Below are 47524 nucleotides of genomic sequence, written 5' to 3' on the forward strand. Positions count from 1 at the left end.
CGTCATTTGACGGACATCCTTTCATATAGGTTTGATTCACTTAATATGATACCTGATGTCACGCCGAATGGCGTTTTTGCATTTACCACCAATTAGGTGGCTAACTTCATTCTATAATCTACCGAATTAACTTCCTTTTCATTTTTACTATTTAACGAAGAAATTAGATTAGATTAGATAGCCTCAAAATGTCATTTTTATTAGTATATGAAAATTTAGGATTTGATATCTCGCTCTGTACCTTTTCAAAAAGCACTTCATCTGGCACATAAGTGAACAAGTATTCAACAACTTGATAATAATTAAGAAATTGCACTAATGGATCATCATGCCAATTACCAGCAGTATAGATATCTAACATATCGTGATTATAAGTCATATGAGGTGACTCCATATGTTCTCCAGTTATACTTTGTATATTATTAGCACTAGTAATTGCACTTAGTGGCTTCTCCGGATTCGTCAAGCTTCTCTTCAAAGTTTCTTCATAAATTGCGTTTTTGATCACAAATCCTTAAAAAAGGCGACCTTTCGCTGAAAAAGGTCGCCTCATTGGAATTACTTAATGTATTCTTGCAGGAACTTGTTGTACTTTACTAGTTCGCTGAGCTTGGCGTTCGACTCCGGTTCGACAATTAAGTTTGAGATCTTATCCTCATCATCGTTCATCTGTTGCTTTCCCCAGATGCTCAAAGACATCATGATTTGCCGGAAATTGCCACCCTCATCAGTCAGCGAGTAGCAATCCGCCGTGTCCTTAACCGGATTCGCAATCCGCAAGTTTTGCAGTTTCGCTAATTCGACGCGCAGCTGCTCCGTCGTTAGCTTAGGAATCAATTTACCCAGCTCGTCCAACGTCAGCGGCCGAAAGCCTAGCCAAAAGATTAGGGTCGGCTGCCACTTCGCTTGCAGCACGTTCAGTGCATAATCAATTCCGTTATGAAACTTCTTGTCTGTCATCGTCAACAGCTCCAATCTATTGATGTCGTCCCTGTCACCACCCTTATTATTAGACTAATGTTTAGCATTTGTATTAAAGATCTGGCTTTATCAGCCGCTTTAACTTATCAATTGCCTGTTGCTGCTCCTCTTCGCTGCAATATTCAAAGCAGGTCTGGCGGAGCAGCTCCATCATCACCGCGTACCTGATGTCGTGACAGTCCTGGCGATACCGCTGACCGTCATGGAAGGTCCGGACCCCGCGCCGCTCCTCAAGGGCATCATCCCCAAAGTTGTGCTTATCCCAGGTCAGCTTCCCCAGCTGCAAGGACGCAACCCGATCCGCTGCTCGAATTAGCTGGCTAAAGGTCTGCGCGCTCGTGTCGAAATAAACGGAATAAGCCTGGCCCTCACTGACGAAGGTCGCCAGCTCCATGTCCCGGTGCTTACAATGAAAATGATTGTCAAGACAGTCGGCCATGTAATAGGCCACGTGCGTGTTTGTCTTGCCGTGTGTCGGCACCAAGCGGTTGTTGCCGGCAATGTAACCCCGTCCCTTATGCTGACCGATCATTCCGTACAGTGCCCGCATGATGTAGTCGTCGACATCATTATCGTTGGCAAACTTAATTAGGGTTTCTTGGAGCGGCCGCCCCAGTACTAAGTAGCGGCCGTCGCTCGTCAGGACGAACGTCCGCTGCTGATCGTAGGCTACCAGCAGGATTGTGTTGTCCCACCGGGGCTGAAAGCCGTCTGTTTCCGCATCGATCTGCACTTCTGTCAGCCGGCTTAGGTCTAAAATTTCTTTACTATGTTTATTCACTTGATTCACCAGGTTTCTGGGTCAAATCCCAAAGTATTACGTAAACGCCTAAAATAGTAAGCGCTTCCTTAGAATATAGAATACCGAACTATTTCTGCCCCGTCAACGACTATTTTGATCAAATATATAGACAACTAATCGTTCGCTAAACTAATTGTTCAGCTGTTAAACTACAAGTACTCAAGGGCCCTTGAGAATTTTAGACCGATTGGATGATTCTCATGAATACTATCAAAGCGACCGAGGGTTTGACCTATCTTTTCTCGAACGATCAGCGAATTCGACTAATTCACGGTGTCCTAAAGGGGCTGGGCGTGGCACCCTCCCGTGATGACTATCCCGACCTGGTCCAAGAAGGCTGCCTGATCTTTGCCCAAGTCTATGCCGCCTACCCGCAGCCGGTGACACCGGCAAACGAGCGGCAGCTGATGACCTACGCCTATCGGCAGATTCGCTGGCGCCTCCTCGACCAGCTGCGGCGGGGACAGCACCGGGTTACCCTTCGCCAATACTCCCTTGACGATGATCTGGCCGGGGGTAGCCAGCTCGCCGATCCGCAAGCTGGAGCGGCCTTCGTGCAATTGGAACGAAAAGCCTTTTTTGCCGAGTTACGGTCCCAGAGCAGCGGGACGGCGCGCAAGTATCTAGATCTGGTTCTTTCCGGGCGCTTCCAGAACGACGCCGCCATTGCCCGGCATTGCGGGGTCAGCCCGCAAGCCGTTTACCAGTGGCGCCGGCAATTGGTAGCGACCGGGCGGCGGATCCGCCGTGCGAACCCGGACATGCTATAATTGATCCATCTGAGGTGAAAGACATGCATAAAGTTACAATTGATGGGGACTGGTTCAACGACCGCTACCGAGGGGAAGAACGCGACGACGGCTGTGCTAACGAGCTCAGCCTTTATCACGATCCCGCCACGGACCAGTTAGATATTTTGCTGACGAATGTTGACTTTGACGGCGTCGGCCACGACAATACCTTTGCTCTAAACCGCGCGGATGCCCAGCAGCTCTGTGATTATTTACAGGATTGGCTCAAACAGAAGCAATAAAAAAGAGGATGAAGGCTCACTACCATGGTAGGAGGTTCTTCATCCTCTTTTGTCTTCTCTACTGTTTATCCTCCCAGACCTTCTCCAGCATCTGGTAGCGCAGGTCGCCCACCAGACTGACCTGGTAGTCGGCCCCATGCAGCTCCTGGGCATCCCCGACGCCAATCGTCGTCAGCCCGGCTATTGCCGCTTGTTGCAAGTCTGCCGCCCCGGTTGCGACGGCAATGCTGCCAGCGGCCGGCACTTCCAGCTGATCCACCAGGGCCGTGTACGGGTTCTCACCCGTATCAGCTTCCGGTCCCACCAGATCCACGTAGCCGTCCAGCTTCAGCTGCTTGACCAGGTCCGCGGCGTGGCCATCCGTGTCGCGGACTCCCACCTTGACGTAGTGGTCATAGAGGCTGATCACCAGTTGTTGGGCATTCGGCAAGAGCTTGGTCTCATCCACCGTCGTCAGTGTTTTTTCGTAGAACTTGTCCTGCTCGTCCAGGATCTCCTGGCGTTCCGCGGGCGTGGCCATCTGCTTAAAATGGTCTAAGACCGCGTCCAGCACCTGGTCGCGACTTTGGCCCTTCAGCCCCGCCGCCATTTTGCCCGGCAGGCCCATGCCGTATTCGTACATTGCCAGATCGCGCCAGGCCGCAAATTGCAGCTGGTCAACGTCAACCAGAATATTATTTACGTTTAAGATTGCACCCTTCATTTATTTTTCCTCCAGGTCCTCATCAATCAGCGCGGTGATCGCGTCCCAGTACTCCATCAGCAGCTGGCCGTCCACCGGCGACAATTCCTGTGTGTCCAGCAGTTCCGCCAGCCGCTGCACCTCCATCTTGAGTAAGCGCGGAAAGCTATTCAGCGGAATCACCGTCCGCGGGCCGTGGGCGTCCAGCGACTCCACGGCATCGAGCGCATCATCCTGAGCCGCATCAAGCGTGTCCAAGAAGATGGTGTGCATCACCGGCACCCCGATTGCGTCCGCCACCAGAATCTGGTTGCGGGCGTCCATAAAGTGCTGGTGCCAGGTCTGCATCCGCCGCCAGTAGCAAGCATAGAGCTGGCTGCTTTCCGAATCCGCCCAGGTCACCCCCGGCCGGTTGAGACGCTGCCACTGATCGAGCATCATCAGGTAGAGCGAGTCCGCCGGGGCCAGCTCGTCTTCGTGGTTGGCGTGGATAAAGTCAGTCAGGTCGGTAATCATCTGTTGGTTATCTGTCATTTAACTATTCTCCATGGCTAAAGTATTGTGCGGCCTTAATTGCCTGCTGCCAACCGGCGTAAAGCTCACCGGCGCGGTCGGGAGCCATCAGCGGTTGGAATTCGTCCCCAATCCGCGAAAGCTTGCGCAGCTCGTCCGTATCATTCCAAAAGTCGACGGCTAATCCGGCGAGGAAGGCGGCGCCCAGTGCGGTCGTCTCCTCCATCTCCGCCCGTTTGATCGGTGTCTGCAGGATGTCGGCCTGGAACTGCATCAAGAAGTTGTTCCGCGAGGCGCCACCATTGACCGTCAGTGCCGACAGCGGCAGCTTGGTGTCCTTGACCATCGTGTCGACCACGTCCCGCGTCTGGTAGGCGATTGACTCCAGGGTGGCCCGGATAATCTGGCCCCGTTCGGTCCCACGGGTCAAGCCAAACATGGCGCCCCGGACCTCCTGATCCCAGTACGGTGCCCCCAACCCGGTGAAGGCTGGCACGACATAGACGCCGCCGGTCGATTTGGCTTCGAGGGCCAGTTGTTCCGACTCGCTGGCGTGGGCGAAGAATTTTAGTCCGTCCCGCAGCCACTGGACCGCGGACCCGGCAACGAAGATACTCCCTTCCAGGGCATAGTGGGTCTTCCCGTCCAGCCCATAGGCAATCGTCGTCAGCAGACCGTTATCGGACAGGGTTGGTTTTAGGCCGGTGTTCATGACGATAAAGGCCCCGGTTCCGTAGGTGTTTTTCACTGAACCCTCGTCGTAAGCCGCATGACCGAAAAGCGCCGCCTGCTGGTCCCCGGCGATTCCGGCGATCGGAATCTGGACCCCGTAGAAGGTGAAGTCGCCGGTGTAACCGAAGATGGCCGAGCTCTCCTTGACCTCGGGCAGGAGCTGGCGTGGAATGTCGAGCAGGTCGAGGATGTCCTGATCCCAATCAAGGGTGTGGATATTGAAAAGCATCGTCCGGCTGGCGTTGGTGACGTCGGTAGCGTGGACCCGGCCCCCGGTCAGGTTCCAAAGCAGCCAGGTGTCGATCGTCCCGAAGAGCAGGTCGCCGTGCTCCGCCTTCTCGCGGGCACCGGGAACCCGGTCGAGGATCCACTTGATCTTGGTGGCAGCGAAGTAGGAATCGATCACCAGCCCGGTCTTGTCGTGGATCATCTTCTTGTAGCCGTCGTTGATCAGCTGCTCGGCAATCTCGCTGGTCTGCTTGGACTGCCAGACGATTGCGTGGTAAATCGGCTCACCGGTGTGACGATCCCAGATGACGGTCGTCTCCCGCTGGTTGGTAATCCCGATCGCCGCGATCTTATAAGGCTTGATCTGGGTCTTGATCATGACGTCTGACATGACCTGCTGGACGCTGTCCCAAATCTCCGTGGCGTCGTGTTCGACCCAGCCCGGTTGTGGGAAGTACTGCGGGAATTCCTGCTGGCTCATCCCCACCTTATTGCCGTCGTGGTCAAAGATAATGGCCCGGGAGCTGGTCGTCCCTTCGTCGATTGCCATGATATATTGTTGCTCGTTCACTTCACTCATCCTTTCGAAACAGCGACCAAGAAAAAAGCCACCTGGGGACTCCCGGGTGACTGATCAAAATTTAGTTATCGCTAACCATCTTACCGCCAACACTGTAGCGATCCTTTTGCATTTCGTTCAGAACAATGTGCACCCGTTCAGCTGGAACATTAGCGTTCTTGCAGATGGCAGCCGTAACGTCCTTTACCAGGCCCTTGAGTTGTTCTTCGCTCCGGCCCTCGATCAGGTCGATGTGTACTAATGGCATGACAATGCCCTCCTTTATTGCTTTCCTTAATTTTACCATAGAAAGGTGCGGGCGGACAGTTCTTCCGGATTTATCTAGCAGAAGGTAAAATTTAAATTCTTGCATGCATTTGCCGAATTCTTCCGTATTTAAAGGGTAGAAGGAGGAATTTTGCAATGAACAGAATTCAACAAGCCGCCGCCAACTGGCGCAAGGCGGGGCTCGAAAACGACTTTGTCTTCAGCAAAGTGATGACCGATCCCGCGATCTGCCTGGAGATCATCCAGAGCATTCTGCCGGAGCTGACCATCAAAAGCATCAAGCCGCCCCGGGCGCAGGAGGAGATCAATCCCAGCAACGATGCCAAGGGTGTTCGTTTCGACGTCTACACCACGGACGATGCCAACAATCACTACGACATCGAGATGCAGGTGGCCGAAAGCCCGAATCTCTTCAAGCGCGTCCGCTATTACCAGTCGCTGAACGCCTTCGCTTCGTACGAGCGGGGCGAGAACTACAACTATGCCCATAATTCCTACGTCATCTTCATCTGCTGCTTCGATCCGATGGGACTGGAGCGGCAGTACTATTCGGTCAATAAGCGCCTCAACCAGGATCCGACCTTCTTAGTTTGGGACGAGGCCACGGACATCTACCTCAACGTCACCAGCGAGCGCCACGAGGTCCCGGCAAAGCTACAGACTTTTCTCGACCAAATTGCCGGGCGTTCCAGTGGGCAGGAGGACGCATTTGGGTTAAAATTAAGACAAAAGATCACGGAAGTTAAACACAACAAGAAATGGAGGGCGGATTTTATGCGAATGTCATTGATGGAAATGGACCACCAGTATGAGTTAGATCAGGCCGTCAAACAAGATCGGATTCAGCTAGTTAATGGGTTACGCAAACAGGGGCAATCTAAAGATGAAATTCTCACGTTTCTTACCACCGTAATGAATCTTACCGAAGAACAAGCACAAAACTGTTATCAAGAAGCACGCTCTAATAAATCGTCCTTGAAAGATAATCTACTTCACAGATAGCAAGAAATGGAGGGCGGATTTTATGCGGATGTCATTGATGGAAATGGATCATCAGTATGAACTGGATCAGGCAGAGATCAAGGGACGGAACCAAGGGATTGAAAATGATCGACTCAGCTTAATTAACGGCCTTATCAAGCAGGGCCAATCTAAAAATGAAATCATTCATTTCCTAACAACCGTGCTAAGCCTTTCTGATGAACAAGCACGCGCCTACTATCATAAGGCAACAACAAAAGCCTAGCCACCGTCATTTTACCGACCAAAAAAGCCTTCGCAAGTCAAAATTGCGAAGGCTTTTCTTCTATTATAATAGGCATCAATTCTTCCGCCGCAGCTGGGCCCGGACCTCCTCGGCATCGGTGTGGTTTCCGGTGAAGAGAATGTGGTCGCCCAGCTCGATGATCGTGTCACCGTGGGGCGAAATCGGCTTGTGGTTGCGGTAGATCCGGCTGACCGTGATCCGGTCGATAAATGGCAAGGAATGCAGTTCCTGACCGGTGTAGCGCCGGTTGCGGACCGTGGCTTCGAACAGCCCGGCCTCGGTATCCGTCAGCATTTCTACAATCGACGGGCTCTCGATCATCGCCCGCATCACACTGATCTGGACGTTGAAGATGTTATAAATTTCAATCCCCTGGGCCGTCAGTTCGTCGATCCGCCGGTGATCCGTCTTCGGGTTCTGCTGGCTGGCAATCACCCGGGGCACCCCGTGGCGTTTGGCAATCCGCGCCAGCTTGGCGTTTTTGTGGTCGTTCTTGAAGGCCGCTACCAGGATATCCGTGTCGAAGAAATCATGTTCATCCAGCGTCGTCTCATCCACCTTTTCCAGGTAGGTCAGGTCCCGAACCTCGCTGTTGTAGGTCTTGTAATTATCCTGCGAGTCGGACACCATCCGGACGACGTACCAGTTTTTCGACAATTGCTGCTCGACCGGGACCGTCGCGGTGTTGGCGCCAAGAATAACGACCCGCTGCTTGATCATGTCAGCCGGCCCTAGCTTGTAAACCGAATTGAAGACGATCGGCCCGAGAATGCAGACAATCACCGCCGCCAGGATAAAGGCATCCGACTGCGTGCTGGTGATGGCGTGCAGGTTGCGCGCCACCTGTAGCGATGGCAGGACCAGGGTGATCGTTGTCACGGTCAGAAAACCGCCGGCAAAGGAGTTCCGCTTCGAGAAGCGCCGCGAAAAGATCAGCACGGTCGGCATCTTCGCCAGGATAAAGCCGGCTACCAGCACCGGGATCAGTGCCAGGGCCCGTGGATTGGCGAAGAGCTGCTTGATGTCCAGCTTTACCCCGGTCATGATGAAGAAGAACGGGATCAAGAAACCGTACCCGATCGAGGTCAGCTTCTGCTGGGTGTCCTCGCTGGGCTCGAGCAGCTTCATGACCATCCCCGCCAAGAAGGCCCCGAGGATGTTTTCGGCCCCGACTCGCTCGGCAATCGCCACCAGGGTGAAGATCAGGAAGAAGGCTAAACGGATGTCCAGTTGGGTCGTTGCCTTCGAAATCTTGTTAAACCAGATGAAGGGCTGCTTGAACCGCCGCAAGAGGATGATCGCCGCTAAGAAGAGCAGGACGATCAGCCAGAGCCGGCTCGCGTTGCCCCCGTTGATCGAGGCGTAGACGGTCAGCGATAGCATCGGCACGACCTCCCCCAGGACCGCCGTCAGCAGGATCGTCTGCCCCGCCGGCCGGCCCAGGATTTCCTTTTCTTTCAAGGTCGCAATCACTACGCCGAGGGCGACCGTCGAAAAGAGGATCGTGGTCAGGAAAATATCGTTGAAGAGCCCCAGCCACTTTAGGATTAGGCCGAGGACCGCCGCGGTGATAAAGACCAGGCCGAACGCCTGCATTGCCAGATTGACCGGCGATTTCGGGTTCGGTGCCGCTCCGGCCTGCCGCTTGAAGAGGTCGAAGTTGATTTCCATCCCGGACAAGAACATCAGCATCATCGTCCCCAGGGTCGCCATCATGTTGAGTCCCTGAGTCGGGGTCACCCAGCCGAAGACGCTCTTGCCGATAATGATGCCGGTGACGATCTCGGCCACCGCGGTCGGCACACTGGCGATCTTGAACCGCGCCATCGCGATTGGAATCACCAGGGCCGCTAACATTACAATCAGGAAAGATAATCTTTCCATTATTCATCGCTCCCTATTCATTGAAATCATTCTTCCTATTATATACTTGCATTTTCCTCTTGCAAACCAGGAAATTTCTATAGTAAACTTATCTAACATCGTAATTCAAAGCGAAAAGCGTTATAATTTAATTATGTAAACGTTATCAATCTACTTTTTGGAGGAGTTTTTGATATGGCTAATAAACTATCCGCTTGTACCAGTATTTTAATTGGTAAAAAAGCCAGCATCGACGGCACAATCATGATCGGGCGCAACGAAGACGCCAAGGCCGCCTGGCCGAAGCACATGGTTGTTCATCAGCACGGCGAGATGCCGACCCACTTTATTTCCAAGGAAACGAAATTGGAACTCGACCTGCCGAGCGACAGTGCCCGCTACACCGCCACGCCGGAATGGACCGACAAGGCCGGCCTGTTCGAAGAAGACGGGATCAACGAGTACGATGTCGCCATGAGCGCCACCGAGAGTGCCTACTCTAACCCACTGGTTCTTGGTTACGACCCGCTGGTGGACAATGGGCTCAACGAGGAAGCGATGGTCACCGTCGTCCTGCCATACATCAAGTCCGCACGCGAAGGAGTCCAGCGGCTCGGCAACCTGATCGCCAAGTACGGGACCGGCGAAACCAACGGCATCCTCTTCGCCGACAATGATGAGGCCTGGTACTTTGAAACCGGGGCCGGTCACTACTGGGTTGCCCAGAGGATCCCGGACGACTCCTACGCCGTGGTTGCCAACCAGTTAGCCATCCAGAACATCGACTTCACCGACACGAAGAACTTCATGTTCCATCCCGAGATCCAGGCCTTCGTTGACAAGCACCACCTGAACCCAGACCCGGACCACTTTAACTTCCGCAAGATCTTTGGGACGGCTGACCGTTCCGACGCGATTTATAGCGAGCCGCGGGTCTGGATCGGCCACCAGCTCTTCAGTCCCAAGAAGGCCGCAGACGAGACGTCGGAATCAACCGAGTTGCCATTCTTGATGAAGCCGGACCACAAGCTCTCCATCTTCGACGCCCAGCGCTACCTCAGCAACCACTACGAGGGCACCGAATTTGACCCGATCGGCCACGGCAAGGGCGCACACAAGTACCGGCCGATCAGTCTGGCCAAGACCCAGGAATCGCATATCCTGCAGATGAACCGGCAGCCGGGCGCCAACATCCACTGGCTGGCAATGGGCGTCGCCGCCGAGAGCACCTACGTTCCGTTCTTCAACGGGATCACCGAGGTACCGGCACCGTACAAGCGCGGCAAGCTGCCGGCCCAGCTGAATTCCGCCTACTGGATCTTCAAGCACGCCAGCGTCCTGGTCGACAGTCACCTTCACGAATTCCTGCCATTACTGCGGGAAGTTCAAAAGGAGCGCAACAACGCCGCCATCAAGATGATCGCCGAGACCGACCGCGAATGCCAGACGATGAACGGCGAGTCGCGGAGCTCCTACCTGACGATGCAGAGCAACGGATACGCTATCGACACCCTGAACGCTTATAAGAAGCTGTCCCTCGACCTGATCACTAAGATGACCGACTACTGCGCACTGAACTTTAAGACGGATGAGAATCTGTAAAATAATTGTTGGAGCATGGCTTGAGGATTTTGCTGAAGCTGTGCTTTTTGATTGCCGAAAAAATGCCAAATGAGACCCGATAAACCCACAAATTTATCGGGTCTCATTTTTGCATTTTTCAATATTGCGGAGTACCGCAGCGGACTGAGCCGAGTGCCAGGCCGCCAGCTCACGCGACCAGAGAGTCACAGCCGGAAAGCGTTTTCAACTGCGGCTCGCCCATAAAAAACGCCCCGCAGTTGTTAGAATTTCATCTAACAATTACGAGGCGCCTCCTCTCAATCATCAATTAGTGCCGACGCAGCGTAATTCCAATTGTCATGCTCAGCATCATCAGACCCAGTGCCAATAAGGCGAGGTCGTCTTGATTGCCGGTTTGTGGCAGTTGGCCTTGGCCGTGTCCCGGAGTACCAGGTTGTCCCGGCTTCCCTGGAACGTTTGGCGTTTCAGGGACGTTTGGTGTCTCCGGCGTCGTTGGCGTTTCAGGAGTTGTCGGCGTTTCAGGCGTCGTTGGTGTATGCGTGTTGGTAATCGTGTCACCATCGACTTGAGAAGTGTAGCCAGCAGGGACGTTGACTTCCTCCCAGGTGTAGGTAATCGCCTTACCATTGGCATTCTCAGCTAAGCCATCAACCGTTGCCGTCCAGTTATCAGCGGCACTCAGCGTGATTGTCTTGACAACTTGACCGTTAGCTAACAGATTGACCGTGATCGTTTGCGGACGCAGGCCATCTTGGTTGTTACCGTCAACCCACTGCTTCGTCACAGCCTTTGCGATCGTAACTGGCGTGTGGGTGTTGGTAATCTCGTTGCCGTCCACTTGAGATGTGTAACCAGCAGGAACGTTGGCCTCTTCCCAGGTGTAAACAATCTTTTGACCATTGGCATTTTCGGCTAAACCATCGACCGTGGCCGTCCAGTTGTTTCCGGCACTCAAGGTAACCGTCTTAACTACTTGGCCGTTAGCCAATAAGTTAACCGTGATGTTCTGCGGACGCAGGCCATCTTGGTTATTACCATCAACCCATTGCTTCGTTACGCTCTTACTGATCGTAACTGGCGTGTGAGTGTTGGTAATCTCGTTGCCGTTCACTTGAGATGTGTAACCAGCAGGTACGTTGGCTTCTGCCCAGGTGTAGGTAATCTTTTGACCATTGGCGTTTTCAGCTAAACCATCAACCGTAGCGGTCCAGTTGTTGCCAGCACTCAAGGTAACCGTCTTAACTACCTGGCCGTTAGCCAGCAGGTTAACCGTGATGTTTTGCGGACGCAGGCCATCTTGGTTATTACCATCATTCCACTGTTTCGTCACGGTCTTGGCAACCGTAGCTGGCGTGTGGCTGTTGGTAATTTCATCGCCATTCACTTGAGATGTGTAACCAGCAGGTACGTTGGCTTTCTCCCAAGTGTAGACGATCTTTTGACCATTAGCGTTCTCGGCTAAGCCATTAACTGTGGCGGTCCAGTTGTTGTCAGCACTCAGCGTGATTGTCTTGACAACTTGACCATTAGCTAACAGGTTGACCGTGATCGTTTGCGGACGCAAACCATCTTGGTTATTGCCGTCATTCCACTGCTTCGTCACGGTCTTACTGATCGTAACTGGCGTGTGGGTATTGGTAATCGTGTTGCCGTTCACTTGTGAAATGTAACCAGCAGGAACGTTGGCCTCCTCCCAGGTGTAAACAATCTTTTGTCCATTGGCATTTTCAGCCAAACCGTCAACCGTGGCGGTCCAGTTGTCAGCGGCACTTAAGGTAACTGTCTTCACAACTTGGCCGTTAGCTAACAGGTTAACCGTGATGTTTTGCGGACGCAGACCATCTTGGTTATTACCGTCGACCCATTGCTTCGTCACCGTCTTGGCGATCGTAACTGGCGTGTGGTTGTTGGTAATTTCATTGCCGTTCACTTGTGAAGTGTAGCCAGCAGGGATGTTGGCTTCTGCCCAGGTGTAAACAATCTTCTGACCATTGGCATTTTCAGCTAAACCTTCAACCGTGGCGGTCCAGTTGTTGTCAGCACTTAAGGTAACCGTCTTCACAACCTGGCCGTTGGCTAACAAGTTAACCGTGATTGTCTGTGGACGCAAGCCGTCTTGGTTATTACCATCATTCCACTGTTTCGTTACAGTCTTACTGATCGTAACCGGCGTGTGAGTGTTGGTAATCTCGTTGCCATCCACTTGAGATGTATAACCAGCGGGTACGTTGGCCTCTTCCCAGGTGTAAACAATCTTTTGACCATTGGCATTTTCAGCCAAACCTTCAACCGTGGCGGTCCAGTTGTTGGCGGTATTTAACGTAACCGTCGTGACAACCTGACCGTTGGCTAACAGGTTGACCGTAATTTTCTGTGGACGCAGACCATCTTGATTGTTACCGTCGACCCACTGCTTCGTGACGGTCTTGCTGATCGTAACTGGCGTGTGGCTGTTGGTAATTTCATTGCCATTCACTTGAGAAGTATAACCAGCAGGAACGTTGGTTTCTTCCCAGGTGTAGACGATCTTCTGGCCATTAGCGTTTTCAAATAAGCCGTCAACCGTCGCCGTCCAGTTATTTCCGGCACTCAAGGTAACCGTCTTCACAACCTGACCGTTGGCTAACAAGTTGACCGTAATCGTCTGTGGACGCAGACCATCTTGGTTATTACCGTCAACCCATTGCTTCGTCACGGTCTTGGCGATCGTAACTGGCGTGTGGGTGTTAGTAATCTCGTTGCCATCCACTTGTGAAGTGTAGCCAGCAGGTACGTTAGCTTCCTCCCAGGTATAGGTAATCACTTTACCATTGGCATTCTTAGCTAAGCCATCAACCGTGGCCGTCCAGTTGTTGGCGGCACTCAAGGTAACCGTCTTCACAACCTGACCGTTGGCTAACAGATTGACCGTGATGCTCTGTGGACGCAGGCCATCTTGGTTATTACCGTCATTCCACTGTTTCGTTACACTCTTACTGATTGTAACTGGCGTGTGAGTGTTGGTAATCTCGTTGCCATCCACTTGAGATTCATAACCAGCAGGAACGTTGGCTTCCTCCCAAGTATAGACGATCTTTTGACCATTAGCGTTCTCGGCTAAGCCATTAACCGTGGCGGTCCAGTTGTTGGCGGCACTTAACGTAACCGTCTTGACAACTTGACCGTTAGCCAGCAGGTTAACCGTGATCGTCTGTGGACGTAAGCCGTCTTGGTTATTACCATCATTCCATACCTTCGTTACAGCCTTGCTGATTGTAACTGGTGTGTGGGTGTTAGTAATCTCGTTACCATCCACTTGTGAAGTGTAACCAGCTGGGACGTTGGCTTCCTCCCAAGTGTAAACGATCTTCTGACCATTGGCATTTTCAGCCAAACCGTCAACCGTGGCGGTCCAGTTGTTGGCGGCACTCAAGGTAACTGTCTTAACTACTTGACCGTTAGCCAATAAGTTAACCGCGATCGTTTGCGGACGCAAGCCGTCTTGATTATTACCATCATTCCACTGCTTCGTCACTGTCTTATCAATAGTGGCCGGCGTGTGGCTGTTGGTAATCGTGTCACCATCAACCTGAGAAGTGTACCCAGAAGGTACATTTGGTTCTTCCCAAGTGTAGGTGATCTGGTGACCATTACTGTATGCCGGCAGGTTGGACTGCGTGGCAGTCCAGTTATGAGCGGCATCAAGCGTTACCTGTGTTGTCGAGACAACAGCGTTGCCTACCTTACCAACCAGGTTAACCGTAATGGTACTTGGACGAGTTCCATCTTGGTTATTGTGGTCGTCCCACGTCTTCGTCACTGTCTTAGAGATAGTGGCCGGCGTGTGGCTGTTGGTAATCGTGTCACCATTAACTTGGGAAGTGTACCCAGAAGGTACATTTGGTTCCCTCCAAGTGTAAGTGATCTGGTGACCATTCTGATATGCCGGCAAGTTGGACTGAGTAGCGGTCCAATTTTCAGATGCTTTTAGCGTTACCGGCGTAGTTGAGACAACGGTGTTGTCAACCTTACCAACCAGGTTAACCGTGATGGTACTTGGACGAGTTCCATCTTGGTTATTGTGGTCGTCCCACGTCTTCGTCACTGTCTTAGAGATAGTGGCCGGCGTGTGGCTGTTGGTAATCGTGTCACCATTAACTTGGGAAGTGTACCCAGAAGGTACATTTGGTTCCTCCCAAGTGTAAGTGATCTGGTGACCATTCTGATATGCCGGCAAGTTGGACTGAGTAGTGGTCCAATTTTCAGATGCTTTTAGCGTTACCGGCGTAGTTGAGACAACGGTGTTGTCAACCTTACCAACCAGGTTAACCGTGATGGTACTTGGACGAATTCCATCTTGGTTGTTGCTATCATCCCACGTCTTCGTCACTGTCTTAGAGATAGTAGCTGGCTTGTGACTGTTGGTAATCGTGTCACCATCAACCTGAGAAGTGTACCCAGAAGGTACATTTGGTTCCTCCCAAGTGTAAGTGATCTGATGACCATTCTGGTATGCCGGCAGATTGGGCTGCGTGGCAGTCCAGTTGTGGTCCGCACTCAAGGTGACCCGCGTGGTTGAGACAACAGTGTTGCCAACCTTACCAACCAGGTTAACCGTGATGGTACTTGGACGAGTTCCATCTTGGTTGTTGCTATCATCCCATGTCTTCGTCACTGTCTTAGAGATAGTGGCTGGCTTGTGGGTGTTGGTAACCGTGTCACCATCAACCTGAGAAGTGTATCCAGAAGGTACATTCGGTTCTTCCCAAGTGTAAGTGATCTTTTTACCATTAGAATATTCTGGTAAGTTTGACTTAGTAGCTGTCCAATTTTCGGATGCTTTTAGCGTTACCGGCGTAGTTGAGACAACGGTGTTGTTAACCTTACCAACCAGGTTAACCGTAATGGTACTTGGACGAGTTCCATCTTGGTTATTGCTGTCATCCCACGTCTTCGTCACTGTCTTAGAGATAGTAGACGGTTGGTGAGTGTTGGTAATCGTATCACCACTGACTTGAGCAGTGTATCCGGCAGGAACCGTCGGTTCTTCCCAAGTGTAGGTAATCTTTTCACCGTTAGAATATTCCGGCAGGTTTGACTGAGTGGCAGTCCAGTTATGATCGGCACTCAACGTTACCGGCGTGGTCGAAACAACGGTATTTCCAACCTTACCAACCAGGTTAACCGTAATGGTACTTGGACGAGTTCCATCTTGGTTATTGCTGTCATCCCACGTCTTCGTCACTGTCTTAGAGATAGTGACCGGCGTGTGGCTGTTGGTAACCGTGTCACCATCAACCTGAGAAGTGTATCCAGAAGGTACATTCGGTTCTTCCCAAGTGTAAGTGATCTTTTTACCATTAGAATATTCTGGTAAGTTTGACTTAGTAGCTGTCCAATTTTCGGATGCTTCCAGCGTTACCGGCGTGGTTGAGACAACGGTGTTGTCAACCTTACCAACCAGGTTGACCGTAATGCTCGTTGGACGAATCTTGTCTTGGTCATTATCATCATTCCACTGCTTTGTCACCGTCTTGCTAATCAGGCGATGATCTACAACTGTCTTAATCAAAGCTTCTCCAGTAGCTAATTCACCGGCTGAGATTTCCACTTTCTCAGCTTTCTGGTAACCTGCTGGTGCATTGATTTCAATCAAAAGGTAGTAGTCACCACGGACTAAGTTAGTAAACGTAACAGTCCCGGCAGCGCCTGTCGTTTGGGTACCAACTAATGAGTTATCATCCTTCTTACGAAGTTCGAAAGTAGCACCCTTCAAAGGAGCACCATCGTCATCTATCTTCTCAACAGTTAACACAAAATGCTTAACGTCAATTTCACCCTTGCTTTTATTAATTACCATTGTTTGCGGATAATTAATTGGCTGGGTGTTTGAACGTTCTAATTGTGCAGTATTCTCAATTTTTGTTCCGACAAGTTTTTGCTGTTCATCATCAGAAAGCGTATTTACCGGTCTGCCATTATACAGAAGCCGATAAAAGATAACATAACCATCGAGATCGTTCATATTCGGCGTGACAAAGCTCATCGTAAAACTCCGGTCATCGCTACTAAACGTCAGTGTATAGCCCTTTACATTTAAGAGTGAACCATTGCTCCAATTATTATCCTTATAAGTCCATGTTGTCTTATAAAGGAGAAAACTGTTCTCATCATAGGTAAAACCAGCAGTTTTCAAAGCATCTGTAATCGTAGCAGTTGTACTTGCGGTCTCGCCATGATTAATTATCCGAAGCGCATAAGTCAGGTTCCCTTTAGTAATATCATCAGGCGTATAATTATTTGGATCCGTATCTTTAGGATTCGATTTATCCGGTCCTAAGGTATTATTGTAACTGTACTTACTAAATTCTTCGTTTGGATTGACAGTTCTGGAAACATACTTAATCGTAACCTGTGGTTGGCTAATGTTAGGTGCTATTACCTTAACAGGAATCTCTTTACTATCACCAGCTTGACTAGCATCGACTGCCAAAGTAAATTCAAAATATCCTTTAGCATCGCTACCATTTTCAGCCAAGGTGACTTTGCCAGCAATCTGTTTATCCTTAATAACTGTTAAAGTGGCCGTTCCTAGCTGGTTGTTTCCATCCATCAAAGGAATCGTCACACTTTGACCATCAGCTAATTTAAGATAATTATTTGGATTGTCGATTGTAAAGTTGAAATAGTCACCATTTTGAACGTTTTGACCTTGAAAATCAAAAGCAAACTGAAGCTTCAACGGAGTATACTGATCAATTGTCTCACCATTGTATTCTTTTCCGGTGCTCGTGTTAATCACTTTGACCGTTGTGCTCGTTGGCGTCACCTCCCCCGGTGCAGTTGCCTTTGCCTGGGGTGCCGCGGCCAGCCGAACAGTTGGCTGCTGACTAGCAGTTGACTTAGCTTGCTGCGTGTCGGCAGCAGTTGTGGTCGTACTTGTCGTCGTTGCTTTTGATTGCTGACTATCAGTAGACTTTTCCTGTTGCGTGTTAACAGTAGTCGTGGTCGTGCCTGCCGTCGTTGGCTTTGATTGTGACTGAGCATTTTCTTGGTCCAATTGCTGATTCTGCTTATCATTTGATTGGACCGTTCCAATGGCGGTTGACGCATTCAGCGCATTAGCTTGCTGAACAGTGCTGATCGCTGATACTGCGGTGTTCGAATTAGTGTCGGCGTAGGCCGGCCTAATAAAGAAAATCGCCGCAGCAAGCGCTAACAATGTTACAAAAACAGCTTTAAACCAATTTCTTTCCATCTGTAATTTCATTAGTCTCACCTCCTTTCGTTGTATTTTTAATTATTAAGTTTTCGTTACATTGGTGGCTTTTAAAAAACTACTAATTTCAAAATTTTAAACAAAAATCGTTCAAAAGTTTATCTTATTATAAGTTTAACGATTAACCATACTAAAAAAGCACCACCGAAACTTTAATCCAGTGGTGCTAAGTAGTTTGTGCTTAGTTTTGGCCGTGCTTTTCAACGGCGCTGACCAATTCTTCCAGTGACTGGCTGCCGAAGATGACCGGGTCATTTCCAATTATCGTCGCCGGCACGGACATAATCTTCCTCTCTTTGCGCAGATCCGGGAAGTGTTGAAGGTCAATCATCGTTGCCGTGATCCCCGGGTTCAACGAGGCCATCCGCTGACAGGCCGCCACCACGTCCGGACAGAAGTGGCAAGTCAGTGAGACCCCGATCCGGATATCGGTCGCTGGCAGCTGCTTGATCCTGGCAGCCATTTCCGGTGCGATCGTCTGGCCCGGACCGGCCACGTTGTAGACACCTAGAACGAGTGAATTCAGCTCGTGGCCGGTCGGAATCCCGGCGTAATGGAGCCCCGTATCGTTGCCCTCGCCGTCTAAGAGCTTCAGCATCGGCAGGTATTGACCAGTGCCCTTAACTGTCGTCATCGTGAAATGGTCGTCCAGGCCGACGAATTCATTGACAAAGCTAACCAGCTGCTGGCTGAGTTCTCCGTCCGTCGTGTTGACCTGGAAGATGACCGGCTTAGTCAGGCGGGTAAAGATCGGCTTAAGTTGGGCATCAATGTCGGCCGTCAGCCAAGTTCCCTGGTGCGTGCTGACCGCTTCCTGTTCGTTCAGCTGACTAGTCTGGCCAACCGGCTTAGCGGGTTGCTTGGCCGTCGCGGGATGAATCGGGATCCCTTGCCGCTGCTTCTGGGCAGTGACACAGGCTTCCGCAGCCGTAGCGGCAGTGGCCCCGTCCGCCGCGGCGGTGATGATCTGCCGCAGTGGTTTGACGATCACGTCCCCGGCTGCATAAACGCCGGGAACATTGGTGGCACAGTTTTCGTCGGTCTTGATATAACCGCGATCGTCTAATTCGACCAAGCCCTGCAAGTTTTGCGTGGCTGGTTGGGTCCCGATGTAGATGAACATCCCAAAGGTGTTATCACCCTCATCAACATGGTAAACGGTCTCTTTCCCCGTTTGGTTGTTGACCAGGGTGGCACTGGTGAGGTAGTCATCCCCGTCGACGCGCTTCACCTCGGTGTTGTACTTGACGCTGACCTTGGGATTGTTCAACGCCCGGGCTGCCGTCAGTGGTGGACAGGTGAAGTGATCGCCCCGGACCAGAACCGTGACGTGCTTGCCGAAGCGACTCAGGTAGTCGGCCTCCTCGGCAGCCGCGTAGCCACCGCCGACCACGAAGATCTGCAGGCCAGAGAAGAGCTCGCCGTCGCAGGTCGAACAGTAGGCAATTCCCCGTCCCCGAAACTCGTCCTCGCCGGGGAAACCAACCTTGCGCGGGTTAGCTCCAGTGGCAATGATCACGCTCCGGGCCTGGTAGGTTTGACCACTCTGGCCGGTCAGCGTTTTGACCTCGTCACCAAGGTCGTATTTTTCAATCTGGTCGTGCTTAATTGTGACCCCGAAATCGGTCACCTGGCGCTGCAGCTGATTCATCAGCTGGGTCCCGTCGACCTTTTCCACCGCCGGATAGTTGTAAACCACCGAGGTCGTGGTGACCTGGCCGCCAACCGTGTCGCCCTCGATGATCAGGGTATCCAGGGTCACCCGGCCGGCGTAGAGTCCGGCGGACAAGCCAGCCGGCCCGGCACCAACCACAATCAGATCGTATAGATGTTGCTCACTCATTGGCATGCCCCCGATTAAAGCTTACCGACAAGGTCCAGGCTTGGCTTGATGGAATCCTGCCCTGGCTTCCAGTTAGCTGGGCAAACCCGATCGCCGTGTTCACGAACGAACTGTGCCGCCTGCAGAGTCCGCAGAATCTCGTCCGCGCTCCGGCCAATTCCCATGTTGTTGATGGTGTAGGATTGGATCTTGCCATCCGGGTCCACGATGAAGACGCCCCGGTAAGCCTGACCGGCATCCTCGTCTAAAACATCAAACATCCGGGCCAGCTTGCCGGCCGGGTCGGCGAGCATGTGGTACTTGATCTTGCCAATCTTGTCAGAAGCTTCCGCCCAAGCCTTGTGCACGAACTCCGTGTCCTCGGAAACGGAGTAGATCTCGGCATTGGCCTGCTTGAAGTCTTCATACTTGTCCTGCAAAGCCTCCAGTTCAGTTGGGCAAACAAAGGAGAAGTCCGCTGGGTAGAAGAAGAAGATACTCCACTTGCCTAAAACATCCTTCTTTGATACTTCCACGGTTTTGCCATCTTGATATGCGTTCACCTTAAAGTCGCCGATTTCATGTCCAACAAAATTCATGAATATCTCCTCCTTAATTAGAATCATTCTCAACTACACCTACATTATAGCAATGTTGAAAGATAATTCAAGGCTCTTTAGAATTATTTAAAACAAAGGCGATTGAGAAAGACATTTTCCCAACCGCCTTATTTCCGCCCCAGTCCAAGGCTCTGCTTCAATCCGTGCCAGATTGCACGCCAGGCCGACTGATGACGATTTACATTCTGTTGTTCTTGGTGCTCCTGTTCTTTTGGTGTCGGGACAACGTGAGCCGGGTAGAAGGTGAGCGTCGCCTGCCCAGCCGGGTAAAAGGTAATTGTGGGCGCGGGTCCAAGCGATGTGGATTGCTCCTTTTCGTCGCGGAGCGGAACCGTAGTCGCCTTGGCAGTGAAGACCGGCACTGATGCTTGCTCCTCTTGGGCCGTGGACTGTTCTGCTTGTTTCGAAGATTGTTGAGGGGCTTTGCTCGGCTGGGAACTCGCCTTGCTCGCCTTGGCAGCCGGCTGCTCGGCCGCGTTCTCCGCTACCGGTACACTTTTCCCGTTGAGCGTCCGCTTGGCATTGTTAATTGTCTGAATGGTCAGTTCCGCCATAATCTTCGGGTGCAGCTGCTCTTCCTGGGCGTCCAGGACTTCCTGGCCCATGGCAATCGCGCGATCATAGAGATCCTTTAAGTGGGAACTTGCATTCCGATAGCGCTCAGTTTGGCGAACCTTTTCGCTCTCGTCCACTAATTGCTGCAAATTCTTAAATTGTGCCTCAATGCTCATCTATTCTCACCTAATTTTCCGTTCCGCGTTTTTACCTTTAGTATAACAGCTATTTTCCGGCCCGCAGCGAAAAAAAAGATCCTGGCAGCCACCAGAATCTTTTTAAAATCAATTTAATTACCAACTGGCCTTGCGAACACCCGGAATCTGTCCCTTATGCGCCAAATTCCGGAAGTTGATCCGAGACATGCCAAACTTACGCATGTAGGCGTGCGGCCGGCCATCGTAGCGGTCCCGGTTGTGCAGACGCACCGGGCTGGAGTTACGGGGCAGCTTTGAGAGGGCAATATAGTCACCCTTGTCCTTTAATTCCTTGCGTTTTGCAGCGTACTTCTTTACCAATGCTTCCTGATGATGTAATTTAGCAATCTTTGACTTCTTAGCCATGTATCGACTCTGTCCTCCTTGGGTTATTCTTTTGATCATCAACTGCAACAACACTTTTTAAAACATCTGCGAATATCATTCGAGAATCATTATCGCAGGCTTTCTAACTTTTTACAAGTAAAAGGGCTTGCCTATTTCTTTAATTTTTTCTTAAAGCGCCGGTACTGGTCCGCGTACCCGTACCGCTGGTTCTGGGCGTTGAGCAGGGCATCGTCGTGGGTGTAGGCATTGCCCGTGTCCATCATCTTCTGGTAAAGCGCCAGGTACGGCAGGTCGGTCAATCCCGCCTGCTCTTTTTCGTGCGCCCGGTCATAGGCGACGTGGCGGAAAGTGGTGGCGGCCAGCCCCAGTTCATCGACCTCCAAAATCAGGTAGTGCGCCCGCAGATCCTTGTGCAGACCCGGCCAATGGTTAAAGGGCTCTCCCACCGCACCGGGGTTCAACACCAGCCGTTCGTCCGTGCCGTAGCGCAGCAGATCGTGGTGGACGTGAGCATAGATCGCCACGTCCAGGGACGGCGCACCGGCCTTTTGTTCAAAGAGTCGGTCAAAGTTGGCCGAGTCATTCGTCGGAAAAAGGTCCTGGCCCATATTGAGGTCCGGCAGGTTGTGGGAAATGCCAAAGTTCAAACCACCAACCTGGCGGGTCACCCGCAGCGGCCAACTGGCCAGTTCATCGATGATCCCCGGCTGAGCATGTTCGGTCACGTACTGCGCCAGCCGGCCAAAGTAGACGTGGGATGGCTTTTTGGTATCGATTATTCCGCGGGAGCCGACCACCACGAGATCATCCCAGTTACCCCGCACCTTAACCGTCGGCGCCATCTCCCGCATCAACTGCCAAATCCCGTTGATGCTTGGGCCCGGCATCAGCAGATCCCCAATGAACCAGTACTCATCAACCCCTTGGTCCAGGCTATCCTGATACATTGTCTGGAGCGCGCTCAGGTTACCGTGGACGTCTGAAAAGACCGCAATTTTCTTTTTCACCGCTGTTTCCCCCTCTTTTCATTTCTATCATAGCAAATTTTGCCGGCCTTGCCACCTAAATTGTTCTTGACCGTAAGCGCTTGACCGGTGCTAGACTAGAAGACGGCATTATTATCAGAAAGGACTTTGTCATGGCTCAAAATCACTCTGTCAAAATTTCACTGCGAACGCGGCGAATCATCACCGCGATTCTCTTGCTTTCGGCCTTCGTCAGTCTGGCCAGCCAGACGATGATGGTCACCGCGCTGCCGGTCATCTCCAGCGACCTCCACGTCTCGCTGAACACCGCCCAGTGGCTGACGACCGGCTACACCCTGATTATCGGGATCGTTACCCCATTGTCATCGAACATGTACGATAAGTTCACCAACCGTCACCTCTTCCTCGGTACGATCGGAACCTTCATCGTTGGGACCTTGCTGGGGTGCTTTGCGACCAACTTCGCGACCCTGCTGGCGGCCCGGCTGATCCAGGCCTGCGCCGGGGGGATGCTGATGTCATTTCAGATGACCACCATGATTTCGATCTACCCCATTGAAAAGCGGGGCTCGATTCTCGGGCTCTCCAGCTTGGTCATTTCGGCCGGGCCGGCCCTGGGACCAACCCTGGCCGGATTCATCCTCCAGGTTCTGCCCTGGCGGTGGCTCTTCATCCTGGTGCTCCCACTGATGGTCATCATCTTCATCATCGGCTACTTCAAGCTCGCCAATTTCTCGACGCCACGCGACATTAAGATCGACTATCTGTCCGTCTTCATTTCCCTGGTTGGCTCGGCCCTGACCCTGGGCTGCTTGACTGCCTTTCAGAAAAACTTCTGGGTCGGCCTGGCCATGCTAGTCGTCGGTCTGGCAATCATCGCCGTCTTCGTCAAGCGTCAGCTCCGGCTCAAGAACCCGATGCTCAAGGTTCAGATTTTCAAGTACTCCTCCTTCCGGCTGATGACTTTGGTCGGGATCTTTGCCTTCATGGTTCTGCTGGGGACCGAACAGCTCCTGCCGATCTTCACTGAAAACGTCCTTCACGTCGGCAGCTTCATGTCCGGGCTGATCCTTTTGCCGGGAGCCATCTGCAACGCCATCACCGCCTCAATCGTCGGCCGGCTCTACGACCAGTACGGGCCAAAGTGGCTGATCATCACCGGTGGGGTCATCATGCTGTTAGCCTCAATTCCACTGGTCACGATCTCCGCTCACTCCTCCCTGCTCATCCTGACGCTTGCCTACGCGGTCCGGATGATCGGGAACGCCTGCGTCTTCAGCCCGGCCCTGTCCGAGGCCTTCTCCCAGCTGTCGCAGAGTGAAAACAGCCACGGGACCGCGCTCAACAACACCCTGCGCCAAGTCTTCGGAGCCGTTTCCGTCACCATGGTCGTTGTCATCTCCGGACTGCCCGCATCCCTGACAACCGGGGTTCAGATTGCCATGTGGGTCACCGTTCTCTTGGTCGTCTTTATGCTGGTAACCTTTGTCCATTACCTGGCAACCAAGCAGAAAGGTTAACTTTTCGGCCAATTATCGCTATGGTTAAGATAAGTACTATTTAAGGAGGCTTTTGAATGGATTCCGCCGTTGCTGCCGGCAAATTTCCGCACGGGTGGCACCGCACTTTTTACACGCTTTGGCTAGGGGCATTTATCACGGGGATGGGCTACTCAATGACGATGCCCTTCATCTCGCTGTTCATCAACGAACTCGGCTCCTTTAGCCACTTTCAATTGAACTTTTACTCCGGGCTGGCCTTTGCCGTCACCTTTATTTCCCAGGCAATTGTTTCCCCGTTTTGGGGCAGCCTGGCCGATCGGAAGGGCCGCAAATTGATGTGCATGCGGGCCTCCGGGGTGATGGCCTGCACCATCTTCATCACCGGGCTCTCGCAAAGTGTCTGGATGATCATCGCCATGCGGACCCTCCAGGGGATCTTCTCGGGCTACATCAACAACGCAACCGCCCTGATGGCTGGAGAAACACCCCACAGCCGCTCTGGTTGGGTAATGGCCGCCATGTCCACGGCGGGCGTGGCCGGCAACCTGGTCGGCCCCCTGCTCGGTGGTTTGCTGTCCGGGGCATTTGGCTACCGGATCCCCTTCTTCATCACCGGGCTCTTGATGCTGAGCGTCTTTTTGGCAACCTGGCTGCTGACGGTCGAGCACTTCCGGCCGATCAAGAAGGCCGCCATGAAGCCCCTCGGTGAAATCATCCACGAGCTGTCGAACCCGCGGTTGATCTTCGTGATGTTTTTGACCACCATGATCGTCACTGCCTCCACGATGTCGATCGACCCGATCATCAGTCTCTACGTCCGTTCGCTGATGCATAACCGTGGCAACGTGGCCTTCGTCGCCGGGATTGTGGCGGCGACCCCCGGACTGGGGACGCTAATCGCGGCCTCCAAGGTTGGCCATACAATGGACCAGGTCGGGCCGGAACGAATCCTGCGCATTGGGTTGGCAGTTGCTTTCGTACTTTTCATCCCGATGACCTTTACCCACTCACCCTGGTCGCTGGCTTTCTGGCGATTCCTCTTGGGATTAGCCAACGCGGCACTAATGCCCGCCGCCCAGACGGTCCTGACCCTGGATGTGCCGGCCGAAGCCTTTGGGCGGATCTTCAGCCTGAACCAATCCTTCCAGGCCGGTGGCGCCGTTCTCGGTTCGCTCCTCGGCTCGTTGATTTCCGGCCTGTCCAGCTACCAGATGGTCTTTGCCGTCACCGGCTTGACCCTGCTGATTAACTTGGTACTGGTACTGGCCGTTCGAACCCCCAAAACTGCAGAATAAAAAAACTCGCTGCCTCAATATGAAGTAGCGAGTTTTTTGTTAAGCTAGTTGAATTTGTTGACTATCAACTTGGCAGGTCATCCCCTGGACGGAGCGCCGCAGAAAGGGCAGCAAGCTGTCACCCACCGCTACTCCATCGAGCGCCAGGCGATTCACCATGCAGAGATCGTTGAGGCTCTCCGCGGTGGCAATTAACTGGATCTGCGGTACCAGCTTGGCAAGGGCGGAACCAACAATCAAATCGTAGTAGCTCGTCGCCCCGGCCATCAAGAAGAGCATGTCGGCGACCGGATTGAGGCCGTCGAGCAATTGCCGGACCATCTGGCGGGTCGCAATCCCGCTAAGGGCCAGTGGGATCCCCTCCTGCGTCAGCTGCTGGATCAGTCGCAGGTTTAACTGCCCATCTGACATGGTCGGCACTTGGACGTAAACATTGTCGCCCAGCAGCGTCAGTCGTTCCGCCGCTGCTTGTATCTGTGACGGTGTGCCTGCCAAAAGCGGGAGCACCAGGCGATTGGCGCTGACCGTCTTGGCCAATTGGGCCAGTGCGGCCGCCCCCTTTGCCGGTGTTGCAGTCAAGACCAGGTTACTATTTGGCACCTGGACCGCTGCTTGTGTTAGGACTCGTGGTTCACTACTTTTGATAAACAAACCGCCAGAGATTAATGATTTCACAAAAAACGCCTCACTTTTCGACTAGACCACTCAAGTACATTTCCTATAATGCACCATTTAATCACTATGGTCAATGACTTTTATTAAAACTATACCAATTTGTAAGGTGCGTAAATCGAATAACCAAAAATAGGCCGCCGGTTAATTTTTACCGAGCAGCCTTTTCTATTATGCCGTTGTAATTTCGACCAGCAGTGGGTTTTCAGCCTTAGTCAGGGTCGTTGGATCATCCTGGTAACCATCGTAAACCTTGCTGATTTTGCCACTGACCGGGGACTTGAAGGTTTCAACCGCCTTGCCGCCCTCGATGTCGATCAGCTGGTCGGCCTTTTGGATTGCCTCATCAACCTGGGGCGTTTCCAAAAAGGTAATGTCGCCCAGTTCCGCGATCACCTTGCTGTCGAGGCCCACCTTGACCAGGTTATTATCCTGTTGCCACCAAAGGCCATTGTCCTCACGGTGGACTGGGGCCTCGTGACTGAAGAGACGCTTAAACCAATTTACAATTCGTTGCCACATCAGAATCCCCCCTAGTCTGCGAGAATCAGGTCAGCCAGATCTTCGGCGCTGACCTTGCCTAGGTTAGCGGCCGGGTCGGCAGCGTTGAAGGCTTTGACCAGGCTGTCACGGTCCAGCTTGGCGCCAAGCAGGTGCTGTTCAACGACGTGCGGATCGCCGGCCGTGAAGAAGTCACCATAGATCTTGACGGCCGTAATCTGACCGTCCTTTTCATTGAAGTTGAAGGAGACGGTTCCAATTGGGTAGTGCTTAGAAACGTAGTGCTTGAAGCCCGGGTTCTTACCGTAGTTCCATTCGTCGGTCCGGTATTGTTCAACCAGACGGGAGTCGATGATGTCCCAATCGTGGTCGGTCAGGTGGTAGGTCTCGACCTCGTCCATGGAGTCAACCCCGAACATGTGGCAGAGCAGGTAGTTCTTGAAATCCTCCGTCGTCCAGTCTTGGTATTTCTCCGGCAGGTAAGGTTTGATGTTCGTTACCCGGGCATTGACGGACTTAACCCCCTTGGAGGCCAGCTTGTCCTTTTCCGGCGTCAGCACTTCACTGGCGGCCTCCATGTTCAGATCAAACATAACGGTCCCACCGGCAGCGTAGGAGTTGTCACCCTTGACGATTGCCATCCCGGAGAACTTCTTGCCGTCAATCGTCATGTCGTTTCGACCACTGACCTCGGCGGATTCAATCCCCAGGTCGTGGAGGGCATCGACGACTGGATCGCCAATGGCATGGAAGTCACCGAACTTACTCATGTCACCGACGACGATGTTTTCAAAGACCAGGTTGCCAAAGTCGTGGTAAACCGCGCCACCACCACTAGAACGGCGGACCAGCTCGATGTTGTGCGACTTCAGGTATGGCAGGTCGATCTCGGCGTAGGCGTTCTGGTTAACGCCGACGATAACGGATGGCTGGTTGATGTAGCAGATCAGGCCGTGACCCTTTAGGCGCAGGTCATTGATCAGGTAGTTGTCCAGGGACTGGTTAACGAGGGCGTCGTGAACCGGCTTCCCGTTCCGACTAGTATCGATAAAGAACATGAAAAAACACCTCTAACTAATTGCATTCAAAGTTTAGTTGCTGTATGCGATTTCAGTATATACCGTAATCAGGTTAATTAACAGTAGTTTATCTTCCGTCGATTAGCTCAGCATTTCACTTTTACTTTAGGTGCTCTCTCATTGGAAAAGAGAAGTGATTGCTTAAGCGCTGACGGTATGTCAAAATTAAGTTGAAGAAATTTGGAGGTCACTAATTTGATGCTAGTAAAATAACTATTTTTTGAAAGGATATCAAAATTATGGATAATGAAACGTATCAACAATTGCACGACTTACCCAAAGAATTAGATAATCCCAATGTCAGTATTGCTGCCCCTTTTTCACAAGCTGTTTTCCCTGGTCGAGGCAAATTTGTTCCTAAGAAAAAGTTTATCGTAATTCAAAATCGTAAAGGTCATCATCGAAAAAATAATCTTTCATACTTACTACGTAGCAATAATGGTACACTGATTCGAATTGATATTAACGGGAAAACTCATTCTCATGTGCCCACACCGCATGTCCATATTTTTGATGAAGCGCACCATAATGGTGTTGACGTTATTCCACTTTCTAAGCTTAGAAATTATTTGAATCAATCCACTGATGTTTCAGAATCACTACTAGCCTTTCTGGATTATAATAATTTTGAAACTAAAAATTTGCTTTTTTCAAAGAATCTTGTCTAGGAGGTGACCAGTTCATGGAAACCACAAAACAGTTGCTCGATGATTACTATCATTTTTTGAGCAAGAGCTATCAAATTAATAAATTAGATGATGCCGATGAAATCGTCACCCCGTTTACTGATAATCTTGGTGATAATATTACGATTTATTTATCACAGATTAATGATACTAAAATCAAACTCGACGATGATGGTTATACGCTTGATAACTTAGAAATGATGAACATTAACTTATCGGACACGCGACAACAAATTCTGAAGCGGATCTGCAATCAGTATAGTGTCAATCTCTCTGAGGAAGGTATTTTATTTAATTCCGGCTCACCAGCTGAGTTTTCAAGGATGAAGTTAAATCTAACGTCAGCGATCCTTAAAATTAGTGATCTCTCCTTTACACAGCATTCTCATATCAAAAAGATGTTTGTAGATGACGTTATTTCGACTTTAAATCAAAGTGACCTGGGGGGACTCCCAAGTCACTTCATCGGCCGCAGTGGCGTTAAATATGATTTCCCATATGTCGTTGCCCAACACAAGACTCATCCTCTCAAAATAGTTGATGTCACCAACCACATCAACAACGGAAATGTAATGCAAACCGCATTCCAGTTTACAGATATCCAAAACAATGCCACCTTTCAATTTGTTTCCCCTGTATTTCTATTAATTTACAATGATAAATTATCAAGTCCAAGCAGTCAGGCGTTAAAGATTGCTGAAGATACCGGTTTTCTCACTATGCCATTTAGTAAATTCGATAACATCAAGCAAACATTAATTGCTTAAACCCTACTTAATCAAAAACAGCTAGGTCCTCGTGCAGAGCATCTAGCTGTTTTTGTGACTTATTCATTTTATACAAGGAGTGAATGTGTTTACTTGGTCAGGCCCGTCTTGAAGATGGCGATTCCGTGAACGTTGTACTTCTCGTTATTGGTCTTCTTCCCACTGGCCACATCGATAATGAATTGGATGAACTTATCGGCAAGGCTGTCCATCGATTCATTCATCAATTGTCCAGCATCAAAGTCGATCCAGCGTGGCTTCAGGTTGGCAATGTAGGAGTTTGAGGAAACCTTAACCGTTGGCACGTAGGTTGCAAACGGCGTCCCCCGTCCCGTCGTGAAGAGGACCATCTGACAATCGGCGGATGCTTCCGCGGATGATGAAACCAGGTCGTTCCCCGGTGCCTGCAGAAGGTTCAGGCCCCGCGTCTTGATCTTGTCACCATACATCAGAACATCGTTCACGCTGGAAGTACCAGACTTCTGCGTACAACCAAGCGACTTGTCTTCCAGAGTTGAGATCCCCCCGGCCTTGTTACCAGGAGATGGGTTTTCGTAGATTGGCTGGTGGAAGCGTTCGAAGTATTCCTTAAAGTTGTTGATCAGGTGGACAATCTTGTCAAAGGTGGCCTGGTCCTTGGCCCGGGACATCAGGATTGTCTCCGCACCAAACATTTCTGGCACTTCTGACAAGACCGTCGTCCCGCCCTGGGCAGCAACAAAGTCAGACAGGCGTCCCAGCAGTGGATTGGCCGTCACACCGGAAAGACCGTCGGAGCCCCCGCACTTCAAGCCAATCTTCAGTTCACTAAGTGGTTGTGGAGTACGGTGGTCATCCTTGACCGCTTCGTTCAGTTCCTCGAGCATTGCCAAGCCATCGGCAATCTCGTCATCACTGTCAGCAGAAGAAAGGAACTTGACCCGCTTCGTGTCGATTGGGCCATTGGCTTCTTCCAAAAGCTCCTTCATCTTCTTTAGTTCGTCATCGTCCGTGCAACCCAATCCACAGATCAGAACTGCACCGGCGTTTGGCTGCATGGCGGCGTCGACTAAGATCTTGCGCGCCCGCTCATAGTTGTCCTGCGGGGTTTCAATCCCGTAGGTGTGCTTGAGCGGAACCACATTGTCGAAATTGCCGTCATCTGGGTGGAGGGCCTTGAATTCGGTAACCAGTGGGTCAAGCAGTTCGCTGACCGAGCCCACTACCGGGATAATGTAGAGGTCATTCCGGATGCCAACCTTGCCGTTTGGCCGCTTGTAGCCCATGAACTTCCGGTCGTCCTTTTTCCCCTTGGCGGGAACTTTGATTGGATCGTAGTGGTAAGACAGCTCACCGGACAGGTTCGTGGCAATGTTATGGATGTGGACATGCTCACCGCGCTTGATGTCCTGGGTGGCATGACCAATCGGGTAACCATACTTGATCACGTCGGCGCCCTTCTTGATATCCTCCAGGGCAATCTTGTGTCCCCGGGTAATGTCTTCGATGGTGGTGACGTCACCATGGTCCCGCGTCTTCAGTACCGTGCCTTCAGGAATATCCTGGAGGGCCACCGCGACTGAATCGTGGTCATCCAAAATAATGAAATTATTCATTATTCATAACTCCTTTTACTTTTCGTTCCGAATCCGCAGCAGTTCTTCGTGGAACTTCTTAGCATTTTCGGTTACTTGATCGTAGTCACCATCAGCACCAGGGCCAACCAGGCTACCACCGGCACCAACACAGAAGGCACCAGCTGCGAACCAGTCCTTCATGTTGTCCAGGGAAACACCACCACTTGGCATAATGTTAGCCTGCGGGAATGGTCCTTGCAGTTCTGGGATCATCTTGACACCAGCAATGGCACCAGGGAAGATCTTGACAACATCGGCCCCGGTCATCAGTGCTTGCTGAACTTCGGTTGGCGTGAAGCAGCCTGGCATGTAAGGAACGGCGTAAAGGTTACAGATCTTAGCAACTTCTTCATTGTAAGAAGGACTAACAATGAACTTGGCACCGGCAACCATCGCCATCCGGGCAGTTGCTGGGTCCAGAACCGTTCCGGCACCAACAACAACGTCAGGGTCATCCGCGAATTCTTCGTTCAGGTGCTTGATCGTGACGTCGGCATTTGGTGACGTGAAGGCTAATTCGATTGCCTTAACTCCACCCTTGATGCTGGCCTTGGAGGTCTTGTAGGCATTTTCTTCGCTCCGGCCACGAACAACGGCTAAAATACCGGCCTTTTCAACTGCTTTCAGTGCTTCATACTTTGGTAACATAACTTTTCTCCTTCTTTTCTTATCGCTTATGACAAATGCATTTCGTATTGGGAAACCTTGCTGCTGTGGGCTGGCAGGATTTCATTGCCTGGCTTTTCCATCCAGTCAACTGGTTCACCCAAGACATCCGGCAGGCCATCGAATGGTTCCATGCACAGGAACTTGCAATCCAGGTCTTCCTTGGTCCACAGGCACAGATTCTTAAACTGGCTGACGTCCATTTCAACCGCGTGCGTCGTCTGTGCTGAGGATAGTTTAACACTCTTGATGCCTGGGTTGCTAATGATCCGCAGGCCTGGCTTGAAGACGTCGTAGTTCAAGGTCAGCTTACCATCCTTAGCGCCGGCTAGTTCCTCTTCCTTCCCGGTCCGGTAAGGATTTGGCGTCTTGACGATCTCATAAACCTTGATTGGGTCTTTCAGGCCGGTGAACTGAACTTGGTAATCAGCAAACTTGCCGTCGCCATTGATCGGCACGTTGAATGCTGGGTGAGAACCCAGGGAGTATGGCATTTCCCGGTCAGAATCATTTTCAACCGTAAAGCTGACGGAAAGGCCGGTGCTGAGCAGGGTAAAGACCACCGTCAGCTTAAAGTCGAATGGGTAGAGGGCCTTCGTCTCATCGTTGGCCACCAGCTGCAGGGCCAGGGCATTTGGCGTGTGGTAGCTCACCGTGAAGTCCTGATCGCTGACAAAACCGTGCTGAGGCATCTCATAGGTCTTGCCGTCCAGAACGTACTTGTCCTGGTTGGAACGACCGATTGCCGGGAACAGCACTGGGGCATGTTTCCCCCATTCCTTACCGTTCCAAATGTAATCAAAATCAGCTTTCTTATTTACCAGGTGCGTTAATTGCGCCCCGTGCTCGTCGATTTCTGCACTAAAGACATCATTTTCAATTTTTTGCATTTTGGTAACTTCCTTACTATTCAGTGACCCCGATCTTGAAGATTGCCAGGCCGTGCAAGCCGGCCTTTTCATTGCTGGTTTCCTTACCGCTGGCAATCGCGATAATGTCGTCAACAAATTCCTTGGCCAGTTCGTCAAACGGCTTCGTCAACGCCTGGCCACCATCAAAGTCAAACCAACGCTGCTTCTTAGCTGCCAAGGCGGAATCAGCCGCCACCTTCACGGACGGAACAAAGCTGGCGTATGGCGTCGCAACTCCCGTGCTGACAACGACCAGCTGACAGTCAGCAGCGGCCTCAGCCGAGGAATCAATCAGGTCGTTGGCCGGTGCTTCCAAGACATTTAAGCCGGCAGCGCTAACCTTTTTGCCATAGCTGATTGCACCGCTGATTGCGGCATCCCCAGCCGTTTGCAGGGTATTAACTGCCAATTCCTTGGCGGTCGTGATTCCCTTCGCTTGTTCCTTAGCACTTGGCTCGCTAACCAATTGCTGGTCAAATTCAGCGTAGTAATCACGCATGTGACCAAAGACGTGTTGAACATCTGCGGCCGCCTCTTGGCTTGCGCTTTGCTTGACCAGCTCGTCTTCTGCGGCGGCCAGGTTCGGCAGTCCCGTCAGAACGGTGCTGCCGCCATTGGCGTTGATCACATTTGCCAGGTGACCCAGCAGGCGGTCAGCGGTCAGCGGCGAAACAGCGGCTGGCTGAACGCTTTGCAGACCGACCTTCAACTCGCTCAATGGCACCGGTTCACGGTGGTCATTAGCGGCAGCGGTATTCAATTCCTCCAGCATTTCTTGGGCCGTGGCAAATTCGTTCTTGACCTCCTGGGCAACCAAGAACTTCATCCGGTCCGGATCAATACCGGCCATCTTTTCGATGGTTTCCTTCATCCCATCCATCTGGTTATTCTCACAGCCCAGGCCGAATACTAAGACACCACCAGCATTGGGATGCAGTGCGGCATCACACAGGATCTGCCGCGTTTGTTCAAAGTCCTCACCCAGCTGTGAACAGCCATAAGGGTGCTTTAACAAGATGATATTGTCAAAGGAACCATTATCGGGGTGAGCAGCCTTGAATTGTTGCACCATCACGTCCATCAATGGGGTAATGCAGCCAACGGTCGGCACAATGAAGAGATCGTTGCGGATCCCGACCTTGCCGCTCTTCCGTCGGTAACCCATAAGGGTTTGCTTGGTCAGGTACTTGGACAGGTCCGCTGCTGGAGAAGTCGATTTAGCATCGTCTTCAGCCGCGTCACTCAAATTATGCTCATCAACCAACTGGCCAGCCTTAACGTCCGCCGTCAAGGTTCCAATGTGCTGCCCAAATTTGACGATGGGTTCGCCAGCAGCCAGGTCCGTCAAGGCAACTTTATTGCCAGCCGGAACCGCGGCTAATAAATTCAGTTGACGTTCGTTAACATTAACAGTATCTTTGGCAGCTAAGTCCGTCGTGGCAATTGCCACATTGTCGCTGTCGTTTAAGATAACCAGTTTTTCCATGAAACTACTACTCCTCTGCATTAATTTCCTGGACAATTGCCCGGGTGCCCTTTTCGGCAATTTCGTTGTAGTACTTGGTTACCAAGTCTTCCAGTCCTGGAATCTTGGTGAGGTCTTCACCCCAGAATTCTGGGTTAGAGAGAGCCTCGTGAATAAAGTTGTCGTCGCCCTGGATCTTCTTGAAGCCCGCCGTGACATCAGCCGTATCGTTGATTTCAAATTCGGACTTGCCGTTGTAAATCCACATGTAGGCAGCCAGTGCCAAGGTCATCCGTTCTGGCAGCTTGTTGTACTTAGCGTAGTAACGCTTGTAGTTTGGCAGCAGCCGTGCGGCGTACTTGGAAATACTGTTCAGTGCCAGGGCACTCAGTTGGTGCTTAACGTAAGGATTTTCAAACCGTTCTTGGATCCCCTTAGCGTAGCTGTCCAGTTCTTCCTTCGGCAACGGAACGACCGGAATGATTTCCTTGTGCATTTCGTCGTCAATGAACTTGTAGAAGTCCTTGTCGGCCATTACCTGACCAACCGTCTCCAGACCAGCCAGCCGGCCAATTGGTGACATCGTAGTGTGCGGGCCATTTAAGATGGAAACTTTCCGGTTCCGGTATGGCTGCATGTCGTCAGTGACAACCAGGTTGATCCCGGCTTCCTTGAGTGGCAGGACCTTTTCGATTCCCTTGTCCCCTTCAATGACGAAGATCAGGAATGGTTCGGTCTTAACCATGTTTTGGTCCTTGTAGCCCCATTCCTTTTCCAGATCAGCAGCCCGGTCGCGTGGGTAGCCCGGAACGATCCGGTCAACCAGTGTGGAGTAGAACTTGTTGTCGTTGTTGATCCAGTCAACAAAGTCTTGGCCCAGCTTCCAAAGATCAGCGTACTGCAGAATGGCCTTCTTCAGTGCATCCCCGTTGTGGTTAATCAGTTCACACGGAATGATGTGGAAGCCCTTCTTGCCTAATTCGAAGCGGTGGTAAAGCAGTGCCGTTAATTTGGCCGGGTAAGAACTCTTTTCACCCTTCTTCAATGCTTCCAGCGTGTCTTCAGGAACGAATTCAATCCCCGCTTCGGTCGTGTTGGAGAAGATCACTTCAATGTTGTCATCTTCAGCCAGTGCCAGGTACTTATCGTAGTCAGTGTAGGGGTTAACAGTTCCGTTAATCGATTCAATAATTTCGTGGCTTTGAATCTTCTTACCGTCCAGAATTCCTTCCAGCAGAACGGTGTAGAGGTCGTCCTGTTCGTCGAGTTCCTTAATCCGGCCCTGTGGCAGCGGTTGAACAACCTGAACGCCACCCTTGAAGAGGCCCTGCTTATTCATCTGGTGAATCTGCCAGTCGATGAAGGCCCGCAGGAAATTCCCTTCACCAAATTGAATTACCTTGTTTGGATATTGCGGCAATTTACGAAAACTGTTATTAAGTCTATCCATCTTAGAAAACCTCCAGATTAAACAACATTTATCAATCAACCAAACCCAGCCCTTTGAAGCAAGTCGCATCTGTGAGAGGGGTGATGTGCATTCCGTATCAAAAACGGCCGGGAGTTAAGAGCGTAGCCACCATTGCTTAACCTCAAATGGATGGATGCGCTATCAATATATTTTCATTATAGAATGTTAACGTGAAACATTCAATCCTTTTTATGAATTTGTTTGGAATTGATCAAAGAATTCCTGAAGAAAAGCCGCCTTTACAGCAGCGGCTTTCCTTGGTTTACTTGGTAAATTGTTGGTCAGTGGCCTCGTTGTTCTTGTTGACAACGTTGACCATCTGTTGGGTTAATCTGTGGCTATTCGTGGCACTGGAGTAGATGGAACTGGCACTAGCGACTCCCATCAGCGCGATACTAGCAACGGCAAAGATAACAAAAGTTTTTACGAAATTCATTGAAATTCTCTCCTCTCACAGATCCGTTAACAAATTATGTTAACGTGAACAGCAAATGAACAATTTTCATTGTACTATGATTAATTCGTGATGCAAGGATTTTCTCTTACTTTTTAGAAGTAACCGTTTTCAATGCCGGCCGATCTCAATCGTGCTTCTCAGTCCCCTTTTGGATGGCCTCCCACAGGCCGTTGAGGTAAGTAATTCCCAGGGCCCGATCGTAGAGGCCATATCCCGGCCGACCGTGCTCACCCCAGATATCGCGTCCATGGTCCGGCCGGATGTAGCCGTCAAAGCCAGTATCATAGAGGGCCTTCATAATTTCGTACATGTCCAGCGACCCTTCGGAAGAAAGGTGGGCTGCTTCATGGAAGTCACCGTTGCCCATCCATTTAATGTTTCGCGCGTGAATAAATGGCGCCCGGTCTTTTTTCACAAATTCACGGATGATTGCCGGGACATCATTTGCGGGGTTCTCCCCCAGGCTTCCGGTACAGATGGTAAAACCGTTGTATCTTGATTCGTGCAGCTCCTCAATTTTGACCATGTCCTCCCGGTTCTTATAGATCCGTGGCAAGCCAAATAACAGCATCGGCGGATCGTCCGGGTGTATTGCCATTCGGACGTCATACTTTTCGCAGGTTGGAATAATTGCGTCCAGGAAGTATTTCAGATTCTCCCGCAGCTTTTGCTCGTCGACGCCCTTGTAAGCCGCAAACAAACGCTTCACTTCCGCCAACCGTTCTGGCTCCCAACCCGGTAAAACATAACCGTTGGAGTTTTCTTCAACGGATTTGATGATGTCTTCCGGCGCCCCCTCAACGTAGCGGTGCTGAAAAGCCATGTCGGTCGACCCATCCGGGAGCGGATAATGCAAATCGGTCCGCACCCAGTCAAAAATCGGCATAAAGTTATAACAAATGACCTTGATCCCGTAAGCAGCCAAGTTCTTGATCGTTTCCTTGTAGTTTTCAATGTAGCGATCCCGGCTTGGCAGGCCGATCTTGATGTCGTCGTGAATATTGACCGACTCAATCACCTCAAGCTTGAGGCCCGCATCTTCAACTTCTTTTTTCAGTGCTGCGATTCGCGACTTTGGCCACACTTCGCCAACTGGAATATCAAAAAGTGCCCCGACGACCTGCGTTGTTCCTGGAATTTGGCGAATATCCGCTAGTTTAACCGAGTCATTATTATCGCCATACCAGCGAAAACCCATATTTTTCATTTATTCATTCTTCTTTCTAATATTTACCGTACTTGCGAATAATTGCTTGAAGCGCTGCCCAGACTGCCCCCGGGCCGCTAATCATTTGCTTAAAGTCATTTTCGATCTTTTCTCCCAGGCCAATGGTATACAAATCATTAGCAAAAATTGCCCGGTTGCTTAGGATCGGCCGCAACTTGGCATGGACATCAATCTTTTCGCCCAGCTTAACGCCAGCAAGGTATTCATGCAGCTGGCCATAGAGTGGATCCGGACTCGGGGTAAAGGCCGCGCCCTGGTCATCAATCGCCATCAAGTACCGACACCAGCCGGCAATCACCAGGGGAATAAATTCCAGGTCCGCCGGGTCGCGCTTGGGATCGGCAACGCAATGCTGCAGGGTGACCCCATAGCGAATCCCCATTTTTTGTGACGTGTCCGTCGCAATCCGCTGGGGCGTATCCGGGATGTTTTTATTTGGCAGGCGCTTGGTGATTAAGGTCTCGATAAATTCCTGCGGGTTAATGATTCCCGGATCCTTGACCACCGGCAGGTCTTCCCCGTAGCCAAGATTTTTAATCAGCTTTAGGAGATCATTGTCAGCTACTTCTGCCGCAATCGAGTGAAAGCCGAGCAGGCAACCAAAAATTGCCAGTGAAGTGTGCAGTGGGTTGAGGCAAGCCGTGACCTTCATCTGGTCGGCATCATTCACGGTTTCCCGATCGGTTAAGATCACACCGGCCTTTTCCAGAGCCGGCCGGCCATTTGGAAAATGATCTTCGATGACCAAATAATGAACTTCTTCAGTGTTGCCAAACGGTGCAATCTTCGTCTGTTTGCGGGTCTGAATCAGCGCCGTATCCTCAAAACCATCAGCTTCTAGCTGTTGAGCGACCGCAGCTGAAGGATTAGGGGTAATCCGGTCGATCATGCTCCACGGAAAACTGACCTTTTGTGGATCACGCAGGTAAGCGAGAAAGCCTTGATCAACGAAGCCATTCGCTAACCAACCCTTGGCCATCAGCATTATTGCATCCTGGAGGCGCTGGCCATTTTGCGAAAAGTTGTCGGTGCTAACCAGCGCAAGCGGTGCCTGGTTAGCCTGGTAGCGGGCCAGCAAGAGGCTCGCCACCAAGCCGATGTTGGTGAGCGGGTTGGCCGGTCCCTTGGCCAGATCGGTCACTGCTTCTTTGGTTAAGTTACCATTCAGATCGCGCAATGCGTAGCCCTTCTCCGTGATTGAGAAGGTTACCAGCTGTAGCGACTGCTTAGTAAAAATCTCAGCCAGCCGTTTTCGCCCTTCTTGATGATCGGCACCTGCATAAATGCTTTCGGCCACGCTAGCAACTAGTTCCTTTTCAAACGTGCCATCGCTCTTCATCTCAACCGCCAGGAAACGGTTGTTAAAGGGATGATAAACGTGGTTAATCACTTCATCGTCGTACGTTTCGGCAACAATGATGCCACTCTTCATTTCACCACTGTTCAGCAGCCGCTGGGCGATGATTGAATGAAAGCAGCGAAATAGATTTCCGCCCCCAAAGTGAACCCAAACCGGTTTTTCGGCCGTCTGCTTGATCATTTCGTTTTGATTAAACTGTGGAACGGCAATTCCGGCTTGGTGAAATTGCTCTGCCTTTGCTTGATAGTCGTCCAATAATTTCACCATCTCGCATCCCCTCCTAAAGTAGTATACTAATATATCAGTTTGTTTAAATAGTAAGTGTTTCCAAATTACCTGTCAAGCTTGCCCAGCAAAAGTGCGGAGAATGCTATAATTAAAAATGGAGGAATTATCCATGGATAACAGACAAACAAACAATTTAACTGGCCAGGCCTATCGAATTCTTACCAAGAAGATTATTCATGCCGACTATCAGCCCGGCCAAAAAATCTCAGAAAAAAAAGTCGAGAACGATATTAATATTGGCCGCACTCCGGTCCGCGAAGCCCTTTTACAGCTTCGACAAGAGAAACTATTAAATGTCATCCCCCAGTCGGGAACCTATATTTCCAAAATCGATATGAAAGAAGTTTTGGATGCGCGCTTTGCACGGGCAAGCATTGAACAACGAATTATGCGCAACGTGACCGCCATTAATCTAACGGCCACCCAGCAGGCCCACTTTCGCGAAATCTTAGACGAGCAGCAAAGGCTCATGCAAGCAAACAATATTTTCCAGTTTCTAACCAGTGACGATCAATTTCACCGCTACTTCTACGAAATCACCGATCACATCCGAATCTGGGAATGGCTGAAGAAGATTAATATCCAGTTCGATCGCTTCCGATTCCTGCGTCTCAAGGTCGAGGGCTTGTCGTGGGAGGGACTCATCGAAGATCATGAAGCGATTCTCAAGGCCGTCATAACCAAGGATATCAATGAGGTCGAGCGGCTCACCGCCAATCACATGCACCGCACGCTGACGGAAGAGAGTAAGCTCATCAAGAATTTCCCCGATTACTTTACCAATTATCAAAAGACAAAATAAATGGCAGTTAAGCTAGCAAAAGCCTAACTGCCATTTTAGCATCTAATATATCAGTTTCTGATTAAGCAAGTTTCACTTTACCGGGAAACGCGAACACCCGCGCCGCCGTCCATCACGGCCCGAACGTCGGCTTCGGTCGTAACGTTAAGGTCACCGAGCACCGTCAGCTTCAGCACGCTGGCTGCAATCGCGTGGTCAATTAATTCTTGATCCGCAAAGTCATTCAAGATCCCATGCATCAGGCCGGCACCAAAGGCATCCCCGGCGGCAACCCCTTCTAAGACGTCGACCTGGTAGGCCGGACTTTCGGTGAACTTGCCATCCCGGTAAACCAGTCCCATCCAGGTGGACTTGTCGACAGACTGAATGTTCCGCAGCACGCTGGCAACCACCTTGACGTTTGGATAACGCTTGGTGATTTCCTTCATCCCGTCTTCAAAGGTTGAGCGCTGTTCGATCCCATGGGACATGTCGCCATCAAAGGCGTGGATGCCCAGTGACTGTTCAAAGTCCTCATCGTTGGCAATGCAGATCGTCACGTATGGCATCACCTTTTGCATGAATTCCTGGGCTTCCTCAGTCGTCCAGAGCTTGCCCCGGAAGTTCAGGTCACAGGCAACCTGAATACCGTGTTCACCGCAGTATTGGCAGGCATTCAGAACCGCTTGACGTAACTCGGCGGACAGGGCCGGCGTAACCCCGCTGAAGTAGAAGTAATCCGCTCCCGCAAGCAGCTTGCTCCAGTCATATTCATCCGCGCGGGAGATTGCGAAGGAACTGCCGGCACGGTCGTAGGTCACGTTCGTGGAACGAACACTGTGGCCCTTTTCAAACACGTACATTCCCAGCCGGGGACCGCCCCGCAGGATCAGCGAGGTATCAACGCCGAATTGCCGCAGCTGGTTGATAGCCGCCTGCCCCAGGATGTTTTCCGGCAACTTGGAAACGTAGGCAACCTGATCGCCAAACATGCTCAGCGAAACGGCAACGTTAGCTTCGGAACCACCATAGTTCACATCAAACTGGTCGGCCTGAAGGACCCGCTTCATGTTGGATGGCTTCAAGCGCATCATCATCTCACCAAAAGTAACAACTTTTTTCATTATTCTTTTCTCCTTTTATGTCTTTATTCTGCGTATTCAAGGGCGTAATTGGTCAGCAGGTCGCGCATGATCAGCATGACGTTTTTGCCTAAGCGAGCCTCTTCGTCGTTGCCGAGCATCGCGTAGGCAAAGATCAACTGACCGTCGTAGGTGCTGACTGCGACCTGGAACATCGGCGCGCGCCGGTAGCTTCCCAGCATGTCAAAGTCAGTCACCTGACAACCGGCAAAGTGGAATTTAGCTTTGTCGACAATTCCAAAATTGGTATAGGAAATCGTCCGGACGTGGTAATTTTCCTCACAGATCTGCTGGAGCTGGGCCAGCGAGTAGTTGGCGTAATTATCAACCAACGTTTTGACCGATTCAAGGCACCGAAACTGCTCCTTATTGGCCGCCATTGCGCGGTGAACAGCCTGAACGACGGTCGTAAACGGTGCCGCCGGGTCGGAAACAACACTAATATTATAACGCGAAGTATGATTGGCAACCCGTAATTCTGGCGGACCCGCAATAAACTTCCGCATGTCGGTTGGGCAGGCTAGTGAGATGCGCTCGGTAGCCGAGAAGCGCTGGACGGCCTGCCCATAGGCTGCCATGAAGAGGTCATTTAAGGTGACCCCGGTGGCATGACCCGCTTCAATCAACTTGGGCAAAACTTTTTTGTCCAGGTGCAGGGTTCCCGTCCGGTAATGCTGGTCGTGGGAGTCGGCAAGCTGGGGCATTGTCAGTGGGTCGGCTGGGTGATCGGCCCCCTTTTTGACCTCAACCGGATGCTGGGCCAGCAGGTCGTGCAGCCAATCGATATCGGTATGATTTTCAACCGCACTCAGATCGCCGCCATTGTATGCCCGGGCCAACAGGGTCATGAACTGCTTAGCACCGGCCCCGTCGGTCAGGATGTGGCTGAGATAGATCGTCACGTCCTGTCTTGTTTCTACTTGATTCAGGTAAACACGCAACTGAGGATCGCGGAACAGGTCCCACTTGGCCCAGTCCGCGTCTGGATCAATCCCCTGAAAGAGGACGCCGGTTAAATCATCAGTCACGGTCACAAAGCTGTTGTCGGCAAGAACATACTTGCAAAACAATTCTGGAATTGCTCGGCCGCACGCCAGCAGGGCCGCCCGAAACCGTTTCAGATCAAAGTCCCCGGTCAAGACAAAGTGAATCCGGACAATCGGGTAGAGTTCATCCATCCCAATCGTATGCAAAATATTCAACGGATTCCCGCGATATACTACCATTCTAAAAGCCCCCTAATAAAAAAGAGACAGGGAATTAACCTAGCCTCTTTGCTGTTACATAGCCTATAAATGCTACAGCGCAGTAGCTGGCTGGATTCCGAATGTTGATAAATCAACGTCCGGAACGCCTAGCCAGCCTTGCGGGGGTGGGAAGACGAACTCGCAAGCGAGTTCTGTCCCACTCCCCCTGATATCCAATTCAATCAATTAGTATTGGAAAGGATTCTCGTGTGCATCGAACAGCTCATCTGGCTTAGCGTCGCCAAAGAAGCCGAAGTATTCGTAAGCATTGTTGTAGGCAATGTCTTGGATAATCTTGCCCAGGTATTCTTCATCTTCTGGTGCCCGACCTTGTTCAACCAGTTCACCAAAGAAGTTGCACAGAACCCGACGGAAGTATTCGTGCCGTGGGTAGGACAGGAAGCTCCGGGAGTCGGTCAGCATACCGACAAAGTTTGGCAGCAGACTTTGTTGAGCAAAGTCACGTAGTTGAGTCGTCATCCCTTCAGCGGTGTCGTTGAACCACCATGCAGCACCCAGTTGCATCCGTTGCTTGCCACCTTCAAGGAAGCAACCCATCAAGGTTACTAATTGCATCCAGTCGTTTGGATTCAGGGAGTAGAAGATAGTCTTTGGAATGTTGTTGGAGTCACGCATCGTGGAGTAGAGCTTTTGAATCTGGTCAACAATGTCTGGCTGGGTCCCCATCGCGTCGTAACCGGTATCCTGACCCAGCTGCTTGAACATTGGGTGGTTAAGGTCACGGATGGAGTTGATGTGGAACTGCATCGTCCAGTTGTACTTGGTGTTAAGCTTCATCATTTCTTCCAGGAACATCGTCAGCCACTTGTCGTATTCAACGCCGGTAACTTCTTCGTTAGCTTCAGCCTTCTTCATGATGGCGTCCAGCTCTTCGTCGGTTGCTTCGGCGAAGTGGTAAGTCAGAAGAGAGTGGTCGGACAGACGACCGCCCATGTCGTTGAAGTATTGGAACCGTTGCTCCATAGCCTTGATCAGGTCACGGAAGGAGTTGATTTCAACGCCAGAGATTTCACTCAATTGCTTGATGTATTCAGCAAAAGTTGGCTTGTTGATCTGAATCAGGTTGTCTGGCCGCATTGCAGGCAGAGTCCGGAAGCCGTTTTGCCGTTCTTCCTTCTTCAAAAGCTTGTGGTAGTGCAGGTCAGAAGCTGGGTCATCCGTGGTGCAGACAGCCTTAACGTTGGACAGCTTGATCAGGTTGCGTGGCTTGAAGTCATCAGTTTGCAGAAGTGCGTTGGCCTTCTTCCAAACTTCCGGAGCGTTCTTGGTCGTCAGTGGTTCGTCAATGCCAAAGAAACGCCGTAATTCCAGGTGCGTCCATTCATAAACCGGGTTACCAACGGCCTTTTCAATCGTGCCGGCCCAAGCCATGAACTTGTCGTAATCATCGGCGTCGCCAGTGATCAGGTCTTCTGGAACACCGTTGGCACGCATCAGACGCCACTTGTAGTGGTCACCATAGTGATCTTCGTTGATCCAAATCCGGGTAATGTTGGCGTAGTTCTTGTTCTCATAGATTTCCTCTGGGTTCAGGTGACAGTGGAAGTCGATGATCGGCATGTCCTTTGCATAGTCGAAGAAGAGCTTCTTGGCCCATTCATTGGTTAACAGAAAATTCTTGTCTAATAAAGTCATAGTATATTCCTCCTAAGCAAAGTTAAAACTACTTAACGTCAGCATCACCGATAACACCGTGTTCCCAACGACCGTTATCCAGGTCAGTAGCGATTTGCTTGAACTTGGCATCGCTGATCTTGTACAGGAAACCAATGATGATGGCAGCCATGATCAGGCAGAAGCCTGGGTAGAGGGTCATTGCGGCCTTGATCCCTTGGAGGGTCTTAGCGGATTGTTGAGCGTTGGCAACGTAGCCAGTAATGGCCAGCACACCGGAACTAACCAGGGCAGCCAGTGACTGAGCAAGTTTCCGTGAGAAGTTGAAGGCGGCGTAGGTAATACCTTCCTTCCGCATCCCGGTGTGCCATTCACCGTAGTCAATGGCATCGGAAACCATGGCCCAGGTAATCCCGTTTGGAATAGCCAGGGCGGTGTAACCGATCGTAACTAAGACGATGAAGGTTACCACGTTGGTTGGCAGGAAGAAGTTGACCAGGTTGGCAACGGCACCGACAACGAATGACCACATTGCGGTCCGCTTCTTACCAAAGTGCTTGGTCAGAGTAGGGATCATGAAGACACCGACGATTGAGCAACCCATCATAACGGCGTTGATGATTGGCTGCAGACCAATGTTACCCAGGTTGTATTGAGCGTAGAAGACCATCATTTGGTTGTTAGTGTTCATTGCGGAAATCGTGAACAGGGTCATCAGAATCAAAGCACCCAGTGGGCCGTTCGTGAAGACAACCTTGATGTAGTCCTTGAAGCCTTCCCGCTTAGCATTCTGGTCACGGTGAACCTTAACGTTTTCCTTCGTCCCGAAGTAGCAGACGGCAAACATCAGGACACCCATGATGGCGAAGACGGCGGAAGCGAAGAAGTAACCATGCATCTGGTCCTTACTACTCATCCCACCACCGACTAATTCCATCAGTGGAATGAAGGCAACCCCGGCGATAAACTGAGCACCAACGGAACCAACCTGCCGGGAAGTAGCCATAAAGCTACGGTCCTCAGGGTTCCGCGACATGACCGACGCTAGCGAGCCATACGGGTCATTGGTAAATGAATAAACAACACCCCAGATCATGTAAACGGCATATGCGTAGATGATCTTTTGGCCGGTGGACAGGCCCAGTGGCATCGTAAAGGTAACAACCGTCATGATCCCCAGGATAATGGCGGAGATCATCATGACAGGACGGAACTTCCCTTGCTTACCAATATGCTTCCGACCATCGACGAATGAACCAGCGATTGGGTCCATGAAGGCATCGAAGATCTTGGTGAAGGCAAAGATTCCGGCAACGGCACCGGCACCAATTCCGGCGGCATCAATCCAGAACTTCGTCAGGTATGCCTGACCAAGGTCAAACATGAACCCGTTCCCAAAGTCACCAAAGCCATAAAAGACTTTTTGGTGTGTTGGGATTTTCTTGTTATAGTTATCTACTTTTTCAACCGTATCTTTCTTTGCTTTAACAGCAGTATCCGGTGACTGTTGATCACTCATACGGTAAAACCTCCTTAAAACACACGTGAACAATTGCAACAAAAATAAAAATGGTACTCTTCTAACTAGTAAAGAACCCATAAAACCGCAATGAAACGATTGCTTTGCTAAAAGGATAGGACTAACACCATTAAGTTTTGGCCGATCACCTTTAACACAATCAATAATATCACATAAATCTGAAAACGTTAACATTTTTTGTGAAAATAATAACGTTTTTTTGCGATTTTTTTCTGACAGGCACACGGACAAAAAAGAACCGACTACCTCGCTGGTGGGCGAGTAGCCGGTTGTAAATCGTTATAAATGCTGTTGAATTAGCTTTTGTATCCGCTTTCCGAGTTTGACAAAGGTCGCACGCTTATCAGCGGTCAGCCGGAACTCCGGGGTACTAATGCTGAACGCCCCGTATGTCCGATGATGAGCAACGATTGCAAAGCCGAGGCAATAAACCCCGGATTGGTTTTCAACATTGTCAATCGCATACCCGCGTTCTTTGATCGCTGCCAGGTCCTTTCGCAAGGTGGCCTGGTCCACAATCGTGTTCGGCGTTAGCTTTTCAAAATGCACACGTTGGAAATAATCAGCCAAGCGCGGTGCCGAATAGGTGGCAAGGATCGCCTTTCCCATTGCCGACGAGTACATGTTCATCGTCCCGCCAATCACGGAAACCAGCTTGATGCTATGCGTGCTCTCCATCTTGGACAGGAGTACGATTTTATCATCCTGTTCAATCCCGAGGTTGACTGTTTCCGCGGTCTGGTCGCGCAGTGTTTTGAAAAACGGAGTCGCAATCTCCACAATGTCGACCGAATCATTGACCGCCTGGGCGTATCGCAGAAAGACGGTCCCCAAACGATAGGCCTTTTGATCACCCGTCTCAATTGTCCGGACGTAGCCACAATACTCGAGCGTTTGGATAATCTTATAAATGGTCGGCTTGGAGATATCAAGGTGGTGAGCAAGCACGCTTAAGGTCGGTGCTTCCGGTGTCTGTGCAAGGTAGTCAAGAATCTGTTTTGCCTTTAGCAAAACCGTTCCGTAAAGCTTTTCGGCCATTGGTACCACCCTTAACGGACAAGGTAGCCACCATCAACAGGCATGATCGTGCCGTTGACGTAATTGGCCGCGTCACTCGCCAAAAAGACCGCCGCCCCCATCAGTTCGTGGGGCTCGGCCCAGTGCCCCGCCGGAATCCGACTCAGGATCTCCTGGTTGCGGGCCTTGTCGGCACGGATCGGGGCCGTATTGGCCGTCTTAATGTAGCCGGGTGCGATCGCGTTGACCTGGACGCCATAGGTCCCCATCTCGCTGGCAAAGGCCTTAGTCAGCCCGGCAACACCATGCTTGGCCGCCGTGTAGGACGGAATAAACTTGCCACCCTGGAACGACAGCATTGAACCGATGTTGATGATTTTGCCATGCTTTTGCTTAGCAAAGACCTTGGCGGCCGCCATTGACAGGTGGTAGACGGCATTTAAGTTAATGTTAATCACCGCGTCCCAGTCCTCATCCGTGGACTCCAGGAGCGGATTGCGCCGAATCATCCCGGCGTTATTAATTAGAATGTCAATGTGGCCAAAGGTTGCCAGGGCCTTGTCAACAACCTGCTGGGCAGCGCCATGAGCGGTCAGGTCAACCTGCATAAAGGCCACCTTTCTCCCCCGCTTTTCAATCATTTGCCGCGTGCTTTCCCAGCCAACCTCATGGTGCGCCGGGATAAAGATGTCGGCGCCAGCCTCGGCAAGCGCAACCGCGTAGCCCTGCCCTAGGCCGGTATTGCCGCCGGTGATGATAGCGACTTTACCAGTCAGATCGAAGGCGGACATCTTAAATTTATCCAGTGCTGCTTCGTTTTGTCGAATCTCTTCTTGTGATTGTGCCATTCAAATCGCCCCTATTTCAAATCATGCATGTCGACCATGTCCATATCATCGTACGTCTGGTTTTCACCACACATTGCCCAGATGAAGGCGTAGTTGCTGGTACCAACGCCGCAGTGAATTGACCAGCTCGGGTTAACAACCGCCTGTTCCGGCTCCAAGACAATGTGCTTGCTCTCGTCCGGCTTCCCCATGAAGTGGAAGACCCGGGCATCCGGACTGCCGAATTCACAGTACATGTAGGTCTCCATCCGCCGGGCATGAGTGTGGCATGGCATCGTGTTCCAGGAGTTCCCCGGTTCCAGTACCGTGTAGCCCATCTGCAGCTGACAGGTGTCCATGCTGGAGGCGTCGATGTATTTATAGATTGTCCGCTTGTTCATGTGCGCTTGGTCGCCCATCGGCATCGCGATTGCGTCCGCAAACGGCAGCTTCTTGTTCGGGTAGGTCTTGTGGGCCGGGGTTGAAACGACGTAGAATTTCGCCGGATTCTGGGAATCATCAGAACCGAAGACGACCTGCTTGGTCCCCATGCCAATGTAGTAACCGTCATGGGCAACAATCGATTCCTTGTGACCATCAATCGTCACAAAACCACTGCCGCCAATGTTAATAAAGCCAAGTTCCCGCCGCTGCAGGAAAAAGTCTACGCCGAGCTCCCGATCCAGCTTGATCTCCAGCGGCTGACCAGCTTCGGGGGTCACCCCACCGAAGATCATCCGGTCATTGTAAGTATAGGTCAAGAGAATATCACCAAGCGAAAAAATCTTTTCCATCAAGAACTCTTGGCGGAGCTCCGTCGTGTCATAGTGTTGAATGTCTTTGGGACTGTGTGCATAACGCGTTACCATCTTAAAAGTCATCTTTAATCCTCCGTTTCGATATAAGAAATGCTATTTCTTATTTATAAGTGGCAGATTGTAAAATTTAAGTTGAACATTTAAGTGGACAGAAAAACCCATCAAGGTCTTTAATGGTGTTACCACACAATCCATTAGAAAGAAGGACCTTGATGAGCACCACTATTTTATCATT

At 51.1% G+C, this 47524-nt stretch carries 41 protein-coding genes; 10 read left to right on the forward strand and 31 right to left on the reverse strand.

Annotated elements, in window-relative coordinates; genetic code table 11:
* Positions 1 to 558: 558 nt before the first annotated feature.
* A complete protein-coding gene (locus tag OCT58_RS03655) occupies positions 559 to 960 on the reverse strand; it encodes a winged helix-turn-helix transcriptional regulator (RefSeq protein WP_267201496.1) in 402 nt (133 codons plus the stop codon).
* Between the two features lie 73 nt (positions 961 to 1033).
* Positions 1034 to 1762: a hypothetical protein gene (locus OCT58_RS03660; RefSeq protein WP_267201498.1), complete on the reverse strand. Its 729-nt coding sequence runs from the start codon at positions 1760 to 1762 to the stop codon at positions 1034 to 1036.
* 221 nt (positions 1763 to 1983) lie between these two features.
* Between OCT58_RS03660 and OCT58_RS03665 the strand changes: the two genes are divergently transcribed.
* Positions 1984 to 2553 (forward strand): sigma-70 RNA polymerase sigma factor region 4 domain-containing protein, encoded by a 570-nt coding sequence (locus tag OCT58_RS03665; protein WP_267201500.1) that lies wholly within the window; start codon positions 1984 to 1986, stop codon positions 2551 to 2553.
* A gap of 23 nt (positions 2554 to 2576) precedes the next feature.
* Positions 2577 to 2816, forward strand: a complete 240-nt coding sequence (locus OCT58_RS03670) for a hypothetical protein (protein ID WP_267201501.1) — start codon at positions 2577 to 2579, stop codon at positions 2814 to 2816.
* Between the two features lie 58 nt (positions 2817 to 2874).
* On the opposite strand, the gene OCT58_RS03675 is transcribed toward OCT58_RS03670, so the two are convergent.
* From OCT58_RS03675 to thmT, 4 genes are all read right to left on the reverse strand, one after another.
* Complete coding sequence (locus OCT58_RS03675; protein ID WP_267201502.1) at positions 2875 to 3519, reverse strand: HAD family hydrolase; 645 nt, start codon at positions 3517 to 3519, stop codon at positions 2875 to 2877.
* Positions 3520 to 4032 carry a hypothetical protein gene (locus OCT58_RS03680; protein WP_267201503.1) on the reverse strand — a complete coding sequence of 171 codons (513 nt, stop codon included), beginning with the start codon at positions 4030 to 4032 and terminating at the stop codon, positions 3520 to 3522.
* A 4-nt stretch (positions 4033 to 4036) separates the two neighbouring features.
* Positions 4037 to 5542, reverse strand: a complete 1506-nt coding sequence (gene glpK, locus OCT58_RS03685; protein WP_267201504.1) for a glycerol kinase GlpK — start codon at positions 5540 to 5542, stop codon at positions 4037 to 4039.
* Between the two features lie 70 nt (positions 5543 to 5612).
* Complete coding sequence (gene thmT, locus OCT58_RS03690) at positions 5613 to 5798, reverse strand: 2-hydroxymuconate tautomerase (protein WP_267201505.1); 186 nt, start codon at positions 5796 to 5798, stop codon at positions 5613 to 5615.
* 155 nt (positions 5799 to 5953) lie between these two features.
* Between thmT and OCT58_RS03695 the strand changes: the two genes are divergently transcribed.
* Both OCT58_RS03695 and OCT58_RS03700 read left to right on the forward strand, forming a co-directional pair.
* A complete protein-coding gene (locus tag OCT58_RS03695; RefSeq protein WP_267201506.1) occupies positions 5954 to 6820 on the forward strand; it encodes an Rpn family recombination-promoting nuclease/putative transposase in 867 nt (288 codons plus the stop codon).
* Positions 6821 to 6842: 22 nt separating this feature from the next.
* Positions 6843 to 7064 carry a hypothetical protein gene (locus OCT58_RS03700; RefSeq protein WP_267201507.1) on the forward strand — a complete coding sequence of 74 codons (222 nt, stop codon included), beginning with the start codon at positions 6843 to 6845 and terminating at the stop codon, positions 7062 to 7064.
* Positions 7065 to 7139: 75 nt separating this feature from the next.
* Here the strand turns inward: OCT58_RS03700 and OCT58_RS03705 are convergent, their stop codons facing one another.
* The gene (locus OCT58_RS03705) at positions 7140 to 8969 is read right to left on the reverse strand and encodes a monovalent cation:proton antiporter family protein (protein WP_267201508.1); all 1830 of its coding nucleotides are present in this window, start codon (positions 8967 to 8969) and stop codon (positions 7140 to 7142) included.
* 174 nt (positions 8970 to 9143) lie between these two features.
* On the opposite strand from OCT58_RS03705, the gene OCT58_RS03710 reads away from it, so the two are divergent.
* Positions 9144 to 10550 (forward strand): C69 family dipeptidase, encoded by a 1407-nt coding sequence (locus tag OCT58_RS03710; RefSeq protein ID WP_267201509.1) that lies wholly within the window; start codon positions 9144 to 9146, stop codon positions 10548 to 10550.
* A gap of 289 nt (positions 10551 to 10839) precedes the next feature.
* Here OCT58_RS03710 and OCT58_RS03715 read toward each other — a convergent pair whose 3' ends face one another.
* The 6 genes from OCT58_RS03715 to OCT58_RS03740 all read right to left on the reverse strand — a co-directional run bounded on the left by OCT58_RS03715 (position 10840) and on the right by OCT58_RS03740 (position 22339).
* Positions 10840 to 17781 carry a Cna B-type domain-containing protein gene (locus OCT58_RS03715; RefSeq protein ID WP_267201511.1) on the reverse strand — a complete coding sequence of 2314 codons (6942 nt, stop codon included), beginning with the start codon at positions 17779 to 17781 and terminating at the stop codon, positions 10840 to 10842.
* A gap of 190 nt (positions 17782 to 17971) precedes the next feature.
* On the reverse strand, positions 17972 to 19633 hold the full coding sequence (locus tag OCT58_RS03720; protein WP_267201512.1) for an FAD-dependent oxidoreductase: 1662 nt from the start codon (positions 19631 to 19633) through the stop codon (positions 17972 to 17974).
* Positions 19634 to 19647: 14 nt separating this feature from the next.
* A complete protein-coding gene (gene ahpC / locus OCT58_RS03725; protein ID WP_267201513.1) occupies positions 19648 to 20211 on the reverse strand; it encodes an alkyl hydroperoxide reductase subunit C in 564 nt (187 codons plus the stop codon).
* A 128-nt stretch (positions 20212 to 20339) separates the two neighbouring features.
* The gene (locus OCT58_RS03730) at positions 20340 to 20963 is read right to left on the reverse strand and encodes an FIVAR domain-containing protein (RefSeq protein ID WP_267201514.1); all 624 of its coding nucleotides are present in this window, start codon (positions 20961 to 20963) and stop codon (positions 20340 to 20342) included.
* Between the two features lie 117 nt (positions 20964 to 21080).
* Positions 21081 to 21350, reverse strand: coding sequence for a 30S ribosomal protein S14 (gene rpsN, locus OCT58_RS03735; protein ID WP_267201515.1), 270 nt, complete (start codon positions 21348 to 21350; stop codon positions 21081 to 21083).
* A gap of 131 nt (positions 21351 to 21481) precedes the next feature.
* Complete coding sequence (locus OCT58_RS03740) at positions 21482 to 22339, reverse strand: metallophosphoesterase family protein (protein WP_267201516.1); 858 nt, start codon at positions 22337 to 22339, stop codon at positions 21482 to 21484.
* A gap of 131 nt (positions 22340 to 22470) precedes the next feature.
* Here OCT58_RS03740 and OCT58_RS03745 point away from each other — a divergent pair, with 131 nt between their 5' ends.
* Together OCT58_RS03745 and OCT58_RS03750 are read left to right on the forward strand one after the other, a co-directional pair.
* The gene (locus OCT58_RS03745) at positions 22471 to 23838 is read left to right on the forward strand and encodes a DHA2 family efflux MFS transporter permease subunit (protein ID WP_267201517.1); all 1368 of its coding nucleotides are present in this window, start codon (positions 22471 to 22473) and stop codon (positions 23836 to 23838) included.
* 56 nt (positions 23839 to 23894) lie between these two features.
* Positions 23895 to 25115 carry an MFS transporter gene (locus OCT58_RS03750; protein ID WP_267201519.1) on the forward strand — a complete coding sequence of 407 codons (1221 nt, stop codon included), beginning with the start codon at positions 23895 to 23897 and terminating at the stop codon, positions 25113 to 25115.
* 39 nt (positions 25116 to 25154) lie between these two features.
* Here OCT58_RS03750 and OCT58_RS03755 read toward each other — a convergent pair whose 3' ends face one another.
* The 3 genes from OCT58_RS03755 to lplA all read right to left on the reverse strand — a co-directional run bounded on the left by OCT58_RS03755 (position 25155) and on the right by lplA (position 27346).
* A complete protein-coding gene (locus OCT58_RS03755; protein ID WP_267201520.1) occupies positions 25155 to 25790 on the reverse strand; it encodes a beta/alpha barrel domain-containing protein in 636 nt (211 codons plus the stop codon).
* A gap of 168 nt (positions 25791 to 25958) precedes the next feature.
* Entirely contained in the window at positions 25959 to 26309 is a 351-nt protein-coding gene (locus tag OCT58_RS03760; RefSeq protein WP_267201521.1) for a biotin/lipoyl attachment domain-containing protein, read from the reverse strand.
* Positions 26310 to 26320: 11 nt separating this feature from the next.
* The gene (lplA, locus tag OCT58_RS03765; protein WP_267201522.1) at positions 26321 to 27346 is read right to left on the reverse strand and encodes a lipoate--protein ligase; all 1026 of its coding nucleotides are present in this window, start codon (positions 27344 to 27346) and stop codon (positions 26321 to 26323) included.
* Between the two features lie 260 nt (positions 27347 to 27606).
* Here lplA and OCT58_RS03770 point away from each other — a divergent pair, with 260 nt between their 5' ends.
* Both OCT58_RS03770 and OCT58_RS03775 read left to right on the forward strand, forming a co-directional pair.
* Positions 27607 to 28035 carry a DUF6978 family protein gene (locus tag OCT58_RS03770; protein ID WP_267201523.1) on the forward strand — a complete coding sequence of 143 codons (429 nt, stop codon included), beginning with the start codon at positions 27607 to 27609 and terminating at the stop codon, positions 28033 to 28035.
* A gap of 14 nt (positions 28036 to 28049) precedes the next feature.
* Entirely contained in the window at positions 28050 to 28820 is a 771-nt protein-coding gene (locus OCT58_RS03775; protein ID WP_267201524.1) for a DUF1828 domain-containing protein, read from the forward strand.
* Between the two features lie 89 nt (positions 28821 to 28909).
* Here the strand turns inward: OCT58_RS03775 and OCT58_RS03780 are convergent, their stop codons facing one another.
* The 8 genes from OCT58_RS03780 to OCT58_RS03815 form a co-directional block, all read right to left on the reverse strand.
* A complete protein-coding gene (locus OCT58_RS03780; protein WP_267201525.1) occupies positions 28910 to 30415 on the reverse strand; it encodes a UxaA family hydrolase in 1506 nt (501 codons plus the stop codon).
* A 15-nt stretch (positions 30416 to 30430) separates the two neighbouring features.
* A complete protein-coding gene (locus tag OCT58_RS03785; protein ID WP_267201526.1) occupies positions 30431 to 31084 on the reverse strand; it encodes a bifunctional 2-keto-4-hydroxyglutarate aldolase/2-keto-3-deoxy-6-phosphogluconate aldolase in 654 nt (217 codons plus the stop codon).
* A gap of 26 nt (positions 31085 to 31110) precedes the next feature.
* The gene (locus OCT58_RS03790) at positions 31111 to 31992 is read right to left on the reverse strand and encodes an aldose 1-epimerase family protein (RefSeq protein WP_267201527.1); all 882 of its coding nucleotides are present in this window, start codon (positions 31990 to 31992) and stop codon (positions 31111 to 31113) included.
* A gap of 16 nt (positions 31993 to 32008) precedes the next feature.
* The gene (locus tag OCT58_RS03795; RefSeq protein ID WP_267201528.1) at positions 32009 to 33499 is read right to left on the reverse strand and encodes a UxaA family hydrolase; all 1491 of its coding nucleotides are present in this window, start codon (positions 33497 to 33499) and stop codon (positions 32009 to 32011) included.
* 7 nt (positions 33500 to 33506) lie between these two features.
* Positions 33507 to 34928 (reverse strand): tagaturonate reductase, encoded by a 1422-nt coding sequence (locus OCT58_RS03800; RefSeq protein WP_267201529.1) that lies wholly within the window; start codon positions 34926 to 34928, stop codon positions 33507 to 33509.
* A gap of 283 nt (positions 34929 to 35211) precedes the next feature.
* Positions 35212 to 35385 carry a hypothetical protein gene (locus tag OCT58_RS03805; RefSeq protein ID WP_267201530.1) on the reverse strand — a complete coding sequence of 58 codons (174 nt, stop codon included), beginning with the start codon at positions 35383 to 35385 and terminating at the stop codon, positions 35212 to 35214.
* 145 nt (positions 35386 to 35530) lie between these two features.
* A complete protein-coding gene (gene uxuA, locus OCT58_RS03810) occupies positions 35531 to 36613 on the reverse strand; it encodes a mannonate dehydratase (RefSeq protein ID WP_267201531.1) in 1083 nt (360 codons plus the stop codon).
* Positions 36614 to 36629: 16 nt separating this feature from the next.
* A complete protein-coding gene (locus tag OCT58_RS03815; RefSeq protein ID WP_267201532.1) occupies positions 36630 to 38261 on the reverse strand; it encodes a mannitol dehydrogenase family protein in 1632 nt (543 codons plus the stop codon).
* Positions 38262 to 38391: 130 nt separating this feature from the next.
* Here OCT58_RS03815 and OCT58_RS03820 point away from each other — a divergent pair, with 130 nt between their 5' ends.
* Entirely contained in the window at positions 38392 to 39084 is a 693-nt protein-coding gene (locus OCT58_RS03820; protein ID WP_267201533.1) for a GntR family transcriptional regulator, read from the forward strand.
* A 77-nt stretch (positions 39085 to 39161) separates the two neighbouring features.
* Here OCT58_RS03820 and OCT58_RS03825 read toward each other — a convergent pair whose 3' ends face one another.
* From OCT58_RS03825 to kduI, 7 genes are all read right to left on the reverse strand, one after another.
* Positions 39162 to 40187, reverse strand: coding sequence for a sugar kinase (locus OCT58_RS03825; protein ID WP_267201534.1), 1026 nt, complete (start codon positions 40185 to 40187; stop codon positions 39162 to 39164).
* A gap of 23 nt (positions 40188 to 40210) precedes the next feature.
* The gene (locus tag OCT58_RS03830; protein ID WP_267201535.1) at positions 40211 to 41431 is read right to left on the reverse strand and encodes a condensation domain-containing protein; all 1221 of its coding nucleotides are present in this window, start codon (positions 41429 to 41431) and stop codon (positions 40211 to 40213) included.
* A gap of 207 nt (positions 41432 to 41638) precedes the next feature.
* Positions 41639 to 43108, reverse strand: coding sequence for a glucuronate isomerase (gene uxaC / locus OCT58_RS03835; RefSeq protein ID WP_267201536.1), 1470 nt, complete (start codon positions 43106 to 43108; stop codon positions 41639 to 41641).
* A 28-nt stretch (positions 43109 to 43136) separates the two neighbouring features.
* A complete protein-coding gene (locus OCT58_RS03840) occupies positions 43137 to 44606 on the reverse strand; it encodes a glycoside-pentoside-hexuronide (GPH):cation symporter (RefSeq protein ID WP_267201537.1) in 1470 nt (489 codons plus the stop codon).
* A 300-nt stretch (positions 44607 to 44906) separates the two neighbouring features.
* Positions 44907 to 45665: an IclR family transcriptional regulator gene (locus tag OCT58_RS03845; RefSeq protein ID WP_267201538.1), complete on the reverse strand. Its 759-nt coding sequence runs from the start codon at positions 45663 to 45665 to the stop codon at positions 44907 to 44909.
* Positions 45666 to 45676: 11 nt separating this feature from the next.
* Positions 45677 to 46492 (reverse strand): 2-dehydro-3-deoxy-D-gluconate 5-dehydrogenase KduD, encoded by an 816-nt coding sequence (kduD, locus tag OCT58_RS03850; protein ID WP_267201539.1) that lies wholly within the window; start codon positions 46490 to 46492, stop codon positions 45677 to 45679.
* 11 nt (positions 46493 to 46503) lie between these two features.
* Positions 46504 to 47352 carry a 5-dehydro-4-deoxy-D-glucuronate isomerase gene (kduI, locus tag OCT58_RS03855; protein WP_267201541.1) on the reverse strand — a complete coding sequence of 283 codons (849 nt, stop codon included), beginning with the start codon at positions 47350 to 47352 and terminating at the stop codon, positions 46504 to 46506.
* Positions 47353 to 47524: the final 172 nt, after the last annotated feature.

The organism is Limosilactobacillus kribbianus, from assembly GCF_026413145.1.
GTDB classification, from domain to species: domain Bacteria; phylum Bacillota; class Bacilli; order Lactobacillales; family Lactobacillaceae; genus Limosilactobacillus; species Limosilactobacillus kribbianus.

Excerpts from the sequence above, each read along its gene's own strand:
- lplA (WP_267201522.1), bottom strand. The coding sequence starts at position 27,346 with ATGTTCTTTATCGATACTAGTCGGAACGGGAAGCCGGTTCACGACGCC.
- OCT58_RS03750 (WP_267201519.1), top strand. The coding sequence starts at position 23,895 with ATGGATTCCGCCGTTGCTGCCGGCAAATTTCCGCACGGGTGGCACCGC.
- OCT58_RS03805 (WP_267201530.1), bottom strand. The coding sequence starts at position 35,385 with ATGAATTTCGTAAAAACTTTTGTTATCTTTGCCGTTGCTAGTATCGCG.
- OCT58_RS03720 (WP_267201512.1), bottom strand. The coding sequence starts at position 19,633 with ATGAGTGAGCAACATCTATACGATCTGATTGTGGTTGGTGCCGGGCCG.
- OCT58_RS03700 (WP_267201507.1), top strand. The coding sequence starts at position 6,843 with ATGCGGATGTCATTGATGGAAATGGATCATCAGTATGAACTGGATCAG.
- OCT58_RS03745 (WP_267201517.1), top strand. The coding sequence starts at position 22,471 with ATGGCTCAAAATCACTCTGTCAAAATTTCACTGCGAACGCGGCGAATC.
- OCT58_RS03830 (WP_267201535.1), bottom strand. The coding sequence starts at position 41,431 with ATGGTAGTATATCGCGGGAATCCGTTGAATATTTTGCATACGATTGGG.
- OCT58_RS03730 (WP_267201514.1), bottom strand. The coding sequence starts at position 20,963 with ATGAGCATTGAGGCACAATTTAAGAATTTGCAGCAATTAGTGGACGAG.
- ahpC (WP_267201513.1), bottom strand. The coding sequence starts at position 20,211 with ATGAATTTTGTTGGACATGAAATCGGCGACTTTAAGGTGAACGCATAT.
- OCT58_RS03705 (WP_267201508.1), bottom strand. The coding sequence starts at position 8,969 with ATGGAAAGATTATCTTTCCTGATTGTAATGTTAGCGGCCCTGGTGATT.
- OCT58_RS03770 (WP_267201523.1), top strand. The coding sequence starts at position 27,607 with ATGGATAATGAAACGTATCAACAATTGCACGACTTACCCAAAGAATTA.
- OCT58_RS03840 (WP_267201537.1), bottom strand. The coding sequence starts at position 44,606 with ATGAGTGATCAACAGTCACCGGATACTGCTGTTAAAGCAAAGAAAGAT.
- OCT58_RS03845 (WP_267201538.1), bottom strand. The coding sequence starts at position 45,665 with ATGGCCGAAAAGCTTTACGGAACGGTTTTGCTAAAGGCAAAACAGATT.
- kduD (WP_267201539.1), bottom strand. The coding sequence starts at position 46,492 with ATGGCACAATCACAAGAAGAGATTCGACAAAACGAAGCAGCACTGGAT.
- OCT58_RS03675 (WP_267201502.1), bottom strand. The coding sequence starts at position 3,519 with ATGAAGGGTGCAATCTTAAACGTAAATAATATTCTGGTTGACGTTGAC.
- OCT58_RS03800 (WP_267201529.1), bottom strand. The coding sequence starts at position 34,928 with ATGGATAGACTTAATAACAGTTTTCGTAAATTGCCGCAATATCCAAAC.
- OCT58_RS03785 (WP_267201526.1), bottom strand. The coding sequence starts at position 31,084 with ATGTTACCAAAGTATGAAGCACTGAAAGCAGTTGAAAAGGCCGGTATT.
- OCT58_RS03815 (WP_267201532.1), bottom strand. The coding sequence starts at position 38,261 with ATGGTGAAATTATTGGACGACTATCAAGCAAAGGCAGAGCAATTTCAC.
- kduI (WP_267201541.1), bottom strand. The coding sequence starts at position 47,352 with ATGACTTTTAAGATGGTAACGCGTTATGCACACAGTCCCAAAGACATT.
- OCT58_RS03820 (WP_267201533.1), top strand. The coding sequence starts at position 38,392 with ATGGATAACAGACAAACAAACAATTTAACTGGCCAGGCCTATCGAATT.
- OCT58_RS03780 (WP_267201525.1), bottom strand. The coding sequence starts at position 30,415 with ATGAATAATTTCATTATTTTGGATGACCACGATTCAGTCGCGGTGGCC.
- thmT (WP_267201505.1), bottom strand. The coding sequence starts at position 5,798 with ATGCCATTAGTACACATCGACCTGATCGAGGGCCGGAGCGAAGAACAA.
- rpsN (WP_267201515.1), bottom strand. The coding sequence starts at position 21,350 with ATGGCTAAGAAGTCAAAGATTGCTAAATTACATCATCAGGAAGCATTG.
- OCT58_RS03790 (WP_267201527.1), bottom strand. The coding sequence starts at position 31,992 with ATGCAAAAAATTGAAAATGATGTCTTTAGTGCAGAAATCGACGAGCAC.
- OCT58_RS03825 (WP_267201534.1), bottom strand. The coding sequence starts at position 40,187 with ATGAAAAAAGTTGTTACTTTTGGTGAGATGATGATGCGCTTGAAGCCA.
- OCT58_RS03680 (WP_267201503.1), bottom strand. The coding sequence starts at position 4,032 with ATGACAGATAACCAACAGATGATTACCGACCTGACTGACTTTATCCAC.
- OCT58_RS03665 (WP_267201500.1), top strand. The coding sequence starts at position 1,984 with ATGAATACTATCAAAGCGACCGAGGGTTTGACCTATCTTTTCTCGAAC.
- OCT58_RS03710 (WP_267201509.1), top strand. The coding sequence starts at position 9,144 with ATGGCTAATAAACTATCCGCTTGTACCAGTATTTTAATTGGTAAAAAA.
- OCT58_RS03655 (WP_267201496.1), bottom strand. The coding sequence starts at position 960 with ATGACAGACAAGAAGTTTCATAACGGAATTGATTATGCACTGAACGTG.
- OCT58_RS03760 (WP_267201521.1), bottom strand. The coding sequence starts at position 26,309 with ATGTGGCAACGAATTGTAAATTGGTTTAAGCGTCTCTTCAGTCACGAG.
- OCT58_RS03695 (WP_267201506.1), top strand. The coding sequence starts at position 5,954 with ATGAACAGAATTCAACAAGCCGCCGCCAACTGGCGCAAGGCGGGGCTC.
- OCT58_RS03715 (WP_267201511.1), bottom strand. The coding sequence starts at position 17,781 with ATGAAATTACAGATGGAAAGAAATTGGTTTAAAGCTGTTTTTGTAACA.
- uxaC (WP_267201536.1), bottom strand. The coding sequence starts at position 43,108 with ATGACTTTATTAGACAAGAATTTTCTGTTAACCAATGAATGGGCCAAG.
- OCT58_RS03670 (WP_267201501.1), top strand. The coding sequence starts at position 2,577 with ATGCATAAAGTTACAATTGATGGGGACTGGTTCAACGACCGCTACCGA.
- uxuA (WP_267201531.1), bottom strand. The coding sequence starts at position 36,613 with ATGAAAAATATGGGTTTTCGCTGGTATGGCGATAATAATGACTCGGTT.
- OCT58_RS03775 (WP_267201524.1), top strand. The coding sequence starts at position 28,050 with ATGGAAACCACAAAACAGTTGCTCGATGATTACTATCATTTTTTGAGC.
- OCT58_RS03795 (WP_267201528.1), bottom strand. The coding sequence starts at position 33,499 with ATGGAAAAACTGGTTATCTTAAACGACAGCGACAATGTGGCAATTGCC.